The 57,671-nt window shown below is 74.3% G+C and carries 50 protein-coding genes (2 of these 50 cut by a window edge); 30 read left to right on the top strand and 20 right to left on the bottom strand.

The window, feature by feature from the left end; all coding sequences use genetic code 11:
* From ettA to LWC35_RS15890, 7 genes are all read left to right on the top strand, one after another.
* Window positions 1–1,399, top strand: partial view of an energy-dependent translational throttle protein EttA gene (gene ettA, locus LWC35_RS15920; protein WP_232870899.1) — the 3' portion only. It extends 278 nt beyond the left edge of the window; the window shows 1,399 of its 1,677 coding nt (coding positions 279–1,677); its start codon lies off the left edge, out of view; it ends in the stop codon at window positions 1,397–1,399.
* Between the two features lie 79 nt (window positions 1,400–1,478).
* Window positions 1,479–5,414 (top strand): hypothetical protein, encoded by a 3,936-nt coding sequence (locus tag LWC35_RS15915; RefSeq protein ID WP_232870898.1) that lies wholly within the window; start codon window positions 1,479–1,481, stop codon window positions 5,412–5,414.
* A 295-nt stretch (window positions 5,415–5,709) separates the two neighbouring features.
* A complete protein-coding gene (locus LWC35_RS15910) occupies window positions 5,710–10,425 on the top strand; it encodes an NAD-glutamate dehydrogenase (protein ID WP_232870897.1) in 4,716 nt (1,571 codons plus the stop codon).
* A gap of 34 nt (window positions 10,426–10,459) precedes the next feature.
* A complete protein-coding gene (locus tag LWC35_RS15905; protein ID WP_232870896.1) occupies window positions 10,460–10,846 on the top strand; it encodes an STAS domain-containing protein in 387 nt (128 codons plus the stop codon).
* 29 nt (window positions 10,847–10,875) lie between these two features.
* On the top strand, window positions 10,876–11,544 hold the full coding sequence (locus LWC35_RS15900; protein WP_232870895.1) for an alpha/beta fold hydrolase: 669 nt from the start codon (window positions 10,876–10,878) through the stop codon (window positions 11,542–11,544).
* A gap of 20 nt (window positions 11,545–11,564) precedes the next feature.
* Window positions 11,565–12,032 carry an acyl-CoA thioesterase gene (locus tag LWC35_RS39260; RefSeq protein WP_308194560.1) on the top strand — a complete coding sequence of 156 codons (468 nt, stop codon included), beginning with the start codon at window positions 11,565–11,567 and terminating at the stop codon, window positions 12,030–12,032.
* Window positions 12,029–12,673 carry a DUF8185 domain-containing protein gene (locus tag LWC35_RS15890; RefSeq protein ID WP_232870894.1) on the top strand — a complete coding sequence of 215 codons (645 nt, stop codon included), beginning with the start codon at window positions 12,029–12,031 and terminating at the stop codon, window positions 12,671–12,673. Before LWC35_RS39260 ends, LWC35_RS15890 begins: the two co-directional genes overlap by 4 nt.
* 14 nt (window positions 12,674–12,687) lie before the next feature.
* On the opposite strand, the gene LWC35_RS15885 is transcribed toward LWC35_RS15890, so the two are convergent.
* From LWC35_RS15885 to LWC35_RS15865, 5 genes are read right to left on the bottom strand one after another with little or no spacing between them, the layout of a single operon-like run.
* Window positions 12,688–14,277 (bottom strand): glycoside hydrolase family 13 protein, encoded by a 1,590-nt coding sequence (locus LWC35_RS15885; protein WP_232870893.1) that lies wholly within the window; start codon window positions 14,275–14,277, stop codon window positions 12,688–12,690.
* Between the two features lie 38 nt (window positions 14,278–14,315).
* Entirely contained in the window at window positions 14,316–14,699 is a 384-nt protein-coding gene (locus LWC35_RS15880) for a globin (RefSeq protein WP_232870892.1), read from the bottom strand.
* Window positions 14,696–15,685, bottom strand: a complete 990-nt coding sequence (locus LWC35_RS15875) for a mechanosensitive ion channel family protein (protein ID WP_308194559.1) — start codon at window positions 15,683–15,685, stop codon at window positions 14,696–14,698. Before LWC35_RS15875 ends, LWC35_RS15880 begins: the two co-directional genes overlap by 4 nt.
* Window positions 15,682–17,781, bottom strand: a complete 2,100-nt coding sequence (locus tag LWC35_RS15870; protein WP_232870891.1) for a prolyl oligopeptidase family serine peptidase — start codon at window positions 17,779–17,781, stop codon at window positions 15,682–15,684. The genes LWC35_RS15875 and LWC35_RS15870 overlap by 4 nt, the downstream gene beginning before the upstream one ends.
* An 11-nt stretch (window positions 17,782–17,792) precedes the next feature.
* Window positions 17,793–18,302, bottom strand: coding sequence for a GNAT family N-acetyltransferase (locus LWC35_RS15865; protein WP_232870890.1), 510 nt, complete (start codon window positions 18,300–18,302; stop codon window positions 17,793–17,795).
* A gap of 45 nt (window positions 18,303–18,347) precedes the next feature.
* Between LWC35_RS15865 and LWC35_RS15860 the strand changes: the two genes are divergently transcribed.
* Window positions 18,348–18,887, top strand: a complete 540-nt coding sequence (locus LWC35_RS15860; RefSeq protein ID WP_232870889.1) for a TetR family transcriptional regulator — start codon at window positions 18,348–18,350, stop codon at window positions 18,885–18,887.
* Between the two features lie 24 nt (window positions 18,888–18,911).
* Here LWC35_RS15860 and LWC35_RS15855 read toward each other — a convergent pair whose 3' ends face one another.
* Entirely contained in the window at window positions 18,912–19,583 is a 672-nt protein-coding gene (locus tag LWC35_RS15855; RefSeq protein ID WP_372463055.1) for a pyridoxamine 5'-phosphate oxidase family protein, read from the bottom strand.
* 51 nt (window positions 19,584–19,634) lie between these two features.
* Here LWC35_RS15855 and pdxR point away from each other — a divergent pair, with 51 nt between their 5' ends.
* Window positions 19,635–21,023 (top strand): MocR-like pyridoxine biosynthesis transcription factor PdxR, encoded by a 1,389-nt coding sequence (gene pdxR, locus LWC35_RS15850; RefSeq protein WP_232870887.1) that lies wholly within the window; start codon window positions 19,635–19,637, stop codon window positions 21,021–21,023.
* A 276-nt stretch (window positions 21,024–21,299) separates the two neighbouring features.
* On the opposite strand, the gene LWC35_RS15845 is transcribed toward pdxR, so the two are convergent.
* Together LWC35_RS15845 and LWC35_RS15840 are read right to left on the bottom strand one after the other, a co-directional pair.
* Window positions 21,300–23,915, bottom strand: a complete 2,616-nt coding sequence (locus LWC35_RS15845) for an MFS transporter (protein WP_232870911.1) — start codon at window positions 23,913–23,915, stop codon at window positions 21,300–21,302.
* Window positions 23,916–24,144: 229 nt separating this feature from the next.
* Window positions 24,145–24,576, bottom strand: a complete 432-nt coding sequence (locus tag LWC35_RS15840) for a TIGR03618 family F420-dependent PPOX class oxidoreductase (RefSeq protein WP_232870886.1) — start codon at window positions 24,574–24,576, stop codon at window positions 24,145–24,147.
* A 49-nt stretch (window positions 24,577–24,625) separates the two neighbouring features.
* Here LWC35_RS15840 and LWC35_RS15835 point away from each other — a divergent pair, with 49 nt between their 5' ends.
* Together LWC35_RS15835 and LWC35_RS15830 are read left to right on the top strand one after the other, a co-directional pair.
* Window positions 24,626–25,510, top strand: coding sequence for an isocitrate lyase/PEP mutase family protein (locus LWC35_RS15835; RefSeq protein ID WP_232870885.1), 885 nt, complete (start codon window positions 24,626–24,628; stop codon window positions 25,508–25,510).
* 66 nt (window positions 25,511–25,576) lie between these two features.
* The gene (locus tag LWC35_RS15830) at window positions 25,577–26,701 is read left to right on the top strand and encodes a D-alanine--D-alanine ligase family protein (protein WP_232870884.1); all 1,125 of its coding nucleotides are present in this window, start codon (window positions 25,577–25,579) and stop codon (window positions 26,699–26,701) included.
* A gap of 131 nt (window positions 26,702–26,832) precedes the next feature.
* Here the strand turns inward: LWC35_RS15830 and LWC35_RS15825 are convergent, their stop codons facing one another.
* Both LWC35_RS15825 and LWC35_RS15820 read right to left on the bottom strand, forming a co-directional pair.
* On the bottom strand, window positions 26,833–27,414 hold the full coding sequence (locus LWC35_RS15825) for a DUF3515 domain-containing protein (RefSeq protein WP_232870883.1): 582 nt from the start codon (window positions 27,412–27,414) through the stop codon (window positions 26,833–26,835).
* Window positions 27,415–27,437: 23 nt separating this feature from the next.
* The gene (locus tag LWC35_RS15820; RefSeq protein WP_232870882.1) at window positions 27,438–27,674 is read right to left on the bottom strand and encodes an Lrp/AsnC ligand binding domain-containing protein; all 237 of its coding nucleotides are present in this window, start codon (window positions 27,672–27,674) and stop codon (window positions 27,438–27,440) included.
* A gap of 88 nt (window positions 27,675–27,762) precedes the next feature.
* Between LWC35_RS15820 and LWC35_RS15815 the strand changes: the two genes are divergently transcribed.
* Window positions 27,763–28,773 (top strand): thiamine-phosphate kinase, encoded by a 1,011-nt coding sequence (locus LWC35_RS15815; protein ID WP_308194558.1) that lies wholly within the window; start codon window positions 27,763–27,765, stop codon window positions 28,771–28,773.
* A 31-nt stretch (window positions 28,774–28,804) separates the two neighbouring features.
* Here LWC35_RS15815 and LWC35_RS15810 read toward each other — a convergent pair whose 3' ends face one another.
* Window positions 28,805–29,422, bottom strand: a complete 618-nt coding sequence (locus LWC35_RS15810) for a hypothetical protein (protein ID WP_232870881.1) — start codon at window positions 29,420–29,422, stop codon at window positions 28,805–28,807.
* Window positions 29,423–29,552: 130 nt separating this feature from the next.
* Between LWC35_RS15810 and LWC35_RS15805 the strand changes: the two genes are divergently transcribed.
* On the top strand, window positions 29,553–30,740 hold the full coding sequence (locus tag LWC35_RS15805; RefSeq protein ID WP_232870880.1) for an MFS transporter: 1,188 nt from the start codon (window positions 29,553–29,555) through the stop codon (window positions 30,738–30,740).
* Between the two features lie 137 nt (window positions 30,741–30,877).
* Entirely contained in the window at window positions 30,878–32,008 is a 1,131-nt protein-coding gene (locus tag LWC35_RS15800) for an MFS transporter (RefSeq protein WP_232870879.1), read from the top strand.
* A gap of 2 nt (window positions 32,009–32,010) precedes the next feature.
* On the opposite strand, the gene LWC35_RS15795 is transcribed toward LWC35_RS15800, so the two are convergent.
* Window positions 32,011–33,354 (bottom strand): ABC1 kinase family protein, encoded by a 1,344-nt coding sequence (locus tag LWC35_RS15795; protein WP_232870878.1) that lies wholly within the window; start codon window positions 33,352–33,354, stop codon window positions 32,011–32,013.
* A gap of 196 nt (window positions 33,355–33,550) precedes the next feature.
* Complete coding sequence (locus tag LWC35_RS15790) at window positions 33,551–34,078, bottom strand: DUF1697 domain-containing protein (RefSeq protein ID WP_232870877.1); 528 nt, start codon at window positions 34,076–34,078, stop codon at window positions 33,551–33,553.
* Window positions 34,079–34,245: 167 nt separating this feature from the next.
* Here LWC35_RS15790 and LWC35_RS15785 point away from each other — a divergent pair, with 167 nt between their 5' ends.
* The 4 genes from LWC35_RS15785 to LWC35_RS15770 all read left to right on the top strand — a co-directional run bounded on the left by LWC35_RS15785 (window position 34,246) and on the right by LWC35_RS15770 (window position 37,227).
* Window positions 34,246–34,917, top strand: a complete 672-nt coding sequence (locus LWC35_RS15785; protein ID WP_232870876.1) for a DedA family protein — start codon at window positions 34,246–34,248, stop codon at window positions 34,915–34,917.
* A 72-nt stretch (window positions 34,918–34,989) separates the two neighbouring features.
* Window positions 34,990–35,241 carry a hypothetical protein gene (locus tag LWC35_RS15780; RefSeq protein WP_232870875.1) on the top strand — a complete coding sequence of 84 codons (252 nt, stop codon included), beginning with the start codon at window positions 34,990–34,992 and terminating at the stop codon, window positions 35,239–35,241.
* Between the two features lie 96 nt (window positions 35,242–35,337).
* Window positions 35,338–35,784 carry a nitroreductase family deazaflavin-dependent oxidoreductase gene (locus LWC35_RS15775; RefSeq protein ID WP_232870874.1) on the top strand — a complete coding sequence of 149 codons (447 nt, stop codon included), beginning with the start codon at window positions 35,338–35,340 and terminating at the stop codon, window positions 35,782–35,784.
* A gap of 495 nt (window positions 35,785–36,279) precedes the next feature.
* Entirely contained in the window at window positions 36,280–37,227 is a 948-nt protein-coding gene (locus LWC35_RS15770; protein WP_232870909.1) for a cation diffusion facilitator family transporter, read from the top strand.
* 72 nt (window positions 37,228–37,299) lie between these two features.
* Here the strand turns inward: LWC35_RS15770 and LWC35_RS15765 are convergent, their stop codons facing one another.
* Together LWC35_RS15765 and gltB are read right to left on the bottom strand one after the other, a co-directional pair.
* Window positions 37,300–38,751, bottom strand: a complete 1,452-nt coding sequence (locus LWC35_RS15765) for a glutamate synthase subunit beta (protein WP_232870873.1) — start codon at window positions 38,749–38,751, stop codon at window positions 37,300–37,302.
* A complete protein-coding gene (gltB, locus tag LWC35_RS15760) occupies window positions 38,744–43,309 on the bottom strand; it encodes a glutamate synthase large subunit (protein WP_443690206.1) in 4,566 nt (1,521 codons plus the stop codon). The genes LWC35_RS15765 and gltB overlap by 8 nt, the downstream gene beginning before the upstream one ends.
* 574 nt (window positions 43,310–43,883) lie before the next feature.
* On the opposite strand from gltB, the gene LWC35_RS15755 reads away from it, so the two are divergent.
* Complete coding sequence (locus LWC35_RS15755) at window positions 43,884–44,606, top strand: (2Fe-2S)-binding protein (protein ID WP_232870872.1); 723 nt, start codon at window positions 43,884–43,886, stop codon at window positions 44,604–44,606.
* On the opposite strand, the gene LWC35_RS15750 is transcribed toward LWC35_RS15755, so the two are convergent.
* Genes LWC35_RS15750 through LWC35_RS15740 form a run of 3 tightly spaced genes read right to left on the bottom strand, consistent with a single transcriptional unit; the run spans window position 44,549 to window position 46,343 of the window.
* Window positions 44,549–44,968 (bottom strand): Asp23/Gls24 family envelope stress response protein, encoded by a 420-nt coding sequence (locus LWC35_RS15750; protein ID WP_232870871.1) that lies wholly within the window; start codon window positions 44,966–44,968, stop codon window positions 44,549–44,551. The genes LWC35_RS15755 and LWC35_RS15750 overlap by 58 nt on opposite strands.
* Entirely contained in the window at window positions 44,965–45,591 is a 627-nt protein-coding gene (locus tag LWC35_RS15745) for an Asp23/Gls24 family envelope stress response protein (RefSeq protein WP_232870870.1), read from the bottom strand. Before LWC35_RS15745 ends, LWC35_RS15750 begins: the two co-directional genes overlap by 4 nt.
* Window positions 45,582–46,343 (bottom strand): RNA polymerase sigma factor, encoded by a 762-nt coding sequence (locus LWC35_RS15740; RefSeq protein ID WP_308194557.1) that lies wholly within the window; start codon window positions 46,341–46,343, stop codon window positions 45,582–45,584. The genes LWC35_RS15745 and LWC35_RS15740 overlap by 10 nt, the downstream gene beginning before the upstream one ends.
* 91 nt (window positions 46,344–46,434) lie before the next feature.
* Between LWC35_RS15740 and LWC35_RS15735 the strand changes: the two genes are divergently transcribed.
* The 6 genes from LWC35_RS15735 (at window position 46,435) to clpX (ending at window position 51,779) form a co-directional block, all read left to right on the top strand.
* On the top strand, window positions 46,435–46,608 hold the full coding sequence (locus tag LWC35_RS15735; protein WP_232870869.1) for a CsbD family protein: 174 nt from the start codon (window positions 46,435–46,437) through the stop codon (window positions 46,606–46,608).
* 80 nt (window positions 46,609–46,688) lie between these two features.
* Entirely contained in the window at window positions 46,689–47,159 is a 471-nt protein-coding gene (locus tag LWC35_RS15730) for a hypothetical protein (protein WP_232870868.1), read from the top strand.
* 145 nt (window positions 47,160–47,304) lie between these two features.
* Window positions 47,305–48,801, top strand: coding sequence for a trigger factor (gene tig, locus LWC35_RS15725; RefSeq protein ID WP_232870867.1), 1,497 nt, complete (start codon window positions 47,305–47,307; stop codon window positions 48,799–48,801).
* Between the two features lie 262 nt (window positions 48,802–49,063).
* The gene (locus LWC35_RS15720; protein ID WP_051737195.1) at window positions 49,064–49,666 is read left to right on the top strand and encodes a ClpP family protease; all 603 of its coding nucleotides are present in this window, start codon (window positions 49,064–49,066) and stop codon (window positions 49,664–49,666) included.
* A gap of 11 nt (window positions 49,667–49,677) precedes the next feature.
* A complete protein-coding gene (locus LWC35_RS15715; protein WP_081923958.1) occupies window positions 49,678–50,292 on the top strand; it encodes an ATP-dependent Clp protease proteolytic subunit in 615 nt (204 codons plus the stop codon).
* Between the two features lie 209 nt (window positions 50,293–50,501).
* Entirely contained in the window at window positions 50,502–51,779 is a 1,278-nt protein-coding gene (gene clpX / locus LWC35_RS15710) for an ATP-dependent Clp protease ATP-binding subunit ClpX (protein ID WP_232870866.1), read from the top strand.
* Window positions 51,780–51,948: 169 nt separating this feature from the next.
* Here clpX and LWC35_RS15705 read toward each other — a convergent pair whose 3' ends face one another.
* On the bottom strand, window positions 51,949–53,121 hold the full coding sequence (locus LWC35_RS15705; protein ID WP_232870865.1) for a CaiB/BaiF CoA transferase family protein: 1,173 nt from the start codon (window positions 53,119–53,121) through the stop codon (window positions 51,949–51,951).
* 127 nt (window positions 53,122–53,248) lie between these two features.
* Here LWC35_RS15705 and LWC35_RS15700 point away from each other — a divergent pair, with 127 nt between their 5' ends.
* Genes LWC35_RS15700 through LWC35_RS15690 form a run of 3 tightly spaced genes read left to right on the top strand, consistent with a single transcriptional unit; the run spans window position 53,249 to window position 55,122 of the window.
* A complete protein-coding gene (locus tag LWC35_RS15700) occupies window positions 53,249–54,625 on the top strand; it encodes an OFA family MFS transporter (protein WP_232870864.1) in 1,377 nt (458 codons plus the stop codon).
* Window positions 54,622–54,759: an MFS transporter small subunit gene (locus tag LWC35_RS15695; protein WP_232870863.1), complete on the top strand. Its 138-nt coding sequence runs from the start codon at window positions 54,622–54,624 to the stop codon at window positions 54,757–54,759. Before LWC35_RS15700 ends, LWC35_RS15695 begins: the two co-directional genes overlap by 4 nt.
* 54 nt (window positions 54,760–54,813) lie before the next feature.
* A complete protein-coding gene (locus tag LWC35_RS15690) occupies window positions 54,814–55,122 on the top strand; it encodes a DUF6457 domain-containing protein (protein ID WP_232870862.1) in 309 nt (102 codons plus the stop codon).
* A gap of 13 nt (window positions 55,123–55,135) precedes the next feature.
* Here LWC35_RS15690 and LWC35_RS15685 read toward each other — a convergent pair whose 3' ends face one another.
* Entirely contained in the window at window positions 55,136–55,561 is a 426-nt protein-coding gene (locus tag LWC35_RS15685) for a PPOX class F420-dependent oxidoreductase (RefSeq protein WP_232870861.1), read from the bottom strand.
* Between the two features lie 85 nt (window positions 55,562–55,646).
* Here LWC35_RS15685 and LWC35_RS15680 point away from each other — a divergent pair, with 85 nt between their 5' ends.
* Both LWC35_RS15680 and LWC35_RS15675 read left to right on the top strand, forming a co-directional pair.
* Window positions 55,647–56,348 (top strand): hypothetical protein, encoded by a 702-nt coding sequence (locus tag LWC35_RS15680; protein ID WP_232870860.1) that lies wholly within the window; start codon window positions 55,647–55,649, stop codon window positions 56,346–56,348.
* A 55-nt stretch (window positions 56,349–56,403) separates the two neighbouring features.
* A protein-coding gene (locus tag LWC35_RS15675; protein WP_232870859.1) for a valine--tRNA ligase crosses the window boundary here: on the top strand, window positions 56,404–57,671 show its 5' portion. It continues 1,360 nt past the right edge of the window; 1,268 of the gene's 2,628 nt are visible here — the first part of the coding sequence; its start codon is at window positions 56,404–56,406; its stop codon lies off the right edge, out of view.

The following is a 57,671-nucleotide window of genomic DNA, read 5'->3' as shown; positions in this document are numbered from 1 at the left end:
CGGCGAGATCAAGCAGAAGCTCGACCGGTACAACCAGATCGCCGAGCAGATGGCGACGGACTACTCGGACGCGCTGATGGAGGAGATGGGCACCCTCCAGGAGGAGCTCGACCACGCCGACGCCTGGGAGCTCGACTCCCAGCTCGAGCAGGCGATGGACGCGCTGCGGTGCCCGCCGGCGGACGCGGAGGTCAGCCACCTCTCCGGTGGTGAGCGCCGACGGGTGGCGCTGTGCAAGCTCCTGCTGTCGAAGCCGGACCTCCTACTGCTCGACGAGCCGACCAACCACCTCGACGCCGAGAGCGTCCTGTGGTTGGAGCAGTTCCTGAGCTCCTACCCCGGCGCGGTCCTGGCCGTCACCCACGACCGGTACTTCCTCGACAACGTGGCGCAGTGGATCCTCGAGCTGGACCGCGGCCGCACCTTCCCCTACGAGGGCAACTACTCCACCTACCTGGAGAAGAAGGCGGAGCGGCTCGCCGTCCAGGGCAAGAAGGACGCGAAGCTGCAGCGGCGCCTGAAGGAGGAGCTGGCCTGGGTCCGCTCCAACCCCAAGGCCCGCCAGGCGAAGAGCCGCTCGCGGCTCGACCGCTACGAGGAGATGGCGGCCGAGGCGGACCGGCACCGCAAGCTGGACTTCGAGGAGATCCAGATCCCGCCGGGCCCGCGCCTGGGCAACACCGTCGTCGAGGTCTCGCACCTGGACAAGGGCTTCGACGGGCGCCAGCTCATCAAGGACCTGTCCTTCTCGCTGCCTCGCAACGGCATCGTGGGCGTCATCGGGCCGAACGGCGTCGGCAAGACCACGCTGTTCAAGACCATCGTCGGCCTGGAGAAGCCGGACTCGGGCGAGGTGAAGGTCGGCGACACGGTCAAGCTGTCGTACGTCGACCAGAACCGTGCCGGCATCGACCCGAAGAAGAACGTGTGGGAGGTCGTGTCCGACGGGCTCGACTACATCCACGTCGGGCAGACCGAGATGCCGTCCCGGGCCTACGTCGCGGCGTTCGGGTTCAAGGGCCCGGACCAGCAGAAGCCGGCCGGCGTGCTGTCCGGTGGTGAGCGGAACCGGCTGAACCTGGCCCTCACGCTCAAGCTGGGCGGAAACCTGATCCTGCTCGACGAGCCGACGAACGACCTGGACGTCGAGACCCTGGGGTCGCTGGAGAACGCGCTGGAGCAGTTCCCGGGCTGCGCCGTGGTGATCTCCCACGACCGTTGGTTCCTCGACCGCGTCGTGACCCACATCCTCGCGTGGGAGGGCACGGACGAGAACCCGGCCAGCTGGTTCTGGTTCGAGGGCAACTTCGAGGCGTACGAGAAGAACAAGGTCGAGCGCCTCGGAGCGGATGCCGCGCGACCGCACCGTGTGACGCACCGTAAGCTGACCCGTGACTGAGAGCTATCACTCTCCGGTGGCCTGAGGCCACGGAGCTGCAGCGGGAGCGACCCCGGAGTCGGGGTGCACGGGAGGGTGCATGTCCGAAACGGTCCGGCACGACGGGGACCAGATGTCCGGGGCAGCGATGATCGGCGTCGCCGCGTCGCTGCGGTGGAGCAGACCGGATCTCACGGCCGAGCTCGCCGGGCACGTCGCCGACGCGGCGGGGCCCGGCGACCCGGCGGTGTGGCTCACCGCCCTCGGGTGGCGGGTGCACGGCGTCGCGGCGGTGGGAGACGGCCGGGCGGCCGTCGTCGAGGCTCTCGAGGCGCTGGACGCGTCGGACGTCGACCCGGCCGTGCTCGCCGGTCCGGCCGGGCAGCGGCTCCTGGTCGAGATCGCGTCGGCGTGCCGGGACAACGGCGACGTCGCGCTGGCCCGGCGACTTGCCGAGGCGGTCCTCGCGCGGGCGGACGCATCGCCCGAGGCCCGGTTCGACGCGCGGCTCGTCCTGGCGCGGTGCGCCGGCGGCGGCCGGCCGGAGGAGGCGCGCGGTCTCTTCGACTCGGCTCGGGCGGACGCACGTCTGCTGCCCGGTCACGCCTCCGTGGCCGTGGCGCTGGCCCGGTCGTCGGTCGCGCGCGAAGGCGGCCGTACGGACGAGGCGGTCGACGCCGCCCGCGAGGGTCTGCAGGCGCTCGGGACAGCCGGGGCGACGCCCGATCCGGTGTCCCCCCATCTGGTCGACGCGCTCACCGCGCAGCACCTCGGTGCGCTGCTCGAGGCAGGTCGGGGGAGCGAGGCGCGCGCCGTGGCGGAGGCCGCCGCGGCACGGGCGGGCACGAAGGCCACCCGACAGGCCGCGCAACTGCGGCTCGTCATCGCCCAGGCGACCGCCGACCACGGTGCGGCAGCCGAGAGGGCGCTGTCCGAGGCGGCCGAGTACGCGGCGGCGGTGGACAGCCCCGGGCTCGAGGGTGCCTGTCGCGTCGCGCTCGGGGACCTCGCGGAGAAGCAGGGCCGGCTCGACGCCGCTCTGGCCGCGACCCGGGCCGGGCTCGAGGCGGAGCACCGCGATGTGGAGCGCGGGCGGCGGTTCCGTGAGCTGGTTGCGGCCGTCGCGGATCGGCTGGTCGGTGACGGGCTCTCGACCGGCGGGCGCAGCAACGGAAGCGCCGCGGCGAGCGTCGGGACGACGGCGCGCTCCGGCGCGGGGGGGAGCACGCAGGCGATCTCCTCGGGCGTTGCCTCCGGCCCGGCAGGCGCGGACCGCGACACACGGAACGGAACGCCCCCGGCCCGTGCGACTGCCGAAGCCGCAGGCGCGACCAGTGCGATCGACGCGTTGCTGGGCGGGCTCGACGCGGGGATCGTCCCTGCGTCGTGGAGCGGCACGATCGCCGACCCGTTGGCCGAGCCCAGGCCTGTGGGCCGACGTCGCGGCGTCGGCGACGAGGGTGAGAGCGGCGGTCGGCGGCGCCGTGGCGTCGGCGAGACCGCCGACGAGCCGGCGACGACGGCAGGTCGTCGGCGAAAGGCCGACACCGGGGCGACTCTCGACGCCCGTGACGACGGCGTCGACCACCGTCGGCGCGGCGCTGCCGAGGCGTCCCCCACCAGCGGCGGTCGGCGCACCGCGGACGTGTCCGGTGCGCACGGTGCGCTGGGCAGCCCGATCGACGATGCGACGGAGTCGGGGCGCCGCGGAGAGGTGAAGTCGGGAACGAACGGTCGCGCCGCCGGGACCGGGCTCGGGAGTGACCGGGGCGGCAGGGACCGGCCGGAGCTGCTCGACGGTGGTCCGGCCGAGTCCTCGGAGGCGTCGGACGACGCCGTGGCCGAACCCGGGAGCGCGCAGGAGACGCCCGCGAAGCCGCGGCGGCGGGCCACGGCGACGGCGGTCCCGATCGAGGAGCCGGACCGGCAGGCCGCCACCTACGGTGCCCTGCTCGGGGACGCGCTGATCTCCGAGCTGCGGGCCTCGGGCCGCTGGAGCGACGACGGGCGGCCGGCTTCCTGGCCGCGTCTACGCGCCGGCGACGACCTGCCGGGCGCCGTCGGCCGGCGCCGCCGCAACGGCGCGCCGGACGAGCCGCGGCCCGACGACCCGCTCGGACCCGGCGGACCGGAGAAGGCCGAGGCGCAGCAGACCTCGGACGGGCGGCCTGTCGGCCGGCGTGAGGACCGTGTCGGCGGAGATCCCGACCTCGGCGCCGGCGCAGCCGCCGGGGGGTATGTCCGCGACTTCACCGGACGTCGGGACCAGGGGAGCGAGGAGCAGCGGGGCGGGGACCCGTCCGCGCCGCGGAGCGACCGCAGCACGGCCGATCCCGGCGCCGAGGCCGTGTCCGGCCGGGCTGCGCGACGGGCTCGCGCAGCCGCCGTGGACGCGAGCACCCCCGGCGGCGCGGAGAGCGCGACGCAGGACGAGGAGTGGCCTGCCGAGGCGTCTGCGCGCGCCGGGAGCGCCGTGGACGGCGACGACCGAGCTGCGGGCGCGGTAGGCGGGTCCCGGTCCCGGTCCCGGTCCCGGTCGCGTCGTTCGGCCGACCGGCTCGCCGCCGAGGACGGCGCCGCTGCACGCCGGGTGGCGGACCTCCTCGCCGGGGTCGAGGGCGGCGGCCGCGCCGCCCGGCGCCGGGCCCGGGAGGCCGCCGAGGCGCAGACCGGCGAGGCGGGTTCGACCTCGCCGGGCGGGGGGCGCGCGAGCGGGCCCCCGAACGCCGGCGAGCGGACTCGCGGAGACGAACGACGTCGCACGGAGGCGCCGGGCCGGGCAGGCGAGCCCGGTGGTGGGGGTGAGCCGGGGCGGGCGAACGGCCTGGCCGGGCGTGACGAGCCGGGTCGCCCCACGGTGGGCCTCGGTCCCGAGGGCCCTACGGGTGGGTCGCCGCACCGCGGCGAGCGGACTCGTCCCGCTGGGCCTGCCCGTGCCGGGGCGCCCGGACGTGAGGGGACGGACGAATCCCGGGGCATCGGCAGCCCGCCGCGTGCGGACCTCTCGGGCGGTGGGCGGTCGTCGCGGGTCGAGGAGCCGGCTCGGTCGAGCGGGGCGGCCTCGAGCGACGTCGCGCCGTCGCCCGCGGCGCGGGCGGCGGACGACTGGTTGCGCTCGGCGATCGCGGAGCTGGACCGGGTCTGGGGCAAGCCCGACGCCTTGTCGGGTGCACTTCCCGCCGCCGCGGCCGCCGGCGGACGCGGCGACGACGGTGGCGCCGGGAACGACGGCGAGGGCCTCGGTACCTCCGTGGTGCTCGACTTCGTGGACGGGGATCGGCGGATCGGCTCGCCGGACGTCGAGCGCGTGCTGCGGGGACTCTCCGATCGGATGCGTGTGCACCTGCCGAGCCGGGCCCGGGTCCGCACCGAGGACCCGAGCACCGTGCGTGTCGACCTGCCGGGGCGGGACCGGAGCGAGACCGCCGCGTGGCTGCATCCCGTGCTGCGGGACCTGGCCTCCAGCGTCACCGGGGACGCGGGGCTGCGCGGCGCGCGGCTGCGCGGCACCGTGCACGGGACGGACGGCGCCACCGGGGTCCAGCTCATCCAGGACATCGAGCCGTCGCCGCCGCCCGCGGCACGGTCGACGAACGGACGCACGGGCGCCGGCACCTTCCGGCTCGAGGACCTGGCGGTCCGTCCGGGGAGCGGCGGGCGTCGGCATCGACGTTCGGGTGCAGCCCCGGGCTCGGAGGGTACCGGCGCCTCGGACGACGAGGGCGACCGAGCCGGCCCGGCGTCGCCCCCCTCGGCCTCTGCCGCGACCGCCGCGTCCCCGCCACCTGCCGCGGACGGGCGCGGCAGCACGACCGGCTCCGACGAGCACGGGCCCGGGGCCGACGGCACCGGTGCGGACGGGATCGGCCCGGGCTCCGGCCCGGCCGGGGGCGACACGGACGCGAAGGCGGACACTCCGGCCGCGAACGGCGGGGGAGCCGAGCAGGAGGGCGCGGCGACGAAGGAGACGCCCACCGAGGCACTCGGGCTCGGTGACCTCCTCGCGGGCGCCATGGCGGCCTACCGCGGCCTCTGACGGCCGGCCGGCGCCGGCGGGCCGCCGTGCACGCCGGCGCGATGGCCGCCGGCCGCTTCGCTCCGTGACCGCGGAGCGGCGAGCGGGGCCGTCCGATCCGAGTGGCCCGGTGCACCGTCGACGTCGACCACGCGGTGTCACGGCTCCCGAGCCCCCGCGGCGCCGTTCACCCCTTGCGACCAGCCGCTCATTCACAGTGACCGGAGTGCGCTCGGGTCGCCGCTGCGGTCAGCCGATCGGGGGCTAGGGTGGACGCCGCCCCGAGCAGCCCTCGCAAGACCCGGAGTCGCCGAGAATGAGCCGGACCCGTGAGCACACCACCGCCGCGGAGCCGGCCGTCGAGCCGGGCGGCCTGACCGCCCTCTACGCGCGGCACGCTCCCGCCGACGGGGCGCCCGCCCAGAGCGAGGGCCCGCCGCTGCCCCCGCTGGACGTCGTCGCGGCGGAGCAGCGGGCCCTGGCCGAGCGCCGCCTGGTGGGCGAGCCGCTGGTCCGGGTCGACGGCACGGCGGTCCGGATCGTCACCGACGACATGCCCTACCTCGTCGGATCGACCCTGGCCGCGGTGTCCCGGGCCGGGGCGGAGGTGCGACGGCTGCTGCACCCGATCGTGGTCGTCCGGCGGGACGTCGCCGGGCAGCTGCAGGAGGTCCTGCCCGAGGCCGATCCCGCGGACCCGCCCCGCGGCACGTTCGCCGAGTCCTGGATCCACCTCGACCTCAACGCCGCGGTGGACCCCGACCTCCTCGCCGAGGAGCTGCGCGACACGCTGCACGACGTCCGGGAGATCGTCGAGGACGGCGACCGGATGGAACGCCGCATCCGCACCCTCGCCGACGAGCTGCTCGCCGAGGAGCTGGTGCCCCGCGGCGTCCGCACCGACCGCGGCTCCGAGCGGCACGAGACCGCCCAGTTCCTCCGCTGGCTGGCCGACGGCCACTTCACCTTCCTCGGCTACCGCCACTACCGGATCGACGGCGAGCGGCTGCGGCCCGAGCTCGCGTCGGGCCTGGGCGTCCTGCGCCGCGACACGCTCGACAACGGCGCCTTCGTCCCCGACCGCGGCGGGGCCGACCGGGCCGAGGAGCTGCTGATCCTGACCCGCGCCGGAATGCGCAGCCGGGTGCTGCGCCCCGCGCACCCGTACTACGTGGGCCTGCGCACCTTCGACCAGCACGGCGCGCCCACCGGCGAGCACCGTTTCCTCGGGATGCTCACGGTCCCGGGGATGTACGAGAGCGTGCTGGACATTCCGGTCGTCGCACGCCGAGTGCGCCGGGCGATCCGACGGGCGGGCTTCCCGCTGGAGTCGTACTCCGGGCAGCAGATGCTCGAGGTGATCTCCGGCCTGCCGCGCGAGGAGCTGTTCAGCGCGACCACCGAGTACCTGCACGACGTCGCGGTGGGTGTCCTCGGCCTGGCCGGACGCCGCGCGGTGCGGGTGTTCCTGCGCCGCGACCCGCACCACCGGTTCGTCTCGTGTCTGGTCTACCTGCCGCGCGACCGCTACACCACGACGAGCCGGCTGGCGATGGCCGACGTGCTGCGCGACCGGCTGCGCGGCAGCACCGTCGACTACACCGCGCGTGTCACCGAGGCCCCGTACGCACTCGTGCACTTCATGGTGCAGACCGACCCCGCGGCGCCTCCGGTCGACCCGGACTCCCAGGAGCTCACCGACGCCCTTACCGAGGCCGTCCGGACCTGGGACGACCGGCTGGTCGACCGCCTCGGCCCCGGCGCGGCCACGGTCCCCGGCCTGCTCGCCGGCGTCCCGGACTCGTACAAGGCGGGCACCGCGCCGGACCGCGCGGTGGAGGACCTGAAGCGGATCCTGGCGCTGCCCGAGGGCGGGTTCGACGTCCGGCTGCACCACGAGGACGGGGAGCGCCGGCTGGCGATCTACCTGGACGAGCCGGTGTCGCTGACCCGGATCCTGCCGGTGCTGCAGCACCTGGGCGTGGAGGTCGTCGACGAGCACCCGTCCGAGTTCGTCCGGCCCGACGGCCGGCGCTGCTGGCTCTACGACTTCGGCCTGCGCCTCGACGCCGCCGGGTTCGCCGACACCGATCTCGCCGGGCGGGACGAGGCCGAGCTCGACCGGGACTTCTGCGCGGCGTTCCGGGCGACCTGGGGCGGGGACGCCGAGGCCGACCGGTTCTCGGCGTTGGTGCTGCACGCGGGCCTGCACTGGCGCGAGGCGGCGCTGCTGCGCTCCTACGCCCGCTACTCCCGGCAGGTCGGGAGCACCTTCGGGGTGCAGTACATGGCGGACACCCTGCTGGCGCAGCCCGCCGTCGCGCGCGGACTGGTGAAGCTGTTCCGGGCCCGCTTCGACCCGGCCGAGGAGAACCGGTCGAAGGTCACCGAGGAGGCACTGACCGAGGTCACCACGCTGATCGACCAGGTCACCGGGCTGGACGCGGACCGCATCCTGCGCGGCTTCCTGGCGATGATCGTCGCGACGCTGCGCACGAACTGGTTCCGGGACCGCCCGTTCAGCTCGTTCAAGATCGACCCGGCCGCGGTGCCGGACATGCCGGCGCCCCGGCCACGGTTCGAGATCTTCGTGTACTCGCCGCGGACCGAGGGTGTGCACCTGCGGTTCGGGTCGGTCGCCCGCGGCGGGCTGCGCTGGTCGGACCGTCCGCAGGACTTCCGCACCGAGATCCTGGGCCTGGTCAAGGCACAGATGGTGAAGAACGCCGTGATCGTGCCGGTCGGCGCGAAGGGCGGGTTCGTGGTGCGCGCGGCGCGACCGGACCCCGCGGAGGTCGAGGCCTGCTACCGGATCTTCGTCTCCGGGCTGCTCGACGTCACCGACAACCTGGTGCGGGGCGAGACCGTGCCGCCGCCGGACGTCGTGCGCCACGACGGCGACGACTCCTACCTCGTCGTCGCCGCGGACAAGGGCACGGCGCGGTTCTCCGACGTCGCCAACGAGGTCGCGGAGAGCTACGGGTTCTGGCTCGGCGACGCGTTCGCCTCGGGCGGCTCGGTGGGCTACGACCACAAGGCCATGGGCATCACCGCCCGGGGCGCGTGGGAGAGCGTCAAGCGGCACTTCTCCGAGCTCGGGACCGACACCCAGACCCAGGACTTCACCGTGGTCGGCGTCGGGGACATGTCCGGTGACGTGTTCGGCAACGGGATGCTGCTCTCCGAGCACATCCGGCTGGTCGCGGCGTTCGACCACCGGCACGTGTTCGTGGACCCGGATCCGGACGCGGCCCGCGGGTTCGCCGAGCGCCGCCGGCTGTTCGACCTGCCCCGGTCCTCGTGGGACGACTACGACCGGGAGGCGATCAGCCCCGGCGGCGGCGTCTGGCCGCGCACGGCGAAGGCGGTGCCGGTCGGGCCGGAGATGCGGGCGGCCCTGGGGCTGGCCGACCACGTGGTGAAGCTGAGCCCGCCCGAGCTGATCCGCGCGATCCTGCTCGCCCCGGCCGACCTGCTGTGGAACGGCGGCATCGGCACCTACGTCAAGGCGTCCACCGAGGCGCACGCCGACGCCGGGGACAAGGCCAACGACGCCATCCGGGTCGACGGTAGGGAGCTGCGGGTCAAGGTCGTCGGCGAGGGCGGCAACCTCGGGCTGACCCAGCGTGGCCGGATCGAGTACGCCCGCCACGGCGGGCGGATCAACACCGACGCGATCGACAACTCCGCCGGCGTGGACTGCTCCGACCACGAGGTCAACATCAAGATCCTGCTGGACCGGCTGGTCACGATCGGCGAGCTGGACCGTCCGGGCCGCAACGCGCTGCTCGCCGAAATGACGGACGAGGTCGCCTCTCTCGTCCTCGCCGACAACACCGACCAGAACGCGGTGCTCGGCGTCGCGCGCTCCCACTCCGGCGAGATGGCCAACGTGCACGCCCGGGTCGTGGCGGACCTCGAGGAGCGCACCGGGCTGGACCGGGCGCTGGAAGTGCTGCCGACGCCCGCCGGGTTCCAGGCGCTCGAACGGTCCGGGGAGGGCCTGACCGGACCGGAGCTCTCGACGCTGCTCGCGCACGTCAAGCTGGACCTCAAGCGCCGGCTGCTCGACAGCGACCTGCTGGAGGGCGCGGCGTTCGCGCCGCGGCTGCCGGAGTACTTCCCGCACCCGCTGCGCGAGCGCTTCCCGGACGCGATCCGCCGCCACCCGCTGCACCGCGAGATCCTCGGCACGCTGCTGGTCAACGAGATGGTCGACGGCGCCGGGATCACCTTCGCCTTCCGGATCAACGAGGAGACCGCCGCCGGACCCTCGGATGCGGTGCGTGCCTACGCCGTCGTCACCGGCGTGTACGCGCTCCGGGCGCACTGGCGGCAGATCCGCGAGGCCGGCCTGCCGGTCGAGGTCGCCGACCGGCTGATCCTGGAGTCCCGCCGGCTGCTCGACCGTGCCTCCCGCTGGTTCCTCAGCAACCGCCCCCAGCCCCTGGCGGTCGGCGCCGAGGCCGCCCGCTTCGCCGGGCAGGTGCGCACGTTGTGGCGCCGGCTCCCGGACCTGCTCGTGGGCCGGGAGAAGGAGGCCGTGCAGAACCGGACCGCGGCGCTGCTCGACGAGGGCGTGCCGGACAGGCTGGCCCGCCGCGCGGCGACCGCGGTGCACGGCTTCGGGCTGCTCGACGTCGTCGAGCTGATCGAGCTGTCCGAGCGGGACGGCGAACCGCGGGACCCGGAGGAGGTGGCGCGCACGTACTTCGCGCTCAGCGACCACCTCGGTGTCGACGTGGCGCTGACCTCGGTCAGCGCGCTGCCGCGCGGGGACCGCTGGCACCAGCTCGCCCGGCTCGCGCTGCGCGACGACCTCTACGGGTCGCTGCGCTCCATCACCCTCGACGCGCTGCGCGAGGCCGCGCCGGGCACCCCGGTTCCGGAGACGATCGCGCAGTGGGAGCGGGCGAACGCGTCGCGGCTGGTCCGGGCGCGGGCGGCGCTGCAGGAGATCGCGGGCGCCGGGCAGCTCGACCTGGCCACCCTGTCCGTCGTCTCCCGCCAACTGCGGGGCCTCGCGCGGTAGCCTGGTGGGCCACGAACGCGGCGGAGGGGGCCTCGTGGACGACCGCGACGCGAAGGTGGTGGCCCTGCCGTCCGTGCGCGAACACCCCGGCGGCACGCCGCTGGAGATGCGCGCCGTGCGTCCGGTCCCGTGGCTCGCGCTGCTGCTGCTGTCCGGTGAGATCGACCTGACGAACTGCTTCGAGATGGGCTCGTGGGTCGAGTCGCACGCGGCCGATCGGGTCGTGGTGGACCTGACCGGCGTGGAGCTGCTCGCGGCCTGCGGTGCGCGCCGCCTGGCCGAGGCCCAGGCGACGCTGCAGCGCCGGGGCAGCGAGCTCCACGTGGTGCTGTCCGGCGATCCGCTGCAGGAGCAGCTCCTGCGCGTGGTCGGGAGCTTCGCGCTCCACGGGTCCGTGGCGGCGGCCTGCCGGGAGCGATGAGTCCGGGCCGCCGGGGCGGTCCATCCCGTGTGACGACATTCCTGCTGCTGCCCGGCGCGGGCGGCGAGGCCCGGTACTGGCACCGCGTCGTCCCGGAGCTGGCGGCGCGCGGCCACGAGCCGGTCGCCGTCGACCTGCCCGCGGACGACGAGACGCTGGGATGGGCCGAGTACACGGCCCTTGCCCTGGCGGCCCTCGGCGACCGGCCGGACCCGGTCGTCGTAGGGCAGTCGATGGGGGCCTTCCTCGGGCCCCTGGTGTGCGCGGCGGTACCGGCGCGGCGGCTCGTGCTGGTGAACCCCATGATCCCGGCGCCGGGGGAGAGCGCCGGGCAGTGGTGGGAGGCCACGGGGCAGGCCGAGGCCCGCACGGAGGCGGGGTACGACGGCTTCGACCTCGAGCGGGACTTCCTGCACGACCTGCCCGCGGACCTGCGCACCGAGCTGGCGGCGGGCGGGCGCAACCAGTCGGACCGCTCGTTCGCCGAGCCGTTCCCGCTGGCGGCGTGGCCCGAGGTCCCGACGACCGTGCTGGCCGGCGCCGACGATCGCCTGTTCCCCCTCGCCTTCCAACGGCGGGTGGCGCGCGAACGGTTGGGGCTCGACGTCCAGGTGGTGCCCGGCGGGCACCTCAACGCCCTCTCCCGGCCGGTCGAGGTGGCGGAGGCGCTGGTGGAGGCGCTGGCCGGGGCCGCGTGAGCGGGTGAGAGGGTGGACGGGTGGCCCGCTACGTCGCCCAGGTCCCGCTGCGCTGGACCGACCAGGACTCCTACCGGCACCTGAACCACGCCCGGGCGGTCACGCTCCTCGAGGAGGCGCGCATCGACCTGATGTTCACCGCGGCCGCCGCCGAGGGCGTCGACACCTTCGCGGCGGGGCTGCTGGTGGCCGGGCTCGGCGTGGAGTACCGCCGGCAGGTCCCGTACCGGGCGCACGACCTGCGGGTGGAGATGACCGTGCGGGACGTGCGGGCGGCGTCGTTCACGATCGACTACGTGCTGCGGGAGGGGCCGGCGGAGTCCGACCCGGTCGCGATCGAGGCCGAGACACGGATGGCGCTGTTCGACCTGGCGGGGCAGCGGCCGCGGCGGCTCACCGCCGAGGAGCGGGCCTTCCTGCTGCGCTGGGCGCCGGAGCCGGCCGGTTCCGCACCGGCGTCCTCGGCGTCCACGGAGGCGGCGTCGTGAGCCTCCGGTTCGCCGACCCGGCGGAGCGCGCGGACCTCGGCGCGTTCACCGCGCGGCTGGTCCGCCTCGACGAGTCCGCGCCGGTGCGGCTGCGCTCCGCGCGCGGCCGGGTGACGGCCTGGGCCCCGACCCCGTTCGAGGCGCTCGCCACCCGCTCGGTCGCCGCCGAGATGGCGCCGGACGACGTCACCGTGCAGGGGTCCGCGCTGCTCACGGCCCTGGCCGTCGACCGGTCGGAGGAGGTGGACCTCGGCGGCGCCGGCGGGTTCTGGACGGGCACCCTGCCGCCGGACGAGGGCTGGACGCGGCTCGAGGACGTCCCCGCGCGGGAGCTGGAGGCGCTCACCGAGCGCGGGCTGGCCCTGGCCCGGGAGCACGGCGGGCCGATGGGGCCGCCCGCCTCGCTGCTCGACCAGACCGTCCTGACGGTCTCCGGCGACGTCCCCGGGAAGGTCTCCGTGCCGATGCGGGCGCTGTTCGCCCTGTCCGGCATGGGGTTCCTCGGCGGGGCCGACACCGGCGCGGGCGCAGGGCCGGAGCCGGTCGTGCGGGTCTCCGCGACGGGCTCGTGGATGCGGCTCGACGCCCGGTTCGGCGCCGTCGTGCGGCGGCGGGTGACCGCGCTGCCCCTGCTGACCTGAGCGGCCGACCGGGATCAGGCGAGCCAGGCGGCGGTGTCCGGCGGGAGCTCGCCGCAGTCCGTGAGCGGCGCGCTGGTGAGCAGGACGTCGCCCGGCGGGAGTGGGACGGCCCGGTCGCCCGCGTTGAGCGCGCACACGAGCGTGGACCCGGTGCGGCGGAAGGCGAGGCAGCCCGCGGGCGCACCGAACCACTCGACCTCGTCGCCGTGGAACGCGGGATGGCTGCGCCGCAGCTCCAGGGCCTGGCGGAAGAGCGAGAGCGTGGAGTCCGGGTCCTCGAGCTGCTCGGCGGCGGTGAGCGCCCCGAACCCGTCGGGCACCGGGAGCCAGGGCGTCCCGGTGGTGAACCCGTAGCCGGGCGGGCCGCCCTCCCACGGCAGCGGCACCCGGGCCCCGTCGCGGCCGGGGTCGGTGTGCCCGGACAGCTCCCAGGCCGGGTCCTGCCGCGCTTCTTCGGGGACCTCGACGTCGGGCAGGCCCAGCTCGTCGCCGTGGTACAGGTAGGCCGTACCGGGCAGCGCCAGGGCGACGAGCGCCATCGCGCGTGCCCGGGCGAGCCCGAGCGGACCCTCCCCGTACCGCGTCGCCGGGCGCACCAGGTCGTGGTTCGCGAGCATCCACACGGCCGGCACCCCGGCGGACCCGGCTGCCGCGAGCGTGCGGTCGACGGCCTCGCGCACCTCACCGGCGTCGAAGGCCGCGTCGCGCAGCGCGGAGTGGACGGCGAGGTGCAGCTCGTCGCGGCGGACGTAGCCGGCCCAGCGGCCGTCGTCGCGCACCGTGCCGACCTCGCCGACGGCCATCCGCTCCGGGTAGTGGTCGAGCACCGCGCGGATCATCCGGTGCACGTCGTGCACCGGCTCCTGGTCGAAGCGCGGGTCGGTGAGCTCGTCGGAGACCGGGGTCCAGCCCGGCTGCCGCCGGTCGTCGGGCAGCCCGGCGGCCTTGGCCATGCCGTGCGCGACGTCGATCCGCAGCCCGTCGACGCCCCGGTCGCACCAGAACCGCAGCGTCTTCTCCAGGTCCGCCCAGACCTCGGGGTTCTCCCAGTCGAGGTCCGGCTGGCCGGGGGCGAACAGGTGCAGGTACCACTCGTCCGGCCGGCTCGTGCCGTCCTCGTCCGTCACGGTGAGGCGCGTCCAGGCCGGCCCACCGAACACGCTCTGCCAGTTGTTCGGCGGCCGCTCGCCGCGCTCGCCCTTGCCCGGGTGGAAGTGGTAGCGGGCCCGCTCCGGGCTCCCGGGGGCCGCCGACACCGCGGCCCGGAACCACTCGTGCTGGTCCGACGTGTGGTTGGGCACCACGTCGACGACCACCCGCAGGCCGTGGGCGTGCGCGTCGGCGATCAGCCCGTCGAGGTCGTCCAGGGTGCCGAGCAGCGGGTCGACCTCCCGCGGGTCGGTCACGTCGTAGCCGTGGTCGACGCCGGGTGAGGGGTTGACGGGGCCCAGCGCGAGGGCGTCGACGCCGAGGAGCTCGAGGTACCCGAGCCGGCTGCGGACGCCGGCGAGGTCACCGACCCCGTCGCCGTCGGAGTCGGCGAAGCTGCGGACGTAGACCTGGTAGACGACGGCCTTCGCCCACCACTGCCCGTCGTGCCGCACGGGACACCATCATGCCAAACGGACCCGCCTGGCCCTACCTAGAAGCCGGAGTTCACCATGCTCGCGGCGGCGTACTCCAGGTACTGCCAGAGCTGGGCCCGGTGGGCCTCGTCGAGGTCGGACTCGTCGACGGCCACGCGCATGCAGCGCAGCCACGCGTCGCGCTCGATCGGGCCGATCGTGAACGGGAAGTGCCGCATCCGCAGGCGCGGGTGGCCGCGCCGCTCCGAGTAGGTGCGAGGGCCGCCCCAGTACTGCTCGAGGAACATCCGCAGCCGGTCCTCGGCCGGACCGAGGTCCTCCTCCGGGTACAGCGGGCGGAGGATCTCGTCCTCGGCCACCTGCTCGTAGAAGCGGTGGACGATCTGGTGGAAGATCTTCTCGCCCCCCACCTCGGCGTAGAAGTTCTGCGGCGCTGTCACGAGCCCAGTCTCCCTCCCAGGCCGAGCGGTGTCGGCCGGGGGACGCCCTCGTCGTCGAACGCGTCCGTGATGGCGGCGTTGAGCGCCCGCTGCACGGCCCACTGCTTGCCGGGGTTGACCTTGACGGTGAGCCGTAGGACGGCGCCCTCCGCGGTGACCTTCTCGACGCCCAGGACCTCCGGGTCCTCCAGCACGTCCTCGGCGATGTCCTCGCGGGCGACGCGCTCCGCGGCCACCCGCCCGGCCAGCTCGGAGACCTCCGCCATGTCGGCGGAGTGTGCGAGCGGCAGGTCGACCACGGCCACGGCGTACCCCTGGCTCTTGTTGCCGACGCGCAGGATCTCGCCGTTGCGCACGTACCAGACCGTGCCCTGCAGGTCCCGGATCGTGGTGATGCGCAGCCCGACCGCCTCGACGGTCCCGCTCGCCTCGCCGAGGTCGACGATGTCCCCGACGCCGTACTGGTCCTCGAGCAGCATGAACATGCCGGACAGGAAGTCCCGCACCAGGTTCTGCGCGCCGAACCCGACGGCGACGCCGACGATCCCGGCCGAGGCCAGGATCGGCCCGAGCGCCACGCCGAACTCGGCGAGGATCATCACCGCGGCGATCAGCAGGATGACGGCCGAGGTGATCGAGCGCAGGACCGAGCCGATGGTGCGGGTGCGTTGGATGCGCCGCTGCGAGACCAGCGGGGTGGTGCGGATCCGCTTGGGCGCCCTGCCGAGCAGCTTGCCCAGACGCCCGTTCGACGCGCCCTCGACCACCCGCGTGATCGCGCGGTGCAGCAGGTGCCGCGCCACGAACCCGATCACGATGATCAGCACGATCTTGATCGTGCCGTTGACGACTGCGTCGGCCGAGCTGGCCAGGAAGTCGTTGTTGGTCCACTGGTAGAAGCGGGCGCACCAGGTCCCGGCCTGCGCGGCGCAGGCGGGCGGGTCGGCCAGCGGCAGGGCGTCGACGGCGTCCTGCAGAGGGGTCACGTGAGCTCCAGACCGGTGTGGAAGGCCAGGAAGGCCAGGGTGTCCACGGACAGCGCGACGGTGCGCGAGATCGACCGCGCCCCGTGCCCGACGTCGGTCTCGCGGCGGAGCAGGACGGGGCGCTCGAGCAGGTCACCGGAGGTGGCGTGCTGCAGCGCCGCGCACATCTTGCGGGCGTGCAGCGGGTCGACGCGGGTGTCCGACTCGAAGACGGTGAAGAGGGTGGCCGGGTACGCCACACCCTCGCGGACGTGGTGGTAGGGCGAGTAGGAGAGCAGCCAGCCGAGCTGCTCGGGGTCGTCGGCGGTGCCGTACTCGTCGTTCCAGGTGCGGCCCAGGGAGAACAGCTCGTAGCGGACCATGTCCAGCAGCGGTGCCGAGCAGACGACGGCGGCGTAGAGGTCCGGCCGCTGGGTCAGCGCCGCCCCGACGAGCAGCCCGCCGTTGGAACCGCCCTGGATGCCGAGCTGCGCCGGTGTCGTGGTGCCTGCGGCGACCAGGGCCTCGCCGGCGGCGTGGAAGTCGTCGAACACGTTCTGCTTGTGCGCGCGGTTGCCGGCGAGGTGCCAGGCCTCGCCCTCCTCGCTGCCGCCGCGCAGGCCGACCAGCGCGTAGGCGCCGCCGGAGGCGACCCAGGCCAGCGCCGACGACGTGTACGCGGGCTCACGGGCGATCGAGAAGCCGCCGTAGCCGGTCATCAGGACGGGCCAGGGGCCGTCGCCCTCGACCGGCGTGACCACGAACATCCGGACGGTGGTGCCGTCCTTCGAGGTGAACTCGCGCATCTCGGAGCGCACGGCGGGCAGCTCGACCTGGCCGGGTGCGGTGGCCTCGAGCACGGTGGTGCCGCGCTCGTAGCGGTGCAGCTGCGGGGGCGTGACGAGGTCCGTCCAGCCGATCCAGACCTGCCCGTAGCGATCCGGGGTGTCCCGGTCGGCGACGGTGAGGCCGGTCAGCGAGCCGGTGCCGGGCAGCGGGATCGCGCCGTGCGGGGTGCCGTCGACGGCGTGCAGGGCCAGCTCGGCCACGGCGTGCCGGGCCCGGGCGAGGACGAGCCGCGGCTCGTCGCCGCTGCCCGGGGCGGGCTCGAGCCAGCGGACGGCCTGCAGCACCGAACCGGGGTCCTCGGGGACGAGGTCGCGCCAGTGCTCGCGCTGCGGCGTGGCCGGGTCGGCGACCGCGAGGCGCCAGCGCGGCGCCCCGTCGGTGGTGTGGATGTAGAGGCGGCCGTCGCGCTCGACCCAGCAGGTGGCCTGGACGTCGTCGGCCTGGGTGAGGATCGGGACCAGGTCCGGGGTCTTCCCGTCGGCCAGCTCGGTGATCCACACGCTGTCGCGGCGCGCGGTGCCGACGTTGGCCGTGACGACGAGCCAGCGGCCGTCGCGGGACACCCGGACGCCGTAGTAGGTGTGGTCCTCGTAGAGGCCCGGGCCGGTGACCAGCTCGTCCTCGGTGTCCGGGGTGCCGACCCGGTGCCGCCAGACGCGGCGGTGGAAGTCCTCCTCGCCGTCCTCGACCTCGCCGGGGGCGACCTTGCGCACGTAGACGAACTCGGCGCCGCCGGGCAGCCAGGCCACCGACGAGTAGCGGCAGCGGTCGATCGGGCCCTCGACGACCTCGCCGGTCGCGACGTCGAGCAGGAAGAGGACCGACTGCTCGTCGCCGCCGTGCGAGACCTGGTAGGCGATCCGGTTGCCCTCCAGGTCGGGTACCCAGGTGTCGAGCGTGGTCAGGCCGGTCGGGTCGAGGGCGATCGGGTCGAGCAGCGCCCGCTCGCTCCCGTCCGGCTCGCGGACGTGCACCACCGCGTGCTCCTGGCCGGGCTCGCGGCGGGAGAAGAACGCCCGCCCCGCGCGCCAGAGCGGCACCGAGATCGAGCCGGCGGAGAGCAGCTCGCGCAGCCGCGCCTCGAGGACCTCGCGGCCGGGCAGGGCGTCGAGCCGGCCGCGGGCGAGCTCGTCCTGCGCCGCCGACCATTCGCGGGTGCGGGGGTCCTCCGGATCCTCGAGCCAACGGTACGGGTCGGCGACCGGGCGCCCGTGGAGCTCCTCGACGAGAGCGAGGCGGGGCGCCACGGGATAGGGCGGCGTGCTCACACGATCGGAGGTTACGTGACCACCCGAGGGTGACCGTCCACCCCCAGGGACAGCGCGTAGTCCTGCCCGATCAGGTCCGCGCCGAAGCTGTGGTGCGGCTCCTCGGCGACCAGCCGGAACCCCGCGTCGAGGTAGAGACGGCGGGCCGCGGCGAGCACGTCGTTGGTCCAGAGCCGCAGCGTGGCGTAGCCCTGTTCCCGCGCGAACCCCACGCACGTGGCCACGAGCCGGCGGCCGAGCCCGTGCCCACGGGCGTCGGGGTGCACGAGCAGGATCCGCAGCACGGCGGTGTCCGGGTCGGCGCCCGGGACGCACAGCACGCAGCCGACCCGGCGACCGTCGAGCTCGGCGATCCAGCCGCGCTCCCGGGGACCAGGGGTGAAGTCGGCCAGGATCCGCGCCACGAGAGCCTCGAAGCTCGTGTCCCAGCCGTACTCGGCGGCGTAGAGCTCGCCGTGCGCGGCCACGATCCAGCCGAGGTCACCCGGCCTGCCGATCTCGCGGATCTCGACGTGGACCATCGCGCCTCCTCGACTGAAACGAGTGTTTCAGTGCAGGATGACGCGATGACGGTGGAAGGGCAAGGGGCCGGCTCGCCGCGGCGCGAGGAACTGCTGGAGGCCGCGTACGCGTACGTGCTGCGGCGCGGGCTCGCCGACCTGTCCCTGCGCCCGCTGGCCAAGGAGATCGGCAGCAGCCCGCGGGTGCTGCTCTACCTCTTCGGGTCGAAGGACGGGCTGGTCCGGGCGCTGCTCGGGCGCGCCCGCGCGGCGGAGCTCACCCTGCTCGCCGGCCTGCCCGCCGGCGACGCCGCCGGCCTGCTGCGGGCGCTGTGGGAGTGGCTCGCCGCGCCCGCGCACCGCGACCTGCTGCGGCTGTGGGTCGAGGGGTACGGGCGCGCGCTCGTCGAGCCCGACGGGCCGTGGGCGGGGTTCGCCGCGGCGACCGTGCGGGACTGGCTGGCGGTCCTCGGTCGGGTGCTGCCCGAGCCCGCCGCCACCGAGGCGCTCGCCGTGCTGCGCGGCGCCCTGCTCGACCTGCTGGCCACGGGGGACGCGCACCGGACGGGCGCGGCGGTGGCGGCCCACGCGGCTCGCCTGGCCTGACTGCAGGGCGCGTCGGGGAGCGCGCTACCGGGCGGTGACGTGCGGCGGGACGGGGGCGCCGGCCGGGACGTGCGGGTCGGGCACGGGCGCGCCGAAACCGCCGGTCAGGGGGACGACGCCGGCCCAGACCTCGGGTGAGACGTCCTCCGGGTCGTCGGCGGGCGGACCGGTGCGGACCTTCACGCTGGCCTCGTCGAGGTCGAGCGCGAGCACCGCGGTGGCGGCGAGCTCGCGGCGCGTCGGCGGGCGCGCGTAGTCCCACGAGCCGGGCGCGAGGTGTTCGACGATGGCGCGCAGCGCGTCCGTGCGCTCGGGCTCCTCGGTGACCAGCCGTGCGGTGCCGTGCGCGACGGCGCTGCGGTAGTTCATCGAGAAGCTGAAGACCGAGCGGGCGTAGACGATGCCGTCGAGGTGCGTGACCGTCGCGCACGCCGGGATCCCGTCCTGGCGCAACCACCGCGCGCCGGACGACCCGTGCACGTAGAGGGTGTCGCCGATGCGGCCGTAGCCGGTGGGCAGCACGACGGGCGCGCCGTCGCGGACCAGGGCGAGGTGGCACACGAGGCCGTGGTCGAGGACGTCGTACAACGCGGACCGGTCGGTGGCCCCGCGCTCGCGGTGGCGGCCGACGGTGCTGCGCGGGGTGGGGGACAGGGCGGTGCTCACGGCACCCGAGTCTGGGACCGGCGGTGGCATCCTGGAACGGCCACTCCACCTCGAATCCGGAAGGCCACTGCCGTGTGCCCGATGACCGCGACGACCGAGCTGCCGCCCCTGCACCTCGACCGTTCGAGCCCCGAGCCCCTCGCGGCACAGCTGGCCGACGCCCTGCGCGCCGCGGCCTCGGGCGGCGCGCTCCGGGCGGGGGACCGGCTGCCGTCGACCCGCGAGCTGGCCGTGGTCCTGCACGTCAGCCGCACCGTGACGGCGGCCGCGTACGACCAGCTGCTCGCCGAGGGCTGGGTCGAGGGCCGGGTCGGCGCGGGCACCTTCGTCACCGCGGTGCCGGCGGCCGGCCCGGCTCGCGGTCCGCGCCACCCACGCCCCGAACCCGCGGACGCGCGGCCGCGGATCGAGCTGCAGCCCGGGACGCCCTGCACCGAGGTCCTCGACCGCGCGGCCTGGCGGCGCGCCTGGCGGGCGGCCGCGGACCCCGAACCCGACCTGCTGCCCCGCTACGCCGGATTGCCCGGGTTCCGCGCGGCGGTCGGCGAGCACCTGCTGCGGCACCGCGGGCTCGTGGCGCGCCCCGACGAGGTCCTCGCCACCGGCGGGAGCACGGGCGCGATCGCCGAGCTGGCCCGAGTGCTGCCGGAGGGCGCGCGCGTCGCCGTGGAGGAGCCGGGGTACCGGCGGGCGGCCGACGCACTGGCGGCGGCCGGGCTCGAGGTCGTCGGCGTGCCGGTCGACGACGAGGGGCTGCGGGTCGACGACCTGCCCGCCGGCCTCGCCGCGGTGTACTGCACCCCGGCGCACCAGTTCCCGGTCGGCGGGCGCATGCCGGCCGCGCGGCGGATCGCGCTGGTCGAGCGCGCCCGCGCCGAGGGCCTGCTGGTGATCGAGGACGACTACGACGGCGAGCTGCGCTACGACGTCGCACCGCTGCCGCTGCTCGCCGCGCTCGGCCCGGACGTCGTGGCGCACGTCGGCACCGCGAGCAAGATCCTCACGCCGACGCTCGGGGTCGGCTGGCTGGTCGCGCCGCCCGCGGTGCGCGCCGCGGTGGCCGAGCGGCGGGAACGCACAGGATCACGACCGGCGCCGGCGGGCCAGCGGGTGTTCACGGCGTTCGCCACCTCCGGGGACCTGGCCCGGCACCTGCGCCGGCTGCGCCGCGAGCTGGGGGAGCGCCGCCGGCTGCTGGTGGAGGCGCTCGCGGGGGTGCCGCTGCGGGGCGACCGGGCCGGTGCGCACGTCCTCGTCCCCCTGCCGGACGCGGTGGCCGCGCGAGCCGTGCGGGACGCCGCCGCGGAGCGCGGGGTGGGGCTCGAGGTGCTGGAACGGTACGCGGGTGCGGGGGCGCCGGGCGGAATCGTCATCGGGTACGCCGGACCCACGCGCGCCGAGTTCACCGCAGCGCTGCCGGTGCTCGTCGCCGTGCTGGAAGGGCTGACAGGACTCTCGAACGGTCGTTAGTCTGCTCGGGAGTTCCCCCGCACCGGAGCGAGAGGCGAGCCATGGCGCGCACCCCCGTCGACGTCCTCACCGACCACCTGAAGGCGCTCAACGCCCACGACGTGGAGGCGATCCTCGCCGACTAACCCGATGCCGTCCTGCTCACGGCCCAGCCCCGCTAGAGGCGCAGGCCCGACCAACGGCTCCGACGACACGACCCCGCCCAAGACCCGGTCCGCTCCCGTACGCCGCCGGCCCGCATCCGGAGAGGATGCGGGCCGGCGGTGCCTGCGAGGGTCAGTCCCCGGCGATCGGCGCGTTCCGTTCCCCGTGCCGGGTGGGAAGGGTGTCCCCGGCGGCACCGGCGGCAGCCGCGCCCACGGCCCCGAGCCGCAGCTCGACGTCCGTGGTGCCGGCCCCGGAAAGCTCCACCTGCGTGACCGCGGGCAGGTGCACGCTGGTGGTCACCGTGTAGGTGCCCGGGAGGACCCGCGGGACCGTGAACCGGCCGTCCGCCCCGCTGGTGGCGGTGGCGACGACCTCGCCCGCCCCGTCGACGACGGTGACCAGCGCGTTGGGCAGGTGCCGCCCGTCCGGGCCGGTGACGGTGCCACCCAGGCCGCCGCCGGCGTCGAGCACCAGCTCGACGGGGGCCGCGCCCTCGGCGGTCACGTGCACCGTGGTGGCCTTGGGCTCGTGCCCGGCCAGGGTCGCGGTGACCGTGGTGGTGCCGACCGGGATGCCGTCGAGGCGGAAGCGGCCGTCCTCACCGGTGACCGTGCGACCCACGAGCCGGCCCGTGCCGTCGAGCGCGAGCACGGAGACCTGCGGGGCCGGGTGCTCGCCCGCGCGGACCAGGCCGCCCACCGCGCCGTCGCCGCTGAGGTCGAAGTCCTGCGACGCGCCCTTGCCGTTGAGCGCCACGGTGGCGACCTCGGGCCGGAAGCCCGGCGCGGTCGCGACCACCATGTACGTGCCGCCGGGCAGGCCGTGCAGGGCGTAGGCGCCGCCCTGGTCGACCTCGGCGCGGCCGACCTGCCGTCCGTCGGGCGCCGTGACGGTCACGACGCCGCCCGGGATCGCCGTGCCGTGCGGGGTGCGCAACGCACCGACGACGGTGCCCGCCTCCGGGACGGCCTCCGCCGCCCCGGCGAACCCGGCGAGCGCGGAGGTGCCGACCGTCGCAGCCGCCGCCGTGGGGGCCACCGTGGGGGCCGTGGGCAGCGGCGAGGTCGCGGTGTCGGCCCAGTAGCCCTCGGCGTCGACCAGCTCGCCGCCCTCGGCCGCCAGCTCCGCGCCGACCGTCTCGGGGGTCGGCGAGGTCTGCCGGCGGCCGGTGAACAGCGACGCCACGGCTGCGACCACGCAGGCCGCGACGGCGAACCAGAAGGCCGCGGTGAGGCCCTCGGAGAAGGGCTGCGAGATCAGGTTCGGGAAGAAGCTGCGGCCGGTGAGGAAGTCCGCCTGCGCCGGCGGGATCTGGTGCAGGACCGGGCCCAGCAGCTCCTGGATCGGGTTGTAGCCCAGGAACGCCGCGAACAGCACGCCCACCGGCGGGAGCTCGGCGATGCGCGAGGCGTCGGCCGCCGGCACGCCGTTCTGCAGCAGGCCGTTCTCCATGACGGACGGCAGGTGCGTGGACAGGCCGGCGATCATCAGGCTGAAGAAGAACCCGATGGACAGCACCATGGCGGCGTTCTGGAAGGTCGCCGTCATGCCCGCGCCGGCGCCGCGGGCGTTGGCCGGCAGGCTGTTCATGATCTCGGCGCGGTTCGGCGAGGCGAACAGGCCCATGCCGATGCCGTTGACCAGCAGGATGACCGCGAAGGCCCAGTAGTCGAAGTTGACCGGCAGGATCTCGAGCAGGATGAAGCTGATCGCCGTGATCACCATGCCGCCCGTGGTGAACCACTTCGTGCCCCACTTGTCCGACAGCACGCCGGACAGCGGCGCGGAGGCGAGGAAGCCGATCGTCAGCGGGAGCATGTAGATGCCCGCCCACAGCGGGGTCTGCTCGAAGCTGTAGCCGTGCTGCGGCAGCCAGATGCCCTGCAGCCAGATGATCAGCACGAACTGCAGGCCACCGCGGCCGAGCGAGGCGAGCAGGTTGGCCAGGTTGCCGAGCGTGAACGGGCGGTTGCGGAAGAGCGAGAGCTCGAACAGCGGGGCCGCGACCTTCGTCTCGATGATCCCGAAGATCACCAGCACGACGATGCCGCCGATGATGCAGCTGAGCACCATCGGGCTGCCCCAACCCATGACGCTGTCGCCGTAGGGCTGGATGCCGTAGGTGATGCCGATCAGCAGCACGATGAGGCCCACCGCGAAGGTGATGTTGCCCCACCAGTCCATCTTCGCCCGCACGCGGCGCCCGTTGTCGTGCAGCTTGTAGTAGGCCCAGAAGGTGCCGAACACGCCGAAGGGCACCGACACGATGAAGACCAGGTGCCAGTTCACGGGGCCCAGCAGGCCGCCGATCACGAGGCCGAGGAACGACCCGGCGATCGCGGCGACGCCGTTGATGCCCAGCGCGAGACCGCGCTGGTTGACGGGGAACGCGTCGGTGAGGATCGCGCTGGAGTTCGCCATCAGGAACGCGCCGCCGACGCCCTGCACGATGCGCCAGGCGATCAGCCAGATCGCGGCGGCGTCGCCCTGTTGCCAGGTGACGGCGAGCAGGATGGACGAGACGGTGAAGACCGCGAAGCCGAGGTTGTACATCCTGACCCGGCCGAACATGTCGCCGAGCCGGCCGAAGCCGACCACCAGCACCGCTGTGACGACCAGGAAGCCCATGATCATCCACAGCAGGTAGCTGGTGTTCGACGACTCCAGCGGGTTGATCCCGATACCGCGGAAGATGTCGGGCAGCGCGATCAGCACGATCGACGAGTTGATCGTGGCCATGAGCATGCCCAACGTGGTGTTGGACAGCGCGATCCACTTGTAACCGGGGCCGGGGTCGCGGATCTCCCCCGGACGGTCGATGACGGCAGCCTGCTCGGCCGGCACGTGCCCTCCCCATGGACGACGATTAGTTGTCTCAGGCTAACCGTTTCGGCGCGTCACGGTCGAGCGCAAAGTTCCGCGATCGTGGGTGTGATGTCCCACAGTGGAGTCGACCGGGCACGCTGCGTGAGAATCACGCGTTGCCGTAGGCCTTCGTCGGGGTGACGAGAACGGCGACCCGGCCCTCCTCCCGCATCACGCGGTCGTAGGTCTCCCAGTCGTCGTGGGTGCCGCCGGCCGCGGTGAACACCGCCCGCAACAGCAGCCGCAGCTCCTCGGGATCGGTGTCGCCCGGCCCGACCAGCTCGCTCGTGCCGTCGACCGCCGCCCAGCGCCAGCCCGCCCGCCACAGCACCGAGGTGGCCGGGCGCGCCCGCAGGTTGCGCAGCTTGACCGGGCCGTACGTGACGTAGCCGACGACCGGCGCCCCCGTCCGCGGGTGCTCCAGCACCCCGGCGTTGACGAGCGACGAGTGCGGGGTGCCGTCCTGCCGCACCACCGTGACCGACGCGAGCCCGTGCTCCTGCCCGACGATCCGCCGGGCCGCCTCCAGATCCACGCTCATGTCCCCAGTGTGGACCCGGTCACCCACGAAACCGTGAGACGCTCGGAGCATGTCCGACCTGTTGTCCACGGCTCCCCGCGCGCGGCTGCGCGACCTGCTCTCCGGGCCCGGCCCGCTCGTCGCCCCCGGCGCCTACGACGCCCTGTCCGCCCGGCTCGTCGAGCAGGCCGGCTTCGACGCCGTCTACATGACCGGTTTCGGGACGACGGCGGGCCTGCTCGGCCGTCCGGACGTCGGCCTGCTCAGCGCGGCGGAGATGGCGGACAACGCCCGCCGCCTCGTCGCGGCCGTCGACGTGCCCGTGATCGCCGACGGCGACACGGGCTACGGCAACGCGATCAACGTCCTGCGCACCGTGCAGACCTACGAGCAGGCCGGCGTCGCGGCGATCCAGCTCGAGGACCAGGTCACGCCGAAGAAGTGCGGCCACATGAGCGGCAAGGAGATCGTGCCGCTGCCGGAGATGCTCGGGAAGATCCGGGCCGCCACCGAGGCCCGCCGCGACCCGGAGTTCCTGATCATCGCGCGCACCGACGCCGTCGCCGTCGAGGGAGTGGACCCGGCGATCGAGCGGGCGAAGGCGTTCCGCGACGCCGGTGCGGACCTGCTGTTCGTCGAGGCGCCCACCGCGGAGGCGGACATCGAGCGGATCGCGGGCGAGCTCGCCGGCGTGGCCCCGCTCGTGTTCAACTGGGCCGAGGGCGGGAAGACGCCGCCGCTCAGCCTGGAGCGCATGACCGAGCTCGGGTTCGCGCTGGTGATCTACCCGATCGGCACGCTGCTCGCGGCCACCGCGGGGATCCGGGCGCTGCTGGAGACGCTGCGCAAGGACGGGACCCCGAAGGCCGCGCTGCCCGGGCTGCCCGCCTTCGACGAGTTCACCTCGCTCGTCGGGCTGCCCGAGGTGCAGGAGCTGGAGCAGCGCTACCGCTGAGGTGCACGCCCGGTTCGGCGGGGCCTGCGCCGCCGTGGGTGGCCCGCCCGCCTACGCTCCCCGGTCATGAGCGAGCCCGCGAGCGAGTCCGCGTCCCGGCCCGACCGGATCCGGGTGGCCGTCGTCTTCGGCGGGCGCAGCTCGGAGCACGCGATCTCGTGCGTCTCCGCGGGCAGCGTGCTGACCCATCTCGACCGGGACCGGTTCGACGTCGTCCCGGTCGGGATCGCGCCCGACGGGGCCTGGGTCCTCGGCACGGACGACCCGGCCGCCCTGCGGATCACGGACCGTGCGCTGCCACAGGTCGACGCGACCGCCACCGCGCTCGTGCTGCCCGGCGACCCGACCCGCGGCGGCCTGCTGCGGCTCGACCCGGGCCGCGCGGGCGAGGTGCTGGCGGGCGTCGACGTCGTGTTCCCGGTGCTGCACGGCCCGTTCGGCGAGGACGGCACCGTCCAGGGCCTGCTCGAGATGGCCGGGCTCCCGTACGTCGGCGCCGGGGTGTTCGCCAGCGCGGCCGGCATGGACAAGGAGTTCACCAAGAAGCTCCTGGCGGCCGACGGGCTGCCCGCCGGGAGGCTCGTGGTGCTGCGCCCGCAGACGCGGACCCTGTCGGCCGGCGAGCGGGAGCGGCTCGGTCTGCCGGTGTTCGTCAAGCCGGCGCGGGCCGGGTCGTCCGTCGGGATCACGAAGGTGAGCGACTGGGCCGACCTCGACGCCGCGATCGCCACCGCCCGGGTGCACGACCCCAAGGTGCTGGTCGAGGGCGCGATCGTCGGGCGCGAGGTGGAGTGCGGGGTGCTGGAGCTGCCCGACGGCACGCTGCGCGCCTCGGTGCCCGCCGAGATCCGCCTCGTCGGCGGGGCGAGCGAGTTCTACGACTTCGAGGCCAAGTACCTCGACGACGTCTGCGAGTTCGACATCCCCGCCAAGCTCGACGACGCCGTCAGCGAGCGGCTGCGCGAGATGGCGATCGCCGCCTTCCGTGCCCTGGACTGCCAGGGCCTGGCGCGCGTCGACTTCTTCGTCGGCGAGGGCGGGGAGCTGACGGTCAACGAGGTCAACACCATGCCGGGCTTCACGCCCATCTCGATGTACCCGCGGATGTGGGCGCACACGGGCGTCGACTACCCCACGCTGCTCAGCACGCTCGTCGACACCGCCCTCGCCCGCGGCACAGGCCTGCGCTGAAGCTCCCGACTCGCGCGTCCGGATCTCCCGACTCGCGCGTCCGGATCTCCCGACTCGCGGGATCGGTCCGCGAGTCGGGAGTTCTTGCAGCGCGAGTCGGGAGTTCTTGCAGCGCGAGTCGGGAGCTGCGGTCAGCGGACGGCGATGTCGGTGCGGGGGAGGGTGCGGGCGATCGCGTCGGAGACCGCCTGGACCGGCCCGGTGCCGACCGCGGTGGGCGTGGTGAGCGCGACGTAGACCTGGCGGTCGACGGCGACGTAGGTCACCAGCGTCGGCTGCGGGGTCCCGTCGCCGATCGTGAGCCAGCTGACGCCGTTGACGTCCGTGAGGGTGGAGGTCGGCGTCAGCTCCTGCGGGCGGGGGAGACCGCAGCGCAGGACCACCGGGCGCGGCGCGGCCGCCCACGCGCGGGCGCCGGGCTGCCCGGGCTCGGCCAGCGGCCGGGCGGGGAACGCCGGGTCGCCCGGCAGGTCGGCGGGCAGCGCCGCGAGCAGGTTCGCGCAGGCGGGGGAGGACGCGTCGGGGGCGTCGACCGGCGCGAGGGCGAGCGGGCCCGTCTCCGGGGCGGGAGCGGGCGCGTCGAACGCCCCGGCGCGCGCCGCGATCCCGAGCCCGGCCACGACCAGCGCGAGCAGGACCGGCAGGGCGATCGCGAGGACCACCGCGGGTCGTCGCAGGTCGGGGCCGTGCCGCGGGTCGGTCGGCGAGGACATCGGAAGGACTCGGCTCCTCGGGTTCAGCCCAGCTTGACCACCGGGCAGGTGAGGGTCCGGGTGATCCCGGCGACCCCCTGCACCCGCGCGACGACCAGCTGGCCCAGCTCGTCGACGTCGCCGGCCTCGGCCCGGACGATGACGTCGTACGGCCCGGTGACGTCCTCGGCGGTGACGACGCCCTGGATGGCACCGATCTCGGCGGCGACCGCCGCCGCCTTGCCGACCTCGGTCTGGATGAGGATGTAGGCCTGCACCACGGCGTGCCCCTTCCGGTTTGCTTGTCTGGAGACCCGCCGGACGGCGTCCGACGGGAAAGTCGGAAGGCAACGTACCTGAGGAGAGCCCGTGTCCCCATCGTCGCGCACCCCCTCGGGGTCCACCGAGGCGAGCGACACACCGAGCGAAGCGGACGAAACCCCTGCGCTGGCCGCGATCGGGGAGTTCGGCCTCATCGAGCGGGTGACCCGGGACCGGGTCCAGCCGCCGGCGACGCTGCTCGGCCCCGGTGACGACGCCGCGGTCGTGGCCCAGCCGGACGGGCGGGTCGTGGCGTGCGTCGACGTCCTGGTCGAGGGCGTGCACTTCCGGCTCGACTGGTCGGCGCCGGAGGACGTCGGGCGCAAGGCGGTCGCGGCCAACCTGGCCGACGTCGCCGCCATGGGTGCGGTGCCCACCGGGCTGCTCGTCGGGCTCGCGGCGCCGCGCGACACCCCCGTCGGGACCCTGGAAGGGCTCGCCGCCGGGATGTGGGCCGAGGCCGGGGTGGTCGGCGTCGGGCTGGTGGGCGGCGACGTCGCGTCCTCGCCGACGCTGGTGGTCTCGGTGACCGCCCTCGGCTCGCTGGAGGGACGCGCCCCGGTGACCCGCGACGGCGCCCGGCCCGGCGACGTCGTCGCCGTGTGCGGGCGGATCGGCTGGGCCGCCGCCGGGCTCGCGGTGCTGACCCGCGGGTTCCGGGCGCCCGGCGCCCTCGTCGACGCCCACCGCGTTCCCACCCCGCCGTACGCGGCCGGGCCCGCGGCCGCGCTGGCCGGGGCCACCGCGATGATCGACGTGTCCGACGGCCTGCTCGCCGACCTCGGACACGTCGCCGCGGGCTCGAGGGTGCGGATCGAGCTGCGGCGCGACGCCCTCGCCGTGCCCGACCGGTTGGCGGAGGTGGCGCCGGCGCTCGGCGTCGACCCGCTCGACTGGATGCTCACCGGCGGCGAGGACCACGCGCTGGCCGCGACCTTCCCGGCCGGCACCGCGCTGCCCGAGGGCTTCGTCGCGGTCGGGCAGGTGGCCGAGGGGGAGGGCGTGGTCGTGGACGGCGAGCCCTATGCCGGGGCGCCCGGGTGGGAGCACTTCGCCTGACCGTGAGGCTGGCCGCGCCAGGCCGTCGTGCTCAGCCCCGGCGGCGGAAGAGCTTGCGCAGCAGGGTGTCCGGCTTGCCGGGCACGGACCGCTGCGGGTGGGCGAACGGGCGGTCCGCGGGGTCGACGGGCGCGATCGGGAGCGCCGGGATCGTCGCGGGGGCCGGAGGCGGGGCGAGCGGCTCCAGCACCCTGGTCGACGGGTCGGCAGCGGCGGCCACGCTCTGCTCCGCGGGAGTCACGGGCTCCTCGGCCGCCCCCTGTTCCTTCGCCTGCTCGCCGACCCCCCTGGCCCGCACCGGGTCCTGCGCGTTCTGCACCTGGTCGGCCCCCTGTGCGTCCGCTTCCGTGGGCGGCGCCGGGGCCGGCGTGGCCGTCGCCTGCCCGGCGGGCTGCGCCTCCGTGGGCTGCTCGGGCCGCCCGGCGCCCTCGGCGCCCTCGGCCCCCTGGGCCCCCTCGGACCCCTCGGCCCCGCCCGCCGCGGACGTGTCGCGCGCGTCCGCGGCGGGCGTGGTGCGGGGGCGCGGGCTCGGGCGGACCCGCAGGTAGGTGGTGCGCTCGGCGGCCCGGATCGCAGCCTCTCCCGTGTCCCGGGGCGACGTGGTCGTCGCGGTCGGCTCCTCGGTGGTGCTGCGTCCGGACTCGCTCACGGCCGGGCTATCGGCCGCACGCGCGAGCCCGTTACGCACGAACCGCTCATTCACGGCGATCGGGTGAGCACCCACCGCCACGGGGTGCGGCCGCTCGGCGGAAGCACCTCCGGTCGGGTACGCAGGAGCGGTGAACGCACGGTCCGCGTCGCTCGTCCTGGTCGGCCTGCTCGCGCTGTCGTTGAACCTGCGGGCGGCGCTGTCGGCCTACCCGCCGCTGCTGGGCGAGGTCCGCGAGGCGCTGGGGATCGCCGCCGGCACGGCCGGGGCCGCGCAGACCGGCGCCATTCTCGCGATGGCAGCGGGTTCGCTGATCGGGCCGCGGGTGGGCGCGCGCTTCGGGGCCGTGCGGGCGCTCGGTGGGTCCGTCGGGCTGGTCGCGCTCGGCAGCCTGGTCCGCGGGGTCCCGGCGCTGGCCGCGCTGTTCACCGGGACGTTGGTGATCGGGCTGGGCATCGGCGTCGCCGGTGTGCTGCTCACGGCGGTGGTGAAGGACCGGCTCGCCGCCCGGGCGGGCATGGTGAGCGGCGCGTACGTCGTCGCGATGATGCTCGGCTCGACGATCGTCAGCGCCCTGGCCGTGCCGGTCGCCGTCGCGCTCGGCGGCTGGTCGTACTCGCTGGCGCTCTGGGCGGTGCCGGCCCTGGTCGCCGTCGGCGTCTGGGCCGCCATCATGCGCGGCGACGCCGCCCCGCACTCGGGCACCGCGACGGTGCGACGGCGCCTGCCCTGGCGCGACCCCTTCGCCCGGCTCACGGCGATGTACCAGTCCGGGGTGTCGCTCACCGTCTACGGCTCGTTGACCTGGGTCGCGCCGGCCTACGTCGACCGCGGCTGGAGCCCCGCCACCGCCGGGCTGCTCATCGCGGTGTGGAGCGTGGCCCAGATGCCGTCGGCCCTGATCGTGCCGAGCCTCGCCGAGCGTTCGGGCCACTTCCGTCGCTGGGCGCTGATCATGGCGTCGGGCACGGTCGTGGCGGTGCTCGGGATGGTGCTGCTGCCCGAGCCGCCGCTGGTCGGGGCGTGGCTGTGGGTCGCGCTCATCGGGATCGGCTGCGGGGCGGGCTTCCCGCTCGGGCTGTCCGTGATCGCGCACCGGACCCCCGACGCGGCCGCGAGCGCGGCGACGAGCGGGCTCGCCCTCGGCGTCGGCTACACCGTGGCGGGGCTGGGGCCGCTGCTGATGGGCGTGCTCGTCGACCTGACGCACGGCTACGCCGCGGCCCTGCTGGTGCTGCTCGGCGCCGCGCTGCTGCAGATCGTCGCGACGATCGGGATCGGCGACCACCGGCGTGAGGCTGCCGGCGCGACCACCTGAGAAATCCCGGGGCGCCTCGACGCCGCCGCCGATACGCTGCCGCCGTGCCCTTCCTTTGACGCACGTCCCGCCCCCTGCCGCCGGCCGCCCGCGGACCGGCGCGTCTCGTCGTCGGCTGGGCGGTGCTCGCCGACGTCGTGCCGCTCTACCCCCTCTACGCGCTGTTCTTCGCCGACCACGGCATGTCCGGGGCGGAGATCTCGGCGCTGTTCGCGGTCTGGTCGGTCACCGGGCTGGTCGCGGAGGTGCCCTCGGGTGCACTGTCGGACCGGTTCTCGCGACGGCGGGTGCTCGCCGCCGGCGGCGTCCTGCAGGCCGCCGCGTACGCGCTGTGGCTGCTCGCGCCCGGCTTCCCCGGGTTCGTGGCCGGCTTCGTCCTCTGGGGTGTCGCGACGTCGCTGTTCAGCGGCACCGTCGAGGCCCTGGTCCACGAGGCGCTGAGCGCCGCGGGCGCGGCCGACCGGTACGCGGGGGTGCGCGGTCTCGTGACCGCGGCCGGGCACGCCGCCCAGGTGCCCTCGGCCGCCGCGTCCGTCCTGGTCGCGACGGGCGGGTACGCGCTGGTCGGGTGGGTGAGCGTCGGCACCTGCCTCGCCGCCGCGCTGCTCACGTGCGCCTTCCCGGACCCGCCCCGGGCCGGTCCGCCGGACGACGGCGAGGGCACCGAGGACACCACGGGGGAGACCGTCGGGGACGCCGCCGAGGACCTCTCCTACGGGCAGACCCTGCGTGCCGGCCTGGCCGAGGCCGTGGGCAGCCGGGCCGTCCGCGGAGCCCTGCTCGCGGCCGCGCTGGTCGGCGGGGCGGACGCCCTGGAGGAGTACTTCCCGCTGATCGTCGGGCAGCAGGAGTCGGTCGCGCTCGTCGCGGTGCCCGGGCTCCTGGTCCTGGTGGCCCTGGCGGGCGCGGCCGGTGCGGCGCTGGGCGGGCGCGCCGGCGGGCTGCGCGGGGGCGGGCTCGCGGCGCTCGTGTTCCTGGCCGCCGCGGCACTGCTGGCCGCCGGGCACGGGGGAGCGGGAGCGGCCGGGCTGGCGGCCCTCGGGACGTACTACGCCCTGCAGCAGTGCGCCCAGGTCGTCACCGACACCCGGGTGCAGGAACGGCTCTCGGGCCGGGCCCGCGCCACGTCGACCTCGGTCTCCGCGCTCGGCACCGAGCTCGTCGCGCTCGCGGTGTTCACGGCCTGGGGGCTCGGCGGGACCCCGGCGGTCGCCGTCGGCCTGCTGGCCCTCGCCCCGGCGCTGTGGTGGCTGCTGCGCCGGGCGTGAGCTCAGTCGGCGAACCCGGGCACCCAGCGCTCGACGAGGCCGCGGGCCGCGACCGTGCAGTCGAGCCGGGCCAGGATGTTCATCCAGCCCGACAGCACCCGCATGACCAGCGCGAACTCGGGCGGGAAGGAGAGCGCGCGGCCCGTGTCGCGGTAGGCCCGGTTGGTCGGGTTGGCCACGCGCGCGCCCTGCCGCGCGATCCACGCCTCGGTGAAGTGGAACGTCTCGACGCGCAGCGGGTCGGCCAGCGCGCCGACCCAGCGCAGGACGTCGGCCGACCCTGCGTCGGGGGCGAGGAAGCCCTCGGCCCGCAGCAGCGCGTCGAGGCCCTCGGCGTCCTCCTGCGCGGTGAGCCTCAGGATCCGCACGAGCACCGACGGGATGCCGTCCGGCAGGGTGGCGGCGGCGCCGAAGTCGATCATGCCCAGCCCACTGCCGTCGGCCAGCACGAGGAAGTTGCCGGGGTGCGGGTCCGCGTGCAGCAGCCCGACCCGCGCGGGGGAGGCGAACATCGTCTCGACGACGGTGTGCCCGAACCGGTCCCGGTCCGCCGCCGCGCCCCGCGCGCCCAGCAGCTCGCGCAGCGGGAACCCGTCGAGCCACTCGGTGACCAGCACCTTCGGTGCCGACGCCACGACGCGGGGGATGCGAAGACCGGGCCAGTCGGCGAAACCGGCCGCGAACGCGCGCTGGCGGTCCGCCTCCAGCCGGTAGTCGACCTCCTCCATCGTGCGCTCGCGCAGCTCGCGGACGAGGGCGCGGGCGTCGAGCGCCGGGAAGATCGCCCCGAACAGCCGGGAGAACCGCTCGAGCGTGCGCAGGTCGGAGTCGAGGGCGAGGTCGGCGCCGGGGTACTGCACCTTGACGGCGACGTCGCGGGGTCGGCCGTTCGACCCGCGCCAGACGGCCCGGTGCACCTGGCCGATGCTGGCGGCCGCGCGGGGCTCGTCGTCGAACTCGGCGAACCGCTCCCGCCAGCCCCGGCCGAGCTGCTCGGCGAGCATCCGGTGCACGTCCGCGACCGGCATCGGCGGGCTCGACGTCTGGAGCTTGGCCAGGGCCTCCTGGTACGGCCCGGCGATCTCCGCCGGGATCATCGCGTCGTAGACCGACAGCGCCTGCCCGAGCTTCATCGCCCCGCCCTTGAGGGTGCCGAGCACCGCGAAGAGCTGCTCGGCGTTGCGGGCGAGGGTGGTGGCGGTGACCTCGTCGGCATCGGCGCCCGCGAGCGTGCGCCCCCAGCCGCTGACGGCCCGGCCGGCGAACGTCAGGGGCAGCGAGGCGAGCCGTGCGGAGCGTCCGAAGCCGTGGCGCGGGACGCCCCGGTCCGCCCTCTCGTCCGCCATCACGCCCCTTCCCGCGCTGCCTCCCGCGACCGACCGTGACCCTACTGTCACGCGCCGGGAGCGTGCCCCGGCACCCGGTCCTGGCGCGCCCGGGTACCGTGTCCTTCCCGTGGGCCGGGCGTGCGGCTACCGTGCCCGTCCGCGGTGGTGCGGCGCCGCAGCGCCGGTGGACGAGCGGGAGCGGCGCGCCGTCGCCTCAGTCGGGGATCGCCGCGAGCAGCTTCTCCAGGGTGTTCCAGTTGCGGCCGGTGGTCGGCACCTTCCACGCCTTGCGCACGAACGCGGCGACGTCCGGGGAGTTCGAGATCCCGTCCGGGCACCACTGGTAGATCCGGCCGTCCCGCACGACGATCCGGTCCGGGTCGAGCTCGGTGGGGCTCGGCACGTCCGGCGGGGGCTCGCCGAAGAGCCAGAGCACGAGCATCCGCGACCCGTTGTCCGCGACGTCGCGCAGGGGGTGGTCGTCGACCGCGGCCTGCAGGTCGGCGCGGGTCAGCGCCAGCACCCGGATCTCCGTCCCGTACCGCTCGGCGAGGGCCGACTCGATCCGCCCGGCGACGACCGCGGCGGGCTCGTCCGCGGCGAGGACGGCGTTGCCGCTCTGCAGCAGCGTCGCGACCTGCGTGTAGCCGAGCCCGATGAGCAGCTCGCGGAGCTCGGCCATCGCGACCTTCTTGTTGCCGCCGACGTTGACGCCCCGGAGCAGCACGGCGTAGCCCGACACGGCGGCAACCTACACCCGACACGGCGGCCCGACCGCTCACCGCACACGGAGCGCATCCGGCTGACCTCAGGCGCGATGCGGGGGTGTGCCCCCGTGACCCCGTCGTGACGTTCTGGGAGTGTGGTCCGAGTACTCCTCGAGACATCCCCCGTGGGAAGGACCGTCCCGTGCAGCTCCTCGACGCCGGCGCCCTCGTGGCGCTCTTCGACGCCGTGCTGCACAGCGTGTGGCTGCTGCCGGTGCTCGCGGTGCTCATCGCGCTCGACGGGCCCTTCCCGGTCCTGCCCAGCGAGACCCTCCTGACGGTGGGCGCGGCCGCGGCGTTCGGTACCGGCGACGCGCTCGGCGTGCTCGGCCTCTTCCTGGCCTCGCTGGTCGGCTCGATGCTCGGCGACGTCTTCGTCTACTCCCTCGGCCGGAGCTCGAACCGCATCCTGCGCGGCGCCGGCCAGAAGGACGACGGGCTGGGCGCCTGGGTCCGCCGCAACCTCTGGAGCAGGCCGATCGTCGCCTGCGTGGGGGCGCGGCTCGTCCCGGGCGGGCGACTGGTCAGCACCGCGGCCTGCGGGCGCGTGCGGCTGCCGATGCGGATGTTCCTGGCCGCCACCGCGGCCAGCTCGGCGGTGTGGGGGGTGTACATGCTGCTGGTCGGCGCCGTGCTCAGCCCGATCACGAAGGGCAACCCGCTGCTCTGCCTCGCCGCCGGCATGATCATGGCGGTGGTCACGGCCGGCGGCTTCGAGCTCGCCCGGCGCCTCCGTCGCCGCGTGCTGGCCCGCCGTGCGGCCCGCGCCGCCGTCGCCCCGGTTCCCGTGCCCGAGCCCGCGCTGGCGCGCTGAACCCGTCCGATCCCCTGCGGCCCGTCTCACGCTGAGACGGGCCGCACGCGTGCCGGGCCGGAGAATGATCGGATGCGCGACGAGGCGTGGGTGGTCGAGGTGGGAGAGGCGAACGCGGCCTGGCTGGCCGCGGAGAGTCGGACGGCGCGGCTGGCCCGCGAGTACCGCCCCGTCGACCTCGGGGACGGCAGGGTTCGCTACAACGCCCGCGCGCTGGGTGCGGCGCGCGAGCTGGGCGAGGAGGAGGACGGCTTCCTCACCGACGACGCCGACGGGCTGCGGGTGTGGATCGGCGAGGACGCGTTCGAGCTCGAGCGCGAGTAGCGCACGAACGAGAGCACTGCTCTTGACGCCGGGGCGGCGGCGCGGTTCACTGGTGTCGAAAGAGAGCAATGCTCTCGAACGAGACGAGGAGTCACGATGATCGAGCCGCAGCTGCGCTACCTGGCCCCGAAGAGCGGGACCGCCGTGTTCAACCGCGTGGTCGCCGCCCTGACCCGCGCCGGGATCAGCGTCATGGGCAGCCGGATGCTGGCCGTGCGCGGCCGCACGAGCGGGCAGTGGCGCACCACGCCGGTGAACCTGCTGGTCGTCGAGGGGCAGCGGTACCTCGTCGCGCCCCGCGGGCACACGCAGTGGGTGCGGAACCTCCGCGCGGCGGGCACCGGTGAGCTGCGCCTGGGCCGGCGCGCCGAGACCTTCACCGCCACCGAGATCGACGACGACGAGAAGCTGCCGATCCTGCGGGAGTACCTGCGGAAGTGGGCCTGGGAGGTCGGTGCCTTCTTCGAGGGGCTCGACAAGGACTCACCCGACGACGCGCTGCGCGCGGCTGCCCCGGGGTTCCCGGCCTTCCGCATCCGGTGAGGATGCTGTCCGGTGCCGGTGGGGGCTCCCCAGTCCACCGGCACCGGTGTCCAGTTCAACGCGGCGGGGCGCCCGGGGTTTCGGTCGGAATCCCACGAACCCCACCAGTCCCGCCGAACGTGGGACGAGATGCGCCGATCGGTCGCTCCGACGCCGAAGTGCGTGCCCCGGCAAGGACCTCCCGGTGATCGCTCCGGGGCGACCGTGCGGCGCCGGACCGGACCTTCCGGACAACCCTCCCGACATCCGGCGGGCCGCGCGGGCCGGCGTTAGTTTCGTCCGGTGGTGGAACGCTCGGGGCCGGACCGGCCCGCTCCGTCGAACGACGACCAGGAGACCGGCGACCGGGACCGGGGCGACCGGGACCGGGGGGATCGGGACCGGGGGGATCGGGACCGGGGGGATCGGGACCGGGGGGATCGGGACACCGGCGGCACGGAGGCCGGCGAGAAGGGGGACGAGGGCGGATCCGGCGGCGAGAGCACCCTCACCGTCCTGATCGCCGGGGGCGCCAACGCCGCGATCGGCGTCCTCAAGCTGGTCGCGGGCCTGCTCACGGGCTCGTCGGCGATGCTGGCCGAGGCCGCCCACTCCGTCGCCGACACCACCACCGAGGGGCTGCTGCTGGCCGCGCTGCGCCGCTCGGCGCGCCGACCGGACCGTCGCCACCCCTTCGGCTACGGCAAGGAGCGGTTCTTCTGGGCGCTCATCGCCGCGGTGTCGATCTTCGTGTCCGGTGGCGTCTTCGCGATCTACGAGGGCATCACGACGATCCTCGGGGAGAGCGCCGAACAGACCCTGGCCTGGGTCGCCTACGGGGTGCTCGGGATCTCCTTCCTGCTGGAAGGCACCTCGTGGCTCCAGTCCGTCCGGCAGATCCGCGGCGAGGCCGCGGCCGACGAGACGACCTTCTTCCCCTGGCTGCGGGCGACGGACGACCCCACGGTCAAGACCGTCTTCTTCGAGGACAGCGCGGCCCTGATCGGCCTGGTCATCGCGTTCGCCGGCGTCGGCCTGCACCAGCTGACCGGGTCCGGGATCTGGGACGGGATCGCCTCGCTGCTGATCGGCCTGCTGCTGGCCGGCGTCGCCTACATCCTGGGCCGCACCAACAAGGGCCTGCTGATCGGCCGGCAGGCGAACCTGCGGCTCGTCACGGCCCTCCGCCGGGCGCTGCAGGACCGGTCCGAGGTCGAGGCCGTCGTGGACCTGCTCACCATGCAGCTCGGCACGGACAGCGTGCTGCTCTGCGCCCGCCTGGACTTCGACGACGCGCTCGGCGCCGCCGACGTCGAACGGGCCTGCGTCGAGATCGACGCCGAGCTGCGGGAGCGCTACACCGACCTCGCCGAGATCTTCCTCGAGCCCGTGCCGCGCACCGACCCCGTGATGCGGGGGCGGGTGCTGGACCGTTACGGGCGCACCCTCGCCCCCGACGTCTGAGAAGCCCCGGGAACGCCCGAGGGCCCCGGCGCAGGGGTTCTCTCTGCGCCGGGGCCCTCGGGAGGACGTGTCTCAGGCGATCTGACGGTCCGTGGGGTTGATCGGGCGCGGGAGGACCTCCCGCCCGGTCAGGAACGCGTCCACCCCGGCGGCCGCGGAACGGCCCTCGGAGATCGCCCACACGATCAGCGACTGCCCGCGCCCCATGTCGCCGGCGACGAACACGCCGTCGACGCTGGACATGTAGTTCTGGTCCCGCGCGACGTTGCCGCGCTCGTCCAGCTCCACGCCCAGCTCGGAGAGCAGCTTGCCCTTCTCCGGGCCGACGAAGCCCATCGCGAGCAGGACCAGGTCCGCCGGGATCTCCTGCTCGGTGCCCTCGACCGGCTCGAAGCCCTTGTCGGTCCGCTCGACCCGGACGAGGCGCAGCGCCTTGACCTTGCCGGAGCCGTCGTCGACGAACTCGGTGGTGTTGACCGAGAACAGCCGCTCGCCGCCCTCCTCGTGGGCCGAGGAGACCCGGTAGACCATCGGGTAGGTCGGCCAGGGCATTCCCTCGGTGCGGTGCTCCGGGGGCGTCGGCATGATCTCGAGCTGGGTGACCGACGCGGCCTTCTGCCGGTGCGAGGTGCCCAGGCAGTCCGCGCCGGTGTCGCCGCCGCCGATGATCACGACGTGCTTGCCCTCGGCGGTGATGGGCGGGGCGTCGAGGTCGCCCTGCTGCACGTGGTTGGCCCACGGCAGGAACTCCATCGCCTGGTAGATGCCCTCGAGCTCGCGGCCCTTGGCCGGGATGTCCCGCCACGCGGTGGCCCCGCCGGCGAGCACGACGGCGTCGTACTCCTCGCGGAGCTGCTCGGTGGTGACGTCGACCCCGACGTCGACCGAGGCGCGGAAGTGCGTGCCCTCGGCCTGCATCTGCTCGAGCCGCCGGTCGAGCCGGGCCTTCTCCATCTTGAACTCGGGGATGCCGTAGCGGAGCAGCCCGCCGATGCGGTCCGCCCGCTCGAACACGACGACCTCGTGCCCGGCGCGGGTGAGCTGCTGCGCGGCGGCCAGCCCGGCCGGCCCGGAGCCGACGACGGCGACCTTCTTGCCCGTCTTCGTCTGCGCGACCTGCGGGGTCACCCAGCCCTCGTCCCAGGCGCGGTCGATGATCTCGACCTCGACCTGCTTGATCGTGACGGCGTCGTCGTTGATCGCGAGCACGCACGCCGCCTCGCACGGGGCGGGGCACAGCGTCCCGGTGAACTCCGGGAAGTTGTTGGTGGCGTGCAGCCGCTCGATCGCCTCGCGCCAGTCCTTGCGGTACACGAGGTCGTTCCACTCGGGGATGAGGTTCCCGAGCGGGCAACCCTGGTGGCAGAACGGGATGCCGCAGTTCATGCAGCGGCCCGCCTGCTTCTCCAGGGCGCCCCGCGGGAAGTCCTCGTAGACCTCGCGCCAGTCCATCAGGCGCAGGTCGACCGGCCTGCGCTTCGGGGTCTCGCGCGGTGTGGTCAGAAAGCCCTTCGGGTCACCCATGTGCGGCCTCCATGATCGCGGCGTTCACGTCGCGACCGTCCTTCTCGGCCTGCTCACGGGCCTGCAGGACGCGCTTGTAGTCCTTCGGCATGATCTTGCCGAAGCGCTCCACCGCCACGTCCCAGTCCTTGAGCAGGGCGCGGGCGACCGGGGAGTCGGTCTCCGCGTGGTGCTTCTCGACGTACTCCCGCAGGAACTCGCGGTCGGCGTCGTCGAGCGGGTCCATGTCCACCATCTCGGGGTTGACCCGCTTGGCCAGCGTGCGGTCGCCCGCCTCGAGGTCGAGCACGTAGGCGATGCCGCCGGACATGCCGGCCGCGAAGTTGCGGCCCACCTTGCCCAGCACGACCACCTTGCCGCCGGTCATGTACTCGCAGCCGTGGTCGCCCACGCCCTCGACGACCGCCACGGCGCCGGAGTTCCGGACGCAGAAGCGCTCGCCGACGATGCCGCGGATGAACATCTCGCCGGACGTGGCCCCGTAGAGGATCACGTTGCCCGCGATGATGTTCTCCTCGGCCGCGAACGGCGCCGCCGGGTCGGGCCGCAGGATCAGCCGGCCGCCGGACAGGCCCTTGCCGAAGAAGTCGTTCGTGTCGCCGATCATCCGCAGCGTGATGCCCTTCGGCACGAACGCGCCCAGCGACTGCCCGGCCGAGCCGGTCAGCGTGACGTCGATCGTGTCGTCCGGCAGGCCCTCGCGGCCCCACTTCTTCGTCAGCTCGTAGCCGAGCATGGTGCCCACGGTCCGGTTGACGTTGCGCACCGGCAGGTCCAGGCGGACCTTGTCGCCGTTGCGCAGCGCGCCCTCGGCCAGCTGGATCATGGTGTTGTCCAGCGCCTTCTCCAGGCCGTGGTCCTGGGCCTGGGTGCGGTGCCGGGAGGCGCCCTCGGGCAGCTCGGGGGCGTGGAAGATCGGCCGCAGGTCGAGCCCGCGGGTCTTCCAGTGGTGCACCGCGGCGTCGGTGTCGAGCATCTCGGCGTGGCCCACGGCCTCCTCGAGGGTGCGGAAGCCCAGCGCCGCCAGGTGCTCGCGCACCTCCTCGGCCACGAACCGCATGAAGTTCACGACGTACTCGGGACGCCCGTCGAACCTCTCGCGGAGCTTGGGGTTCTGCGTCGCGACACCGACCGGGCAGGTGTCAAGGTGGCAGACGCGCATCATGATGCAGCCGCTGACCACCAGCGGGGCCGTGGCGAAGCCGAACTCCTCGGCGCCCAGCAGGGCGGCGATGACGACGTCGCGGCCGGTCTTCAGCTGGCCGTCCGTCTGCACGACGATTCGGTCCCGCAGGTTGTTGGCCAGCAGCGTCTGCTGGGTCTCGGCCAGGCCGAGCTCCCACGGGCCGCCCGCGTGCTTGATCGAGGACAGCGGCGAGGCGCCGGTGCCGCCGTCGTGGCCCGAGATGAGCACGACGTCGGAGAAGGCCTTCGCCACGCCCGCCGCGACCGTGCCGACGCCGACCTGGCTGACCAGCTTCACGTGGATGCGGGCCCGCGGGTTGGCGTTCTTCAGGTCGTGGATGAGCTGCTTGATGTCCTCGATCGAGTAGATGTCGTGGTGCGGCGGCGGGGAGATCAGGCCGACGCCCGGCGTGGAGTACCGGGTCTCGGCGATCCAGGGGTAGACCTTGCCGCCGGGCAGCTGGCCGCCCTCGCCGGGCTTGGCGCCCTGGCTGATCTTGATCTGGATGTCGTCCGCGTTGACCAGGTACTCGCTGGTCACGCCGAACCGGCCGGACGCGACCTGCTTGATCGCGCTGCGCCGCGAGTCGCCGTTCGGGTCGGGGGTGAACCGCGCCGGGTCCTCGCCGCCCTCGCCGGTGTTCGACTTGCCGCCGAGCCGGTTCATCGCGATCGCCAGGGTCTCGTGCATCTCCTGGCTGATGGAGCCGTAGGAGATGGCGCCCGTGCCGAACCGCCTGACGATCGACTCGACCGGCTCGACCTCGTCGATCGGCACCGGCGGGCGCACACCCTCCTTGAAGGTGAACAGCCCGCGCAGCGTCATCAGCCGCTTGGCCTGGTCGTCGACCGCCTTCGTGTACTCCTTGAAGATCTCGTACCGGCCGGAGCGGGTCGAGTGCTGGAGCTTGAACACGGTCTGCGGGTTGAACAGGTGCAGCTCGCCCTCGCGCCGCCACTGGTACTCGCCGCCGACGGCGAGCGCGCGGTGGCTGGCCCGGGTGCCGTCCGCCGGGAAGGCGCGCCGGTGGTGCCTGAGCGCCTCCTCGGCGAGCACGTCGAAGCCGACGCCGCCGAGCCGCGAGGTGGTGCCGGTGAAGCAGGTCTCGATGACCTCGTGGCTCAGCCCGACGGCCTCGAAGATCTGCGCGCCGGTGTACGAGGCGACGGTCGAGATGCCCATCTTGGACATCGTCTTGCGCACGCCTTTGCCCAGCGCCTTGACCAGGTTCTTCGCCGCGGTCTTGGCGTCGACGCCCGGGATGTCGCCCCGCTCGGCGAGGTCCTCGACGGTCGCCATCGCCATGTACGGGTTGACCGCGGACGCGCCGAAGCCGATGAGCAGCGCGATGTGGTGCACCTCGCGTGCGTCGCCGGACTCGACGACCAGCCCGACCTGCGTGCGCGTGCGCTCGCGGACGAGGTGGTGGTGCACCGCGCCGGTGAGCAGCAGCGACGGGATCGGCGCGTGCTGCGGGTCGACGCCGCGGCTGGACAGCACGATCAGCCGGGCGCCGTTCTGGATCGCCTCGGAGACCTCGCCGCGGATCTCCTGGAGCCGCCGCAGCAGGCCCTCGCCGCCGTCGGACGCCTTGAACACGCCCTTGACGGTGTAGGTCGCGAAGCCCGGGAGGTCGCCGTCGTCGTTGATGTGGACGATCTTGGCGAGGTCGTCGTTGCCGAGGACCGGGAACGGCAGCACGATCCGCCGGCAGGTCGCCGGGCCGGCCTCGAGCAGGTTCTGCTCCGGGCCGAGCAGGGAGCGCAGCGAGGTGACGAGCTCCTCGCGGATCGCGTCCAGCGGCGGGTTCGTGATCTGCGCGAACAGCTGGATGAAGTAGTCGTAGATCTGCCGCGGCTTCTCCGACAGCAGCGCCAGCGGCGCGTCGTTGCCCATCGAGCCGATCGGCTCCGCCCCGCTGGCGGCCATCGGCTTGAGGAGGACGGTGAGCTCCTCCTCGGTGTAGCCGAAGGACTGCTGGCGGTGGGTGAGCTCGGAGTGCGCGGGCACCTCGCGCTGCCGCTCGGGCAGGTCCTCGAGGGCGATGCGGCCGGCGTGCAGCCACTCCTCGTAGGGCAGGGAGGCGGCCAGCTCGCCCTTGATCTCCTCGTCGGCGACGATCTTGCCCGCCTCGGTGTCGACCAGGAACATGCGGCCCGGCTCCAGCCGGCCCTTGCGCACGACCTGCGCCGGGTCGACGTCGAGCACGCCGACCTCGGAGGCCAGCACGACCAGCCCGTCCTCGGTGACCCAGTACCGGGCGGGGCGCAGGCCGTTGCGGTCGAGCACCGCACCGATCTGCGTGCCGTCGGTGAAGGCGACGAGCGCGGGGCCGTCCCACGGCTCCATGAGGTTGGAGTGGAACTCGTAGAAGGCGCGCCGCTGCGGGTCCATCTCGGCGTGGTTCTCCCACGCCTCGGGGATCATCATCAGCACGGCGTGCGGCAGCGAGCGGCCCGACAGGTGCAGCAGCTCGAGCACCTCGTCGAAGGTCGCCGAGTCCGACGCGTCGGGCGTGACGATCGGGACCAGCCGGTCCAGGTTGCCCGGCAGCACGGAGGACTCCAGCAGCGCCTCGCGCGCCTTCATCCAGTTGCGGTTGCCGCGCAGGGTGTTGATCTCGCCGTTGTGGGCCACGTAGCGGTAGGGGTGCGCCAGCGGCCACGCCGGGAAGGTGTTGGTGGAGAAGCGCGAGTGCACCACGGCCAGGGCGGAGGTCACGCGCGGGTCCGACAGGTCGGGGTAGAACGCCTCGACCTGCGGCTCGGCGAGCATGCCCTTGTAGACCACGGTCCGCGGCGACAGGCTCGGGAAGTAGACGCCGGTCTCGTGCTCCACCCGCTTGCGCAGGCAGAAGGTGCGCCGCTCCAGCTCGATGCCGGTGGGCGGCGGCTTCACGATGCCGGTCTCGATGCCGGCCACGAACAGCTGGCGGAAGCCGGGCATGGCGGCCAGCGAGGTGGGGCCGAGGTCGGCCTTCTCCGGGTCGGTCGGCAGGTCGCGCCAGCCGAGCACGCGGAGGTTCTCCTCGGCGGCCAGCTCGTCGATCCGGGCGACGGCCTCGTCGGCCTTCGCCGCGTCGCGCGGGAGGAAGGCGATGCCGGTGGCGTACGCACCCGCCTCGGGCAGGTCGAAGTCGACGACCTCGCGGTAGAAGGCGTCCGGGACCTGGATCAGGATGCCCGCGCCGTCACCGGTGTTCTCCTCGGCGCCACGCGCGCCGCGGTGTTCGAGCCGGAGCAGCGCGGTGAGCGCCTTCTCGACGATCGAGTGGTCGCGCCGACCCTGCAGGTCGGCCACCATGGCGACGCCGCAGGCGTCGTGCTCGTACTCGGGGGAGTAGAGCCCGCCGGGCGCCGGCGCACTGGTCACCGGAGTGGTCTCCGTGGCGCCGGGGCGGTTGCTGATCGCAGCCAACAGCTCCTCCTGTCGTCTCGGTGCACCCCGACTTCGCATCGGGACGACGTGGACCGTGGGTGGTTCCACAAGGGGGTCCAGAATACAGCGATGCTCCGACGGAACGCTGACGCTGGTCCGTTCGGGTGCACCGTCCGGACTGCGCCTCAGTCGTCTCCAGCTGGTGTTCGGACGCACGTGTCTCGGCCGGTACCCGCGTTCGGGCCCGGCCGGCGGCTTGCACTTGGGGACCGCACGCGGCATCGGGTGCGCTCTCTCCGGGGAAAGAGTGACACGCCGACGCGTTGATACGCCAGGTCTGGTGGCCCGAACGGCTGTGACCTGCGTCGGAGCCCCCGTGGGGCGGCGCCGCGGGCGACCGGCCGGCGCCCGCGCCCTGCCCGTCCGAGCAGGTCAGGGCCCTCCGGGGGCCCGGATCGGCGGGCGGCGACGACACTGGGGTGATGCAGTGCACGTATCACCCGGTTCGTCTCCTCTGCGTGACCGGCGCGACACCCGAACGGCCTGCTCCGAGGGCGGGGTACGGACGGTGACGGCGCCGGTGCGCACCGTGCTCGCGGACACCGCGCGGGTCGGGCCCTTCTTCGCCGTGGCGACCGACCCGGCCGAGTCCGCCGACCCGACGTGGCGGCCGCTGCGGGAGCTGGTCACGGAACCCGGCGCGCTCAGGGACCGGATCGCCCACGTCCGGCGCGTGCTGTCCGAGCAGGCCGGACGGACGGTCGAGGAGCGGGTGGCGGCGTCGATCGCGCTGCAGGGGCTGGCCGCACGGCTGGTCTCCGCGCCGCTCGCGGCCGTCGCGCTGCACGGCGTGCTGCCCGACCTGGGCCGGGACGCCCTGCACTGGCGGGTCTCGCGCACCGGCCCCTGGCCGCTGTGGGTGGACGCCGACCGCCCTGCGCGGGACCGGGCCGAGCTCCCGGCCCTCGTGGCGGAGGAGATCGCGGAGCCGCTGGTCGAGGCGGTGCGTGCGCTCGTCCCGGTGTCCGCGCGGGTGCTGCGGGGCAACGTCGCCTCGGCCGTGGCGGGCGCGAAACGGGTCCTCGGCACGGAGCGACCGGAGGCGGCGGTCCGGGCCGCCGAGCTCGCCGCGGCGGTTCTCGACCACCCGCTGCTCGCCGGGACGGGCGAGCAGCGCCCGCCGACGCCGCCCGACCGCGGCTGGTCCTTCCGCCGCCGGTCCTGCTGCCTCTACTACCGGCTCCCGGGCGGGGGTACGTGCGGGGACTGCGTGCTGTCCCGCTCCGCCTGAGGGAGGTCGAGCAGGACGTCGGCGACCGTCACCGTGACATCGGCGTCCAGGCCCGTCTCGGCCCGCACCCGCGCCGCGACCGCCCGCTGCACGGCGGCGGAGAGGTCGCGGGTGTTGTGGCCGAGGGTCGTGACCAGGGTCAGCGCGACCTCGGCGCGGCCCTGCTGCACGGCGGCCGACGCCCCGGCCGCCGAGAGCGCGTCCCCGGCGGGCCGGTCGCCCAGCAGCGAGCCGGCCAGCCCGAGCAGCGTCTGCGCCAGGTCCGGCCGCAGCGCGACCACCCCCGGGACCTCCCGCGCCGTGGCCGCCGCGATCCGGGCGACGACGGCGTCGGCGACCGTGAGCCGCACCGGCGGGGTCACGGCACGTCCCACAGGTCGACCACCGCGATGTCCACGCTGCGCACCGGGACCCCCAGGGCCTGCTCGCCCGCCGCCACCACCATCTGCCGGACCCGGGCCGTGACCGACGCCAGGTCGACGCCGAACCGAGCCGTCACGGTGATCGCGACGGTCACGCCGAACGGGTCCGCCCCGTTCGTCCCGCCGGGGCCCGACCCGACGGGCTCGATCCGGCAGCTGCGGGCCCGCATGCCGTCCATCCCGTCGACGACGTGCCGCAGCACCCGGGCCGCGGCGGCCCGGCTCAGCCGCGCGGGGCCGGCAGGGGAGTCGAGGGCCAGCAGGTCCTGGGGGCGGAGCTCGGCGGTCACGGTGTCGACCACCGCCCGCATGACGCCGTCGAGCACCGAGGGCGGCGGCACCGGCCGTTCCGCCGCCATCCGGTGGACGACGTCCTCGAGGCCCAGCGCGTCCGCGGCCGCGGCCCGGCAGTGCGGACACTCCCGCTCGTGCGCGTCGAGGGTGCCCTCTGCGGCGTGGTCCCACACGTCGGCGGCGTCGCGGCCGCAGGCCAGCGGCTCGATCCGCACGTCCTCCGGACCGGTCTCCGCCCGTCCGCCCGGGACGGTCCTGCCTACCTCCACGACCGCATCACCTCCGCCAAGCCGCGGCGGGCGCGGTGGAGCCGCCCGCGCACGGCGGTCTCCGACGCGCCGGTGATCTCCGCGATCTCCGCGTAGCCCAGGCCCTCCAGCTCGCGCAGCACGAAGCAGGCCCGCTGGTCGTCCGGCAGCGTGCGCAGCGCCGCCCGCAGCGCGGCCAGCCCCGCGTCGACCTCCGCGGCGTGCTCGGGCGCACCGGCCTCCGGGGCCGCGAGCCGCTCCGGGGCCACCTCCGCCACCTGCTCGACGGACACGGTCGCGCGCCGGCGGCGCAACAGATCGAGGCACCGGTTCGTGACGATCCGGTAGGCCCACGTGGTGAAGGCCGAGTCGCCCCGGAAGCGGTCGAGCCGGCGCCACGCGTCGAGCAGCGACTCCTGCAGGGCGTCCTCGGCGTCGGCGGCGTTCCCGACCAGGCGCAGCGCGAGCCGGTACAGCGCGGGCTGGTGCCGCTGCGCGAGCACGGAGAAGGCGCGGACGTCGCCCTCGCCGGCGCGGACGACCAGCGTGGTGTCGTCGAGCTCGCGCTCGGCGGGAACGGGCCCGGGCTCCGGCGGGACGGCGGGGGGGACCGGCGACGGGCACACGTCCTCCCGCGCCCCCCTCGTCCGCATCGCCTGCACCACGGTCCCGCCCGACAGCCCCGCCAACCCCGCCAACCCCGACAGCCGTCCCCCGACGACGCCGACAGTATGGCCGACGGTGACGCCGGTCACGAGGGCCGTGTGTCCCACGGGGCCCGGGGGTAACCGCTCCTCGAGCCCGACGCCGGCGGCCGGAGGGACCGGCCGCGCCGCGGGCGCACGAGTCCGGGAGGTTCACGAGATGAGCATGAAGGACAAGCTGGACAACAAGACCCAGGAGATGTCGGGCAAGGCCAAGGAGGTCGCCGGCCGCGCCACCGACGACGAGCGCCTCGAGGCCGAGGGTCGCACCGACCAGATGGGGGCCGACCTCAAGCAGGCCGGCGAGAAGGTCAAGGACGTCTTCAAGCGCTGATCGCACCCGACGGACCGCCCGACGGCGGCGCCCCCACTCCGGGGCGCCGCCGTCGCGCGTGCGGCACTACCGTGTCCCGCGTGTCGGAGCAGCCTCCCGCGCAGCCGCTGCCGGAGCGGGTCGCCGCCGCGGTGCTGGGCCATCCCGCCGTCGTTCGGCTGGACGGCGGGCCCTTCGGCAGCGTCGCCTCCTACCTGCCCGGGCGCCGGGTCGTCGGGGTGCGCGCGGACGAGGCGCACGCGCCGGACACGACCGACGCGACCGACAGGACGGTCGGGGGCGCCACCGGTGAACCGGTCGAGGTCGCGGTCGTCGTCCGTTGGCCCGCCGCGGTGTCCCTGCCGGTGCTGGCCGAGGAGATCGCCGCGCTGGTGCGGGAGGTCGCGGGGGAGCGGCCGGTCGACGTGACCGTCGCGGACCTGGTCCCCGCTCCCGAACCCGTCCCCGCAGCAGGCTCCGCGCCCGTCGCCGGAGCCGTCGCCGGGCCGCCCGGCAGCGGCCCGCCGACACGGCCCGGACCGGCCGGAACGCCCGGGGCACGTCTCGCCTAGACTCGCCCGGACACGTGCCCGGCGCGCGCGACCGCCCCTCCCGACCCCGGTTGATGCGGCGTCGTGCCGCCGGTCGCACCGAGGTACGAACCGAGCAGGGCCCCGCCACACAGCAGAGCCACACAGCAGTCCGAGGAGTTCCACCGTGAAGAGCACCGTCGAGCACATCGGCCCGACACGCGTCAAGCTCACAGTCGAGGTGCCGTTCGACGAGCTCAAGCCCGACTTCGACCGCGCGTACAAGAAGATCGCGCAGCAGGTCCGCATCCCCGGCTTCCGCCCGGGCAAGGCGCCGGCCCGCATCCTCGACGCCCGGCTCGGCCGCGGCGTCGTGCTGGACGAGGTGATCAACGCCGCCGTCCCGGCCAAGTACTCCGAGGCCGTGCAGGCCGCCGAGGACGTCAAGCCGATCGGCCAGCCGAACATCGAGGTCACCGAGCTCGCCGACGGGGACAAGGTCGCGTTCACCGCGGAGGTCGACGTCCGGCCGGAGATCACGCTCCCGGACCTCGACGGCATCACCGTGCAGGTCGACGACGTCGAGGTGACCGACGAGCAGGTCGCCGAGCAGCTCGACCAGCTGCGCGCCCGCTTCGGCACGCTGACCGGCGTGGAGCGCCCGGCGCAGGAGGACGACTTCGTCCAGATCGACCTCTCCGCCGCCGTCGACGGCAAGGAGATCGAGGAGGCCACGACGACCGGGTACTCGTACCAGGTCGGCCAGGGCGGCCTCATCGACGGCATCGACGAGGCCATCACCGGCCTGTCCGCCGGCGAGGAGAAGACCTTCACCTCGAAGCTGGTCGCGGGCGAGTACGCGGACCGCGACGCCGAGGTCACGGTGAAGGTCACCGCGGTCAAGGAGCGCCAGCTCCCCGACGCCGACGACGAGTTCGCCCAGCTGGCGAGCGAGTTCGACACCCTCGACGAGCTCACCGCGGACCTGCGGGAGCGGCTCGGTCGGGTGCGCCGGATGGAGCAGGTCACCCAGGCCCGCGACAAGGTGCTCGACGAGATCGTCGACAACACCGAGGTCCCGCTGCCGGAGAGCATCGTGGAGGCCGAGGTCGAGTCCCGCCACCACGACGCGGTGCACGCGTTCGACCACAGCGACGAGCAGTTCAACGAGTTCCTCGAGAAGCAGGGCAAGACCCGCGAGGAGTTCGACACCGAGACCCGGGCCGAGGCGGAGAAGTCGGTCAAGACCCGCCTGGTGCTCGACGCGCTGGCCGACGCCGAGGAGGTCCAGGTCGGCGACCAGGAGCTCACCGAGCGGATCATCTACCAGGCCCAGCAGTACGGGATGGCGCCCGAGGAGTTCGTCCAGCGCATCCAGCAGGCGGGCCAGCTCGGTGCCATCTTCTCGGACGTGCGGCGGAGCAAGGCGCTGATCGTCGCCGTCCGCGCCGCCACCGTCACCGACGCCGCGGGCGAGCCGGTGGACCTGTCGGACCTGCTCGGCCCGGAGGACGGCGCCGCCGTCGCCACCGACGCGGAGGAGGCCCCCGAGGCCGCCGCCGAGGCTGCCGACGCCGCCGCCGACGCCGAGGCGACCGAGGCCGTCGAGGCCCCGGCCGCGGACGACGCGTCCGCCGCCGCGGTGGGCACCGAGGCGGCGGGCCCGACGGCCGGCAAGGCCTGAGCGCGCGCCTGACCTGCACGGACGGGTGGTCGCTGCGCTGTCGGCGAACACGCGCGCCGTCCGCGGACGCGGGATGCCGTGGCCGCGTAGGGTCGGGCCCGAAGCAACGGAACGGGCCGCCGGCGGGACACGATCCCCCGGCGGCCCGCCGGAGAAGACGACCCCGAGTGACGCCAGCAGAAGGCAGGGTGAAGTGAGTCAGCAGGACACCGGCCCGCGGTCGACCGCGGACCGCCTCGTGGAGGACCGCCGCGCGCTGCAGATGCGCTCGGCCCCCTCGAGCATGACGCTGTCCGACTCGGTGTTCGAGCGGCTGCTGCAGCAGCGCATCGTGGTGCTCGGGCAGCAGGTCGACGACGAGATCGCCAACCGGATCGCCGCGCAGATGCTGCTGCTCGCCGCGGAGGACCCCGAGGCGGACATCAACCTCTACATCAACTCGCCGGGCGGCTCGGTCACCGCGGGGATGGCCATCTTCGACACGATGGAGTTCATCCCCTGCGACGTGGCCACCACGGCGATGGGCCTGGCCGCGTCGATGGGGCAGTTCCTGCTCTCCGCGGGCACGCCGGGCAAGCGCTTCGCGCTGCCGCACACCCAGATCCTGATGCACCAGCCGTCGGCCGGCGTCGGCGGCTCGGAGTCGGACATCCGGATCCAGGCCGAGCTGTTCCGCCGGCACAAGCAGGAGATGGCGGAGCTGATCGCCGGGCACACCGGGCAGACCGTCGAGCGGATCACCCAGGACTTCGACCGTGACCGGTGGTTCTCCGCGCAGGAGGCCCTCGAGTACGGCTTCGTCGACCACGTCATCTCGCGGGCGGGCGACCTCCCGCAGCCGAGCGAGAACGGGAGCTCGTCGTGAGTGGATTCCGGATGCCGGAGAGCCGGTACGTGCTGCCTTCCTTCGTGGAGCGCACGAGCTACGGGGTCAAGGAGTCGAACCCGTACAACAAGCTCTTCGAGGAGCGCATCATCTTCCTCGGGGTGCAGATCGACGACGCCTCGGCGAACGACGTCATGGCGCAGCTGCTCTGCCTCGAGTCCGCGGACCCGGACCGCGAGATCTCGATGTACATCAACTCGCCGGGCGGCTCGTTCACGTCGCTGATGGCGATCTACGACACCATGCAGTTCATCCGCCCCGACATCCAGACCGTCTGCCTCGGGCAGGCGGCGTCGGCCGCGGCCGTGCTGCTGGCGGCGGGCACCCCGGGGCGGCGCCTCGCGGTGCAGAACGCGCGCATCCTGATCCACCAGCCGGCCACCGAGGGCTTCTACGGCCAGGTGTCCGACCTGGAGATCCAGGCCGCCGAGATCACCCGCATGCGCAAGCTGCTGGAGAGCACCCTCGCGCGGCACAGCGGGCGCACGCCCGAGCAGGTGCACGACGACATCGAGCGGGACCGGATCCTCACGGCCGAGGAGGCCAAGGAGTACGGGATCGTCGACGAGATCATCCAGAGCCGGAAGCTGTCCGCGGTCGGCTAGACCGCCGGTGGCCCGGGCCGTCGTCAGGCGGCCCGGGGCCACCCCACCCGCCCGCACCTGTTGCGGGGTGGAACGCAGAACGACCGCCTGCCGACCCGATTCCGACAGGTCGCCGCGATCCTTCGCAGCGAGGGGCTCCGGCAGGTACCGTCATGACGACGTGGGTGCGCCCGGACGAGGGCGCGCCGGATGGGACTGGGGCTGCACTCATGGCACGCATCGGTGACGGCGGTGACCTGCTGAAGTGCTCTTTCTGCGGGAAGAGTCAGAAGCAGGTCAAGAAGCTCATCGCCGGGCCCGGCGTCTACATCTGCGACGAGTGCATCGATCTCTGCAACGAGATCATCGAGGAGGAGCTCGCCGAGACCGGCGACGTGAAGCTCGACGAGCTCCCGAAGCCGGCGGAGATCCACGAGTTCCTCGACCAGTACGTCGTCGGGCAGTCGGCCACCAAGCGCACGCTCTCGGTGGCGGTCTACAACCACTACAAGCGCATCCAGGCGGGTGACCGCGCGCGGGGCGACGGCGACGGCGTCGAGCTGGCGAAGTCGAACATCCTCATGCTCGGCCCCACCGGCTGCGGCAAGACCTACCTCGCGCAGACCCTCGCCAAGCTGCTGAACGTGCCGTTCGCGATCGCGGACGCCACGGCGCTGACCGAGGCCGGGTACGTCGGCGAGGACGTCGAGAACATCCTGCTCAAGCTCATCCAGGCGGCGGACTACGACGTCAAGCGGGCCGAGACCGGGATCATCTACATCGACGAGGTCGACAAGATCGCCCGCAAGTCGGAGAACCCGTCGATCACCCGGGACGTCTCCGGCGAGGGCGTGCAGCAGGCGCTGCTGAAGATCCTCGAGGGCACCACCGCCTCGGTGCCGCCGCAGGGCGGGCGCAAGCACCCGCACCAGGAGTTCATCCAGATCGACACGACGAACGTGCTGTTCATCGTGGCGGGCGCGTTCGCGGGCCTGGAGAAGATCATCTCCGACCGGGTCGGCCGGCGCGGGCTGGGCTTCGGCGCGGAGATCCGCTCGAAGTCGGACCTGGACACCTCCGAGAGCTTCGCCGACACCATGCCCGAGGACCTCATCAAGTTCGGGCTGATCCCCGAGTTCATCGGCCGGCTCCCGGTCGTGGCCTCGGTGACCTCGCTCGACAAGGACGCCCTGGTCAAGATCCTGACCGAGCCGCGCAACGCGCTGGTCAAGCAGTACCGCAAGCTCTTCGAGATGGACGGCGTCGAGCTGGAGTTCACCGACGACGCGCTCGAGGCGGTCGCCGACCAGGCGATCCTCCGGGGCACCGGCGCCCGTGGGCTCCGCGCGATCATGGAGGAGGTCCTCCTCCCCGTCATGTACGACATCCCGAGCCGCACGGACGTGGCGAAGGTGGTCGTGACCGAGGAGACCGTGAAGGAGAACGTCAACCCGACGATCGTGCCCCGGCGCCCGCAGCGCCGGGAGCGGGGCGAGCGCTCCGCCTGAGCGACCTTCCGCGAACGGCCCGCCCTCGTCGAGGGCGGGCGTTCCGCGTTCTCGGGTCCGTCCACGCGCAGGATGGCTCCACGACGCTCCTGGGGCCGGGTGGTGTAGGCGTCATGGATCCACAGCGCGCTCCGAGACCGGTCTCGTGAGCGTCATGGCTCCGTGACGCTCAGCCGGTGAGCTTCTCGATCTCCTCGGCGGTGTAGCCGAGCTCGCCGAGGACCTCGACGGTGTGCGCGCCCAGGGCGGGGACCTCGGCGTCGAGCGGCGGGGGCCAGGCGCTGGAGTCGACCGGCGGGACGGCCATCGGCACCGCCTCGCCGCCGGTCACCCGGACCCCGACGAACCGGGCGCGGGCGACCAGCTGCGGGTGCCGCGGGAGCTCGGCGACGTGCCCGACCGCGGACCAGGCGATGTCGGCCTCGTCGAGCAGCGCGCCGAGCCGCTGCTGGGTGAGGTCGGCGAAGCGGGTGTGCAGCAACGCGTGCAGCTCCTCGCGGTGCTCCACCCGGGCCCGTACCGAGGCGAAGCGCTCGTCGACCGCGACCGCCGGGTCGCCGAGCACGGTCGTGCAGAGCCGCAACCACTCCCGCTCGTTCTGCACCGCCAGGTGGACGGCGCCGTCGGCGCAGGGGAAGGGCCCGTACGGCGCGATCGACGGGTGGTGCCCGCCCGAGCGCGCGGGCGCCCGCCCGGTGCCGAGCGCGTAGAGCATCGGCTGGTGCATCCACTCGGTGAGCGCCTCGAGCAGCGAGATCCGCAGCGTGGCACCCTCGCCGGTGCGCTCCCGGTGGAACAGCGCCGCCAGGACCGCGGACTGGACCTGCACGCCGGCCGCGATGTCGGCGACGGAGATGCCCGCGCGGGCCGTCACGTCGCCGTCGCCGGTCAGCTCGAGCAGGCCGGCCTCGGACTGGATGAGCGCATCGTAGGCCTTGCGGCCGGCGGCGGGTCCGCCCTCGCCGTACCCCGACAGCTCGCAGGTGATCAGCTGCGGCCGGCGGCCGCGGAGGGTGTCGCCGTCGAGGCCGAGCCGGCCGGTGGCGCCGGGGCCGAGGTTGGCCAGCACGACGTCGGCGGTGTCGACGAGCCGGTGTGCCGCGGCGAGCCCGTCGGCGGACTTGAGGTCGAGCACCACCGAGCGCTTGCCGCGGTTGATCCAGGCGAAGTAGGAGGAGACGTCGCCGCAGGCCGCGTCGTAGCCGCGGGCGAAGTCACCCCCGCCCGGTCGCTCGACCTTGACCACGTCGGCACCGAGGTCGGCCAGCAGCCGCCCGGCGTAGGGCACGGAGACGGCGTGGTCGAACGACACCACGCGGATCCCGCTCAGCGGTGCACTCACCCGCCCACTCCACCACACGCCGGCGACACACCCGACGGTTGGCCGCCCGGGCGCGGGGGAATGCCACGAATTGCCGCGTCGAGCACCGCGACTTACGGTTCGCCCGCACAGGCACGGAGGTGGTCGCATGTCGGGAACGTCGGGGTTCCTCTCGCGGGAACGGATCGTCGCCCCACCGGGCTGGAGCCGCTGGCTCATCCCGCCCGCCGCGCTGTCGATCCACCTCGCGATCGGCCAGGTCTACGCCTGGAGCGCGTTCAAAGGGGCGCTGGAGAAGGGCCTGCACATCAGCGGTGTGCTCAGTGCGCTGCCCTTCACGCTCGGCATCGTCATGCTCGGCATCTCGGCGGCGGTGTTCGGCACGAAGGTCGACACCAACGGCCCGCGCTGGGCGATGGTGGTCGCGTCGACCTGCTTCGTCACCGGCTTCCTGGTCTCGGCACTCGGCATCTGGGTGGGCCAGTACTGGCTGGTCATCGTGGGGTACGGCGGCATCGGCGGGATCGGGCTGGGCATCGGCTACATCTCGCCCGTGTCCACGCTGATCAAGTGGTTCCCCGACCGGCCCGGCCTGGCGACCGGCATCGCCATCATGGGCTTCGGCGGCGGCGCGCTGATCGCCAATCCGTGGACCGCGTCGATGCTGTCGGCCTTCGGCGCCACGGGGAACGCCCCGGACCCCGACGGCATCGCGCTCGCGTTCCTCATCCACGGCGTGGTCTACGCCGTCTTCATGACGATGGGCTGGCTGCTCATCCGCGTCCCGGCGGAGGGGTGGAAGCCCGCCGGATGGGATCCCGCGGTGCAGAAGACGCGGGCGATGGTCAGCACGGCGAGCGTGTCGGCCGCGAACGCCATCAAGACGCCGCAGTTCTGGCTGCTGTGGATCGTGCTGTGCTTCAACGTCACCGCCGGCATCGGCATCCTCGAGCGGGCAAACCCGATCTACCAGGACTTCTTCCGCGACTCGTCGCCCGCGCAGACCCTCGCCGCCGCGGCCACGGCGTTCGTGTCGATCCTGTCGCTGGCCAACATGCTCGGCCGCTTCGTCTGGTCGACGGTCTCGGACCTCATCGGCCGCAAGAACATCTACCGGCTCTACCTGGGCCTGGGGGCGCTGCTCTACCTGGCGCTGACGTTCGTCGGCGAGGGCAACAAGGCCGTCTTCCTGATCTGCACGATCCTGATCCTGTCGTTCTACGGCGCCGGCTTCGCCACGGTCCCGGCGTACCTGCGCGACCTGTTCGGCACCTACCAGGTCGGCGCCATCCACGGCCGGCTGCTCACGGCCTGGTCCACCGCGGGTGTCCTCGGGCCGATCATCGTCAACGCGTTCGCCGACGCGCGGGCGGACGTCCCCGGCCCGGCCAAGTACACGCCCGCCTTCACGGTGATGATCGTGCTGCTGGTGCTCGGCTTCGTGGCCAACGAGCTGGTGCGGCCGGTGGCGGACAAGTGGCACGAGCCGGATCGGGCCGACCGCAGCGAGGAGGCACGGGCATGAGCACGAGCACACCGGACCGCACGGGCCGCCCGCCCGTCGCCCTCGTCGTGCTGGCGTGGGTGTGGGTCGCGGCACCCTTCCTGTACGGGCTGATCGCCCTGCTGCTGAAGATCCCGGCGGTGTTCTCCGGCTGACGCGGGGACCTCCGGCCGGGGTTCGCCGGGAGCCCTGGAGGGTACCTTCCCGCCGTGAGTGACGACGCGAAGGCCATGTCGGAGTGGATCACCGCCGTGACCCGCGAGCTGGGGCTCGAGGGCCAGGTGGACAGCGAGAAGAGCGTGGACGCGGTGCTCGACCTGACGTCGGACGTCGCGCACGGCGTGAGCCGGCCGGCCGCGCCGGTGACGGCCTTCCTGGTCGGGGTGGCCGCGGGGCGGGCGGAGGAGCCGCAGGTCGCCGCGGCGGACTACGCGCAGAAGATCTCCGCCCTCGCCGAGGGCTGGGACGCGGACACCGAGCGCGGCGTCCCGTCGAACGACCCCGACAACCGGGGCTGACGCCACCGAGGGCTCAGCCCGACACGTCCAGGTGCGCCAGGACCTTGGTCGGGCGCACCCGGACCAGCAGTTCCCCGGGGACCCCGTTGCGCTTCCCGAACTCCTCCGCCCGGTCCGCGCCCATGTAGCGCGCGCCCAGCGCGGTGGCGGTCCGGAGCAGCTCGGCAGGGTCCTCGCTCGTCTCCGCCACACCCTGGACCTGCACGAACGCGTACGGCGGCGCCGGCAGGTCGACGACCAGCGCGACCCGCGGGTCGCGGGCGAGCGCGCGGCCCTTCGCCGTGTCCCTGCCCGTGTTGAAGATCAGGGTCCCGTCCTCGACCAGGAACCACACCGGGGCGGCGAGGGGGCGGCCGTCCGTCGCCGTCCAGGCCAGCAGCCCGGTGCGGGTGCCGTGGTTGAGGAACTCGACGATCTCCGGGGTCAGCTCTGCGCTCATGCCGCCAACGTAGATCGGGAACCCGGGCAGCGCGGGTCCGGCCCGCCCGCTCGTCGGCGTGTGCCGCCCCCGCTACCGTGGCCGCGTGCGGACGGTGTCGGCGATCGGGCGGGCGGCGCAGCGGCTGGTCTCGCGGCCCGTGCCGGTCCCGGTCGCGGCCGTCAAGGTCCTCTCCGGTGAGCGCAGGCCGCTGATCGGCGAGGCGCTGGGGGAGCAGCGGCACGCGGGCGCCCGGCTCGACCAGGTCGACGGCACCACCTGCGGCAGCGCGGTGCTCCTCGCGCTGGCCACCTGGGCGGACCCCACCGAGCGGGAGCGGCTGGAGCTGCGCCAGACCGACGCCGGCGGTATCGTGCGCGGGTTCGCCGCCCGCTACGACGCGCGCCAGCGCGAGATCCACGCCGCCACCAACCGGCTGTGGCCGCGGGCGCTGGGCACCACCCCGTGGGGCTTCCTGCGCTGGCTGCACACCCACGCCCCGGGGGCCGGCCGCTACCGCATCCGGTTCGTCGACGACGCGTCGCCGGGGGACGTCGACACCGCGATCCGGGAGGTCGAGGCCGCCCTCGCCGCGCGCCGGCCGGTCCCGCTGCTCGTCGGGTCGCTCGTGCCGCGCCACTACTGCCTGGCCCTGCGCATCGCCGACGACGGCGCCTGGCGGGTCTACGAGCCCACCACCGGGACGGTGCGCGCGCTCGACCCCTGCCTCGTCCGCGCCCGCCGCCTCGCCCCGGTGCTCGGCTTCGACCACCTGCACGTCGTGTTCCTGCCCGTGCGGGGCCGGTGACCGGGCGCCCCCCACCCGCGGAAACGAGTCGTGCCCGGCTCGTAGACTTGACGGCGTGACCGAGACCCTCCCAGCGCGCACCGCACCCCTCCCGCCGAAGTGGAACCCGGCGGAGGTAGAGGGTGTCCTGTACCAGCGGTGGGTCGACCGGGGCTACTTCGAGGCGGACCCGGCGTCGGGCAAGCCGCCGTACAGCATCGTCATCCCGCCGCCGAACGTCACGGGCAGTCTGCACCTCGGGCACGCCATGGACCACACGCTGATCGACGTGCTGACCCGGCGCCGCCGCATGCAGGGGTACGACGCGCTGTGGCTGCCGGGCATGGACCACGCGGGCATCGCCACCCAGAGCGTCGTCGAGCGCCGGCTGGCCGAGGCCGGCGAGCCGACGCGCCGCGAGCTGGGCCGCGAGGAGTTCGTCCGGCGGGTCTGGGAGTGGAAGGCCGAGTCCGGCGGCGCGATCCTGGGTCAGATGAGGCGCCTCGGGGACGGGGTGGACTGGTCCCGCGAGCGGTTCACGCTGGACGAGGGGCTCTCCCGCGCCGTCCAGACCGTGTTCAAGCGGATGTTCGACGACGGGCTGATCTACCGGGCCGAGCGCCTGGTCAACTGGTCGCCCGCGCTGCAGAGCGCCATCTCGGACATCGAGGTCGACCACAAGGAGGTCGAGGGCGAGCTCGTCTCCATCCGCTACGGGGACGGGGAGGACTCCGTCGTCGTGGCCACCACGCGGGTCGAGACGATGCTGGGGGACACCGCCGTCGCGGTCCACCCGGAGGACGAGCGCTACGCGCACCTCGTCGGGAGGACCATCCGGATGCCGATCACCGGGCGGGACATCCCGGTCATCGCGGACCCGTATGTCGACCCCGCGTTCGGCACCGGCGCGCTGAAGATCACCCCGGCGCACGACCCGAACGACTTCGAGATGGGTCGCCGCCACGACCTGCCGATGCCCACGATCATGGACGAGTCCGGCGTCATCGCGAACTCCGGCACGGAGTTCGACGGGCTGGACCGCTTCGCGGCGCGCACGGCGATCACCGAGGCGCTGCGGGCCCAGGGCCGCATCGTCGCGGAGAAGCGGCCGTACCTGCACTCCGTCGGGCACGACTCGCGCACCGGCGTCGTCATCGAGCCGCGGCTCTCGCTGCAGTGGTGGGTCAAGGTCGAGTCGCTGGCCGCGGCGTCGGGGGACGCCGTCCGCAGCGGCGAGACGCGGATCCACCCGGCCGAGATGTCCTCCCGGTTCTTCGACTGGGTCGACAACATGCACGACTGGTGCATCTCCCGGCAGCTGTGGTGGGGCCACCGGATCCCGGT

This window comes from Pseudonocardia kujensis, from assembly GCF_021283305.1.
GTDB classification, from domain to species: domain Bacteria; phylum Actinomycetota; class Actinomycetes; order Mycobacteriales; family Pseudonocardiaceae; genus Pseudonocardia; species Pseudonocardia kujensis.
Note: the sequence above shows the minus strand (reverse complement) of the source record. Positions and strands in the feature narration are given on the sequence as shown.

Coding starts and splice junctions, on each gene's coding strand:
- LWC35_RS15915 (WP_232870898.1), top strand. CDS start 1,479: ATGTCCGAAACGGTCCGGCACGACGGGGACCAGATGTCCGGGGCAGCG.
- LWC35_RS15910 (WP_232870897.1), top strand. CDS start 5,710: ATGAGCCGGACCCGTGAGCACACCACCGCCGCGGAGCCGGCCGTCGAG.
- LWC35_RS15865 (WP_232870890.1), bottom strand. CDS start 18,302: ATGGTCCACGTCGAGATCCGCGAGATCGGCAGGCCGGGTGACCTCGGC.
- LWC35_RS15860 (WP_232870889.1), top strand. CDS start 18,348: ATGACGGTGGAAGGGCAAGGGGCCGGCTCGCCGCGGCGCGAGGAACTG.
- LWC35_RS15855 (WP_372463055.1), bottom strand. CDS start 19,583: ATGCCACCGCCGGTCCCAGACTCGGGTGCCGTGAGCACCGCCCTGTCC.
- pdxR (WP_232870887.1), top strand. CDS start 19,635: ATGACCGCGACGACCGAGCTGCCGCCCCTGCACCTCGACCGTTCGAGC.
- LWC35_RS15845 (WP_232870911.1), bottom strand. CDS start 23,915: ATGCTCATGGCCACGATCAACTCGTCGATCGTGCTGATCGCGCTGCCC.
- LWC35_RS15840 (WP_232870886.1), bottom strand. CDS start 24,576: ATGAGCGTGGATCTGGAGGCGGCCCGGCGGATCGTCGGGCAGGAGCAC.
- LWC35_RS15835 (WP_232870885.1), top strand. CDS start 24,626: ATGTCCGACCTGTTGTCCACGGCTCCCCGCGCGCGGCTGCGCGACCTG.
- LWC35_RS15830 (WP_232870884.1), top strand. CDS start 25,577: ATGAGCGAGCCCGCGAGCGAGTCCGCGTCCCGGCCCGACCGGATCCGG.
- LWC35_RS15825 (WP_232870883.1), bottom strand. CDS start 27,414: ATGTCCTCGCCGACCGACCCGCGGCACGGCCCCGACCTGCGACGACCC.
- LWC35_RS15795 (WP_232870878.1), bottom strand. CDS start 33,354: ATGGCGGACGAGAGGGCGGACCGGGGCGTCCCGCGCCACGGCTTCGGA.
- LWC35_RS15780 (WP_232870875.1), top strand. CDS start 34,990: ATGCGCGACGAGGCGTGGGTGGTCGAGGTGGGAGAGGCGAACGCGGCC.
- LWC35_RS15775 (WP_232870874.1), top strand. CDS start 35,338: ATGATCGAGCCGCAGCTGCGCTACCTGGCCCCGAAGAGCGGGACCGCC.
- LWC35_RS15765 (WP_232870873.1), bottom strand. CDS start 38,751: ATGGGTGACCCGAAGGGCTTTCTGACCACACCGCGCGAGACCCCGAAG.
- LWC35_RS15735 (WP_232870869.1), top strand. CDS start 46,435: ATGAGCATGAAGGACAAGCTGGACAACAAGACCCAGGAGATGTCGGGC.
- LWC35_RS15720 (WP_051737195.1), top strand. CDS start 49,064: ATGCGCTCGGCCCCCTCGAGCATGACGCTGTCCGACTCGGTGTTCGAG.
- LWC35_RS15715 (WP_081923958.1), top strand. CDS start 49,678: ATGCCGGAGAGCCGGTACGTGCTGCCTTCCTTCGTGGAGCGCACGAGC.
- clpX (WP_232870866.1), top strand. CDS start 50,502: ATGGCACGCATCGGTGACGGCGGTGACCTGCTGAAGTGCTCTTTCTGC.
- LWC35_RS15700 (WP_232870864.1), top strand. CDS start 53,249: ATGTCGGGAACGTCGGGGTTCCTCTCGCGGGAACGGATCGTCGCCCCA.
- LWC35_RS15695 (WP_232870863.1), top strand. CDS start 54,622: ATGAGCACGAGCACACCGGACCGCACGGGCCGCCCGCCCGTCGCCCTC.
- LWC35_RS15685 (WP_232870861.1), bottom strand. CDS start 55,561: ATGAGCGCAGAGCTGACCCCGGAGATCGTCGAGTTCCTCAACCACGGC.